The following is a 57,379-nucleotide window of genomic DNA, read 5'->3' on the forward strand; positions in this document are numbered from 1 at the left end:
CTCGGTGCGCCACGCCCGGGCCACGGCACGGGCGGGCAGCAGGGCCGGCAGCCCGAACCGCGCCAGGAGCAGCGGGTGGTGCGGCACGCGCGCGAGCGGACCCAGGAAGTCCTCGGCGAGCGCGTCGAAGCCGTCGGCGAGCGGTCCGAACAGCCGCCGCCACCGGCGCCCGTCGACCGGCCCGAGGCCCTCCGCCGTCTCCCGCACCGACCGGTGCAGCACCCCGGCCTCGCCGGAGTCCAGCGGATGGACGCAGTCGATCTCCGGCAGGCGCCAGCGCAGTCCGTACCGGCCCAGGTCGAGCGTGCGCAGGAACGGGGAGCCCACCGCCATCGGGTGCGTCGCCGAGCAGTGGTCGTGCAGCAGGCCCGGCGTCAGTTCACTGGTGCGGGTACCGCCGCCGATCGTGTCGGCCGCCTCCAGGACGGTGACGTCCACGCCTGCGCGGGCGAGGCGAACGGCCGCCGTGAGCCCGTTCGGACCGCTGCCCACCACGACGGCTGTGCTCATGGAGTTCTCCTTGCCGAGACGGTGGACCGGCTGATCCTCGTCATCCCGGATGCTGCATCGCCGGTGGCCGGTCCGTGTTGCCGCAGGGAACCATAGGGTTGCCGGGGGCACGGGGACATGGGAACACGGGGACATGGGATCACGGGGGAGGGGCCGATGCCGTACGAGGCGCAGCGCGAGGAGGATTCCGGCAGCCGGACGCCCCGCGCACCCCGCACCGGCCCGGTCGGCAAGGGACGTCCACTGTGGCGGCAACGGGACTTCGGGATCTTCTGGGCCGCGCAGACCCTGTCCGTCCTCGGTGACTCCTTCGCCCTGATCGCCCTGCCTCTGCTGGTGCTCGAGGCCACCGGCTCCCTCGCGCGGATGGGGCTGTTGACGGCGGTGGGCGGGGCGGCCTCGGTGCTGGCGGCCGTGTTCGCCGGGGCGCTGGTGGACCGGGTCGACCGCCGCAGGCTGCTCATCGCCTGCGATCTGGTGCGCATGGTGCTGTACGGGGTGATCCCGCTGGTGTGGCTGTTCGGGCCGCAGGTCTGGCTGCTGTACGTCGTGCTGCCGCTGTGCGAGGCCGTCGGCATGCTGTTCGCCGTCGGATACGTCACCGTCGTCCGCGGCCTGGTCGGCACCGAGCAGCTCACGGAGGCCAACGGCCGGCTGAACGCGACCGCCGCCGCGGCGGGCGTCCTCGGACCGTTGTGCGCGGGGATGGTGGCCGCCTGGACCGGACCGGCCGCCGCGGTCGGCGTGGACGCGGCCAGCTTCGGGGTGTCGGCCGCCTGCATGCTCTTCGTACGGTTCGCCGCGCGCCCCAAGGACGACAGCGGGTCGGCACAGTGGACCGGCCTGTGGCAGGACCTGCGCGCAGGGATCGCCTTCCTCTACGGCCACCCGGTGCTGCGCTCGCTGACCGCCCTGCTGTTCGTCTTCAGCTTCCTCACCCTCGGCCTGAACGACCTGGTCATCTACCACCTCAAGCACGACCTCGGCAGGGACGACGGCACGGTCGGCACCGTCATGGCCGTCGGCGCGCTCGGCACGATCACCGGTGCGCTGCTGGTGGCGCGGGTGCGCCGCCGGCTCGGTTTCGGGCGGACCTGGACCGGTTCGGTGGCGGTGTGCGGGCTGGCGTTCGCCGGGCTGGGCTGGGCGCGGGAGGTGTCCGTCGTCGCGGCGCTGAGTGCGGCCTTCCTCGCCTGCGTCGGCATGGCGGGCACCTGCTCCATGTCGCTGCGTCAGGAGGTGACCCCGGAGCCGCTGCTGGGCCGGGTCACCTCCGCGTTCTGGACCCTGCAGTACTCCGCCGCTCCGATCGGCGCGGCCGTCCTGACCTGGGCGGCGGAACGGCAGGGCACCGCGCCGGTCGGCTTGGCCGCCGGCGCGTGCTGCGTGCTGATCGCGGTGGCCGCGCTGTTCACGCCGATACGGCGGTCGGGGCGGGGCTGATCAGGTCAACGCCTGTCGGTCCTGCGGTCCTGTCGGTCCTGCGGTCTTGCGGTCCTGTCGGTCCTGCGGTCCTGCGGTCCTGCGGTCTTGCGGTCCTGCTGGTCCCGCCGGTCCCATCAGTCCCGTCGCCCCGGAAGCAGTGCCGCCGGCACCAGGGCCAGCGCGAGCAGCGCCGCCGCGACCGCGTACGTGAGGCGGAACCCCGCCGGGTCGTTGCCCGCCGCGCCCAGCACCACGGAGATCAGGGCCGTGCCGACCGACGCCCCCACCTGGGAGGTGATGTTCAGCGCGGTGCTCGCCGCGGCGATCCGGTCCTTCGGCAGGTCGCGGCTCGCGGTCGTCATCGTCGGCATCAGGACCATGCCGGAGCCGACGCCCATCACCATCGCCGCGCCGACGACCCGCCAGGCGGCCACGCCGTCCGTGCCGACCTGGACCGCCGTCAGCGCCATGCCGAGCGCGCCCACCACGATCCCGGCCGGGATCAGACGCCGTGGCGCCACCTTGTCGACGCGCCGCGCGGCGATCTGCATCGTGATGCCGACGGCGAGCCCGATCGGCGCGCCCAGCAGACCGGCGGCCGTCGCGCTGGTGTCCCGCACCTGCTGCCAGTACACCGGGGCGAGCAGCATCGACCCGAAGTAGCCGCAGGTGAACAGGGCGAGCGTGCCGACGCCGACGGCGAACGTGCGGTCCCGCAGCAGCCGGAGGTCGAGCAACGGCTCACGGGCGGTCAGCGCACGCCGTACGAAGGCGGCGACGAGCGCGGCACCGGCGAGGGTGGGCACGAGTGTGCCGTACGCGGCGAAGTCGCCGCGCTCGCCGCCCGTGGCCAGTCCGAACAGCAGCAGTGCGAGGCCCGGCGAGAGCATCAGCAGGCCCGGGACGTCCAGGCGGGGCGCCGGGGCCGTCGTGGGCGGCGCGTCGGGCGCGAGCAGCTTCGCCGCGAGCACCAGCGCCAGCAGCCCCACGGGCAGGTTGACCAGGAAGATCCAGTGCCAGGAGGCGACGTCGATCAGCCAGCCGCCGAGCACCGGCCCGGCCACCGGCCCGATCAGGATGGGCAGCCCCATGAGCGCCATCGCCCGCCCGAGCCGCTCCCGGTCGGCGCCGCGCATCACCATCGCCATGCCGACGGGCATCAGCAGCCCGCCGCCGAGCCCCTGCACCGCCCGGAAAGCGATCAGACCGGCCGCGTTCCAGGCGAAGGCCGCGAGCAGGGAGCCGAGCGTGAACAGCAGCAGGGCGGTCAGATACGCGCGCTTGGCGCCGATCCGGCCCATCGCCCAGGCCGCCGTCGGGATGACGGCGGCGAGCGCGAGCGTGTACGCGGTCGTCGTCCACTGGATGGTCTCCAGCGGCGCGGCGAACTCCTCCGAGAGGCTGCGCAGCGCCACATTGACGATCGTCATGTCGAGCACCGACATCACCGAGCCGATGATCACGACGGTGATGGTGCGGTTCAGGGCCCGGGCGGCGGCCCGCGAGGCGTCCGAGGGCGCCTCGACAGCCGGTGTCGTGGTCATCCCCCCGCCCCCGTCAGCCCGTGTACGGCCGGGTCGCGCGGGCCGTCCGCAGCGCCCGGCCCCACCAGGAGAGCTGGCCGAGCATGTCCTTGGCCGCGTTCTCGCACACGGTCTCGTCGCGCGGTGTGCCGTCCTCCGTGAGCCCCGACCACGGCCCGTGCAGGCTGACGGCGTCGCGCATCGTCATCGCGTGCAACTCGGCGAAGACCAGCCGCAGTTGCTCGACGGCCCGCAGGCCGCCGGCCAGCCCGCCGTAGGACACGAAGCCGACCGGCTTGGCCCGCCACTGCTCGTAGTGCCAGTCGATGAAGTTCTTCAGGGCGGCCGGGAAGCTGTGGTTGTACTCGGGCGTGACGACGACGAACGCGTCGGCCGCGGCCACGCGCGGTGTGACGTCGGCCAGCGCGGCGACCGCTTCTGGGCTCGGTGTGCCGCCCCAGCCCGGCATGACCAGCGGCAGATCGACATCGGCGAGGTCGATGACGTCGATGTCCAGGCCGTCGTCGCCCTCGGCGGTGCCGAGGAACCAGTCGGTGACGGCGCGTCCCGCACGTCCCTCGCGGACGCTGCCGACGATGACGGCGACGCGCAGCGGAGCGTCTTCGCCGGTGCGGGTGGTGGTGGGCGTGGCTTCGGTGGCAGGCATGGTGGATCCCCTCGATAACGCCTTGGTATGCCCTCATGGGCGGGGCGGCCGCCCGATGTGGCCTCCCTCCGGTAAGCTACAACGAGCGTTGTAAAAAGTACAACGCTCGTTGTAAGTCGGCTGGATCGGTTGGTCGGTGAGTCGGTGATGTCGGTGAGGAGAGACCGTGGGCAGCACCAATGACGCGCGGGTGGAGAAGGCGCGGCGCGATGTCCCGCCCCGCAAGCTGGAGAAGCAGATGGCCATCGCGAGCGCGGCCTGCGGGGTCTTCGGACGCGAGGGCTTCGCCCGCGCCTCGGTCGACGCGCTGGCGGCCGCGGCCGGCGTCTCGACGCGCACGCTCTACAACCACTTCCCGCAGGGCAAGGCCGAGCTCTTCCGTACGGTGGTCACCTGGACGTCGAGTGAGGTGCGGGACGCTCAACTGGGCCTGCTGAAGGCGGTGTTGGACCCTGAACGCCCGCCACGCCCGGAAGACCTGGAGCGCGACCTCGTCGCTCTGGCCGAAGCCATGGTGGGCCTGATGACCCAGTTCCCGGACCACTTCGCCCTCGTCCGCCACATCCACGCCGAGGCCGACCACGTACCGCCCGAGGTCCTCGAGGCGTGGCAGGACGCCGGGCCGAGGCCGGTGGGCCGCGGCATGGCCGACGCGATGGAGGGCCTCGCCGCGGCCGGCCTGATCGACGTGCACGGCGACGCGGCCCTCGCGGGCGCCCACTTCTTGTCGCTGATCTCGACGCACATCGCGCAGCTCTCCCACTATGGCGTCCGGCCGCTGCCGAAGGAGGAGACCGACCGCCTGATCAGGGGAGGTGTCGCGGCGTTTCTACGAGCCTATCGGGCTGGGTGAAAGAGGTTCGGGGTCGTCTGCCACCCGTGTGCTCTGACAGTCACGGACGTATGGTCCGGCTCCAGGCCGGTGTTGATGAGGGCGCCCAGCGAGCCGCCGGCCAGTGGCGTGGAGAAGGCAGCAGCGGACCGAGGCCGGGGCCCCTCGACGCATCGGACGCGGACCTGGTGTGCTGACCGGCGGATCATGCCGCAGACGCCTAAAAGGCCTGCCCGGCCGCGTGAACCGGCTCCGGACCGACCGCGACCCACCTGCTCAGCACGGCGGCGCCCACTCCCGCCGCGATCAGCGACACCAGGGCCACCCGCAGGCTCGCCACCCCGGCCAGCAGGCCGACCGCCGGGCCCGCCATCAGGAAGCCCGGCCACTGGCCGATAGTGATGACGGAGACGCCCTCGCCGGGCGGGACCCCGGGCTGCCGCCCGGCCAGGGCGATCAGCGCCGGGAGCACGCAGGCGATGCCCAGGCCGACCACGGTGAACCCGGCGACGGCGAGCGGCAGGCCGGGGCGGGCGAGGACCAGGGCCGCACCCAGTGCCGCGGTCAGCAGGGACAGCCGTACGAAGGCGCCGCGGCCGAGGCGGGCCACGAACCGGTCGCCCAGCAGCCGCCCGACGAGGATCGCGACCGAGAAGCAGGTGTACGTCGCCGCGCCGAGCGCCGAGCCCTCGTCCAGGAAGTCGGCCGTGAAGACGGAACTCCACTGCGACGCCGCACCTTCGACGAATGACGCCAGGAACGCGATGGAGGCGAGCAGGACCAGCTGGGGAGTGAACCGCTGCCGCAGCGGTCGGCGTTCCTCCTTGTGCTCCGCGGGGACCTCCTCCTCCGGCAGCCATCCCGCCCACGCCAGCAGCAACGTCCCGAGAACGCCGCTGCTGATCGCCATCTGGACGCCCGGAGAGACGCCGGTGGCCGCCGCGAGCGTGCCGAGGGCGCCGCCCGCCAGCACTCCGCAGCTGTACGAGGCGTGGAAGCCGGACATCAGCGGCCTGCCTTGGTGACGTTCCACCGCGACCGCGAGCGCGTTGACGGGCGTGGCCAGGAAGGTCGCGCCCACCCCCCACATCGTCAGCCCCACCACCAGTGCGGGCACCGCCGAAGCGCTCGCCAGCACGGGCGCGTTGAGCAGCACCAGCGCGGCGGCCGCCAGGCTCAGCAGGCGGGAGCTCACCCGGCCGATCAGCAAAGTGATCAGCACGATCGCGACCAGATCCCCTGCGGCCGACGAACTGCTCAACAGGCCCCACCGCGCGGTGTCCACACCGACCTGGTCCCGGATCGCGGGGATACGGGCCATCCAGCCGCCCTGCGTGGCACCGAGGACGACGAAGACGAGGCTCACCGCCAGACGCGGACGTAATCCGGAGCGGGTGGCGGTGGTCATCCGTTCACCCCCGCGTAGTGGGCGAGGCTCCACCGCCACAGCAGCCGCGCCGCCAGGTAGGCCAGCACCCCCAGCAGGGGCGAGATCGCCGCCAGCCAGTACGGGACGCCGGTGTCGTGGCCGTGGCCGGTGAGGACGGCGGCCGGGAAGTACGCGACGAACGCGAGCGGAAGGCCGTACGTCAGGAAGCCCCCCACCGCCTTGGGCAGCACGTTCAGCGGGTAACTGCCGAACGTGCCGAGGAGTTCCTCCAGCCAGCTGCCCCAGTAGTCGGCGGCCGGGAAGCGCAGCGAGGCACAGGTCACCACCGTGAACAGGGCCGCCTCCAGGAACATGCCGCCGATCACGGCGGCGACCAGGTAGGAGACGCGGCCCGCCGTCCAGTCCAGCTCACTGCGGCTGAGCGCGCCCACCATCAGGCCCGCCGCGACGGTCAGATCGCCGATCGCGTTGGTGGGGAAGAAGGACAGCTGGAGCTGGCGGTGCACCGGCATGGGGCGGGTCAGGTAGATGTCGATCCTGCCTTCCTGGATCTGCCGGCCGGCGCCGTGCAACCTGCCCAGGAACAGTACGAACAGCCCGTGCGCGAGCATCCGCGTCGCCGGGATCAGCAGCACCTCCGAGCTGTCCCAGCCGCCCATCCCGGTGAACCGGGACAGCAGCACCGTCGCGAAGACGAGCACCGACACCTGCCAGATCGCGCCGATCGCGACCATCAGCAGGAACTCGGTGCGGTACTCCAGCTGGGCACGGAAGTTCAGACGCGTGATACGCCACGCGATCCGGACGGCATTCATAGGCATCAGCCTCCTTGGGAGATCACGCGACGGGCGGCCCGCCGCCACAGGAAACGGGTGAACAACGCGAGCACGACCACCCACCCGGCCTGGACGGCGAGCTGGAAGCCCGCGTCCGACAACGGGATACGGCCGATGTAGAGGGACAGCGGCACGCTCAGCGTCGCCTGGAAGGGCAGGAACCCGCTCAGCGTGATGAACCAGTCCGGGAAGAACCACAGCGGCGCGTACACCCCGGACAGCAGGTTCTGCGCGAAGATCAGGATCAGCATCGCGGCGGTGTTGCGCACCGTCCAGAAGCACAGCTGGTCCAGGACGAGCATGACGTAGTACAGGACCCACTGGCCGAGCAGCAGACTGAGCGCGAACACCCCCGCCACCGCGGCCGACCTGGGCGGCTCGACCACCCCGGCCGCGAGGCAGACCGCGTACCCGCCCAGCGCCCACGCGAGGCCGTACAGCTGCTCGCCGAGGGCGCGCAGGGCGTAGTAGCGCTGGGGAGGCATCGGGCGCAGGTACCAGTAGACGATCGTGCCGAAGTGCATGTGCTGCAGCACGGAGTCCCGGCCCGCGTACTGGTCCAATTCCCGCAGCCGGGAGGCGAGTACGGCCAGGACGGCGTAGGTGACCGCCTGGTCGCGGTCGAGTCCGGCGGTGGTGCCGGTGTGCGCGTACAGACCGCGCCACAGGGACGCCACCAGCACCACCTGCACGGTCAGCCGCACCAGCACGGCGGTCATCCGGGGCGGCGCGTGCAACTCGCCGAGCGGGGTGACGCGGGCGGCGCGCCAGGCGTGGACGGCGGCCATCACACGCTGCCTGCCTGGACGTAGGCGGCCCGCATCACGTCCTCCAGGTCCGCCTCGTCGATGGCGACGCCCGTCACCTCGTACCGTTCGATGACCGCCTTCAGCGCCTGGTGCACGGTGGGCGCGTCGGTCCCGTCGGGCCCGAACACCACCTGCGGCCCGTCCTGCCGCAGCACCGAGATCCCCGGCAGCGGTACGACGTCGGTGTGCGCGTCGGCGAGCGTCGCCCGGACCTGCCAGGTCGAGCCGAACTTGCGCCGGATCTCGTCGAGTGAGCCGTCGAGTACGAGCCGGCCGTGGTTGATGAGGACGACGCGTTCGGCGAGCCGCTCGACCTCCGTCATGTCGTGGGTGGTCAGCAGGACCGTACGGCCGCGCTCCTCGACCTGATGTCTGAGGAACTCCCGCACCTGTTCCTTGACCACCACGTCCATGCCGATGGTCGGCTCGTCGAGGAAGACGACCGGCGGATCGTGCAGCAGGGCGGCGGCGAGGTCACTGCGCACGCGCTGGCCCAGGGAGAGGTGCCGGACCCGGGTGTCCCAGAAGGACGACAGGTCCAGCAGATCGTCGAACTCCTTGAGGCGGGTGGCGTGTTCGGCCTTCGGCACCTCGTAGATGTCCCGGAGGATCGAGAAGGACTCGCGCACCGGAAGGTCCCACCACAGCTGGGTGCGCTGCCCGAACACCGCGCCGATGTTCCGGGCGTTGCGCTCGCGCTCCACGTACGGCACCACGCCCGCGACCCGGGCCTCGCCGGAGGTGGGGGTGAGGATGCCGGTGAGCACCTTGATGGTGGTGGACTTGCCGGCGCCGTTCGGGCCGAGCAGGGCGAGGAGTTCGCCGGGGGAGACGTCGAAGGTGATGTCCGTGACGGCGTGCTTGGCCACCCGCTCGGGGTTGACCAGGGAACGCAGCGCGCCGGTGAAGCCGGGGCGGCGGACGGTGGTGTGGAAGGTGCGGGACAGACCGCGGACCTCGATACTGCCGCTCACGTTGTGTACTCCCTTGCCGGGCACGTGAAACGCGGCCGGCCGGCTGCGAAGCGGGCCGGCCGCGGAGAACGTGACGACGGTGTCAGAATGTCGATCAATCGGTCAACGGATTAACCGATCACCGAGAAGACGAACGAGAACTCCGTCGGCTCGGCCTTCAGGAAGTACTGCGGCAGCGGGCCCGGACCGCAGGACTGCGAGCCGATGCCGTGCTGGCCGTGGTCGAGGTTGACCCACACCGAGTCGCCGGGCGCGAGGTCGGTCAGATGCCGCGCCGCGTCCAGCTGCTCGGTGGTCCAGCGCCGCGCGCTGAACCAGAACTCCGGGTCGCCCTCGATCCGGAGTCCGCCGATCTCCAGCCAGCGCACGTCGGCCCGCGCGCCGTTCTCCTGCGGACGGACGTACGGCGTCTGCAGGTCGTCTACAGTCGACTGCCAACGGCCGACCATCGACGCCATCCTGGTGTCCGGATACGCCTCACCGGGACCGCCGCCGAACCACTGCACACTGTCGGCGGTCGGCAGTGCGAAGCGCACGCCGAGCCGGGGCAGCGGCACCGTCCAGTCGCCCTCCGGTGCCACGGACACCGTCAGCCGCAGCCGGTCCCCGTCGGAGGTCCACCGGTACACCGTGCCGAGGCCCACCTCGCGGGCGGCGGGCGCCACCCGGGTCCGTACCGTCAGCGCGTCGTCGCCCAGCTCCACGCCGTCCAGCCGGTGCTGCATGCGGTGCAGGCCCAGCGTGCGCCACATCACCCCGTACCGGGTGTCCGTCTGCCACTCCGCGCCGTCGTCGTTGTCGGTCGGCGCCCGCCACACGTCCAGCCGCAGTCCGCTCACATCGACGCCGCCGATGGTCCGCAGAGCACCGGTGCGGGCGTCGAAGGCGGCCGGGCCGAGCGTGATCCGCCCGTCGCCCCGCACGGGCCGGTCGGTCGCGGGGACGGACGGCAGCGGCCGGGCGGCCACGGCGAACTGACCCCAGGCGACCACATGGTCCTTCGGCGCCCACGCGGTGTCGGCGGACAGCAGCGCCCGCACCGTCCACTGCCGCTCGCCGCCACGCCCGTCGACGGGGGGCTCCGGCAGCTTCACCTCCGCCGACTCGCCCGCCGCCAGCGCCGGCACCGACAGCGCGCCCGCCTCGACGGTCTCGCCGTCCACCTGGCACGACCACTCGAAGGCCAGCGCCGACAGGTCGGCGAAGTCGTACTTGTTGGTGATCCGTACGGTGCCGTCCGCGCCGTCGCCCTCGATGCGGACCGGCTCGATGACCTTCTTGTACTCGACGAGCCCGGGGGAGGGCGTGCGGTCCGGGAAGACCAGCCCGTCGCAGACGAAGTTGCCGTCGTGCAGCTCCTCGCCGAAGTCGCCGCCGTAGGCGTAGCCCAGCTCCGGGTGCTTGATGCCGTGGTCGATCCACTCCCAGACGAAGCCGCCCTGGAGCCGGTCGTACGACTCGAACAGCCGCTGGTAGTCGGCGAGCCCGCCCGGGCCGTTGCCCATGGCGTGCCCGTACTCGCACTGGATGAAGGGGAGCTCGCGCCTCTTCGCCGTGCCCCCGTCCAGGCCCTTGCCGATCTTCTCGACCTCGTCGTGGAAGGCGTACATGCGCGAGTACACGTCCGTGTCCCGGCAGTTCCAGTCGCCCTCGTAGTGCACGAGGCGCGAGGAGTCCCGGCCGCGGATCCACTCGGCCATCGCGGTCAGGCCGCGGCCGGTGCCGGCCTCGTTGCCCAGCGACCAGAAGACGACCGACGGGTGGTTCTTGTCGCGCTCGACCATGCGGGCGGCGCGGTCCAGGAGGGCCGGGGTCCAGCGGTCGTCGTCGACGGGGTTGTCCCGCCAGTCCTGCTCGGTGAAGCCGTGGGTCTCCAGGTCGCACTCGTCGATGACCCACAGCCCGTACTCGTCGCACAGGTCGAGGAAGGCGGGGTGCGGCGGGTAGTGCGAGGTGCGGACGGCGTTGAGGTTGTGCCGCTTCATCAGCAGCACGTCCTCGCGCATGGTCTCCAGGTCGAGCGCGCGGCCCTTCTCCGGGTGCCACTCGTGCCGGTTGACGCCCTTGAAGAGGACCGGCTTGCCGTTGACCTTGATCAGTCCGTCTTCGAGGACGACCGTGCGGAAGCCGATGCGCAGGGGGACCCGCTCGCCCTCGGTCGCGAGGACACCGTCGTACAGCGTCGGCGTCTCGGCGGTCCACGGCTGAACCGCGACCGTCACCGACTCGCCGGTCGCGACATCGATGTCGAGTGCGGGCACGGTCACCCGGCCGTCGACGTCGGAGTCGACGCGCAGGGTGCCCTCGCCGGTGAGGTGGTCGTAGGAGGCGTTCACGAAGAAGTCGAGCACGCTGCCGGCCGGGCGGTGCAGCAGCGTCACGTCACGGAAGATGCCCGGCAGCCACCACTGGTCCTGGTCCTCCAGGTACGAGCCCGCCGACCACTGGTGGACGCGGACCGCCAGTACATTGTCTACAGGCTTCAGTAGATGGCCGACCGCGAACTCGTGCGGCAGCCGGGAGCCCTTGAACTCGCCGATGTCCGTGCCGTTCAGCCAGACACGGGCGCAGGACTCCACGCCGTCGAAGCGGAGGACGGCGCCGCCCTCGGACAGAGCGGGCCAGTCGTCCGGCAGGTCGAAGACCCGCAGATGGTCACCGGTCGGGTTCTCGGAAGGGACTTGCGGCGGGTCCACCGGGAAGGGGTAGAGGTGGTTGGTGTAGATGGGCGAGCCATGGCCCTGCAGGACCCAGTGGCCCGGGACCGCGACCTCGGCCCAGCCCCCGGCGTCGTACCCCTCCTCGGCGAACGAGTCGTCCTCGGCGTCGGCCATCGCGGACAGACGGAAGCGCCAGCTGCCGTTGAGTGACAGGGACTTCGCGTCCGAGGACGGGTACCAGGCGCGGGGCGGCAGGGCCCCGCTGCCGGGTGAGACGTCCTCGACGTAGTCGACGGCCGATGGAGGTCCCCCCGCTCGAGCGGAGCCGAGAGGGGGGGAGGTGCGGAAAGACATCGGTCTCCTTGCTCAGCCCTTGATGCCGGTCTGGGCGATCCCCTGCACCAGCCAGCGCTGGAGGAAGAGGAACACGAACACCAGGGGCAGGATGGAAAAGGCGGTGGCCATGAAGATGAGATGGAAGACGACGGTCTGGTTGGTCATGTAGTTGGAGAGCGCGACCTGGACGGTCCACGAACCCGGGTCCTGGCCGATGACCAGCGGCCACAGGAAGGAGTTCCAGCCCTGGATGAAGGTGATGGTCGCCATCGCCGCGAAGAAGTTCAGCGAGTTGGGCACCACGATGCGCCAGTACGCGCCCCAGTAGCCCAGTCCGTCCACGCGCGCCGCCTCCTCCAGCTCCTTGGGGAACCCCAGGAAGTACTGCCGGAACAGGAAGCAGGTGAAACCACTGAACAGGCCCGGAATGATCAGACCCCGGTAGGTGTCCACCCAGCCGAGCGACGACACCAGCACGAAGCTGGGGACGAAGGTGACCGCCGTCGGGACCATCAGGGTGCCCAGGACGGCGTAGAAGACCTTGTTGGCGTGCTTGTACGGGATGCGGGCCAGACCGTAGCCCGCGAGGGAGCACACCAGCAGGACGCCGACGGTGTGCAGGGTGGCCACGACCGCCGAGTTCCACAGGGACTGGGCGAAGGGCACCGTCTCGTCGGTGAACAGTTCGCTGATGTTGCCCCACTGGATGTCCGTGGGGAAGAACTTCCAGTTCTCTCCGGTGATCTCGGCGTCGGTGGAGAGGGCGTTGCGGATCAGCAGGTAGAACGGGACCAGGAAGAGGAAGCCGGCGATTCCGGTGGCGATGTAGAGGCCGGTGGAGCTCATCACCCCGCCGCCGCGCCTGTCGCGGCGAGGCTTGCCTGACGACGGCGCGGGTTCCCGCACCTCGGGCATCGTGGTGGTCACTTGGACTCCTCCCCCCTTCCGAAGCCCATGAACTTGCCCTGGAGCAGGGTCACGGTACAGATCAGCACGGTCAGGATGACCGCGCCCGCGCTGCCGGAACCGTAGTCCTGGCTCTCGCCCAGGGCCTTGTAGTACAGCTCGACGAGGGGCGGGCGGCCCCAGGTGGTCTTCGACAGGAGGTTGTAGAACTCGTCGAAGGCCTGGTACGCGGCGATGAGCAGCAGGAGGATCACCGCGGTGGACGTGGCGCGCAGCTGGGGCAGGGTGATGTACCGGAAGGTCTGCCAGCCCGGCTTGGCGCCGTCGATGGCGGCGGCCTCGTACAGCTCGCCCGGGATGTTCTGCAGCGCCGCGATGAAAAGGATCATGTAGAAGCCGGACTGCAGCCACAGCCGGGCGGTGACGATGACCAGCCAGTACCAGGGCGGGTTGGGATCGGACAGCCAGGCGATGTTCTCGATCCCGAACCAGCTGAGGACCGTGTTCATCAGGCCGAAGCGGACGCCGCTGAAGATGGACATCTTCCAGATCAGCGAGGCGGCCACGTAGCTGCACGCGGTCGGCAGGAAGAAGACCGACCGGAAGAACGCCCGCATGAAGCGCAGCCGGTTCACCAGCAGGGCCAGGCCCAGCGAGAGCGCCCACGTGGTGGGCACGATGAACGCGGCGAAGAGGGTGAAGGTGCCGAGCGAGCCGACGAAGTCGTCGTTCGTCAGCATGTACTTGTAGTTCTCGAAGCCGACGAACTTGTCGGGCGTGACGGTGAAGCGGGCCTCGAAGAAGCTGAGCCAGAGGCTCCAGAGGATCGGCGCGTAGACGAAGATCGCCAGGCCGATGAGGAACGGCCCGGTGAAGAGCCAGAAGTTGAACGTAGGGCTGCCCCGCAGACCCCGCCGCGGCTTGGCCGATGAGGCCTTCGCCGGGGCGGGGCGCGCGAGGTCGCGCGTCTTGGTCGTCGACATGTCGTGGTCCGTCCCGCGGTCTATCCGAACAGCTTCTTGAGTTCGCGGTTGACGGCCGCGTCGCACTTGTCGAGGGCGGCCTCCGGGTCCATGTTCTTGCGGACGCAGTTGGCGAAGACGTCCTCGAAGGCGGTGCGCATGGCCTGGGTCCAGCCGATGTTGTCGAAGTGCCCGAACTCGTTGAAGAGCCGGACGCCCTCAGCGGCGTTGCCCGACTTGAGCTTGGTGGCGGACTCCGCGAGCGAGGTGCGCGGCGGAATGTGGAAGCCGAAGGACGTGGCCCACTCCTCCTGGTACTCCTTCTGGTCGATCCACAGCCACTTGACGTACTCCTTGGCCGCCTCGACGTTCTTGCCCTTGGCGTTGACGAACATCGACCAGCCGCCGTTGTAGACCGACTGCTTGCCGGAGTCCGTGACCTTCGGGAAGGGGAAGACGCCCCAGTCGTCGCCGAGCGCCTCCTGGATCTGCGGCATCGCCCACATACCGCAGAACTGGATGGCACACAGGCCCTGGTTGAACGAGGAGGGGTCCCATGACTCGGTCGGAGCGCCGAGGAGCAGATCGCCGCTGGTGAACAGCTTGCGCATCTTCTTCAGGCCCTCGACGACGCCGTCCGTGTGGTAGGCGATCTCGTTCTTCTCGTTGAGGTGCTGGGCGCCGGCCGACCAGATCAACGTGTCGTTGACGCTGTGCAGGTCGTTGCCCAGGTACAGGCCCTTGACCTTGCCGGTGGTGAGCTTGGCTGCGGCCTCCATCAGCTCGTCGAGCGTGGTCGGCACGTCCACGCCCGCCTTCTCCAGCATCGACTTGCGGTAGAAGAAGAACTGCGGGTCGTCGATCATGCGGACGCCGTATATCTTCCCGTCGACCGTGTGCGACTGGATGTCCGCCGGGTTGAAGTCGCTCTTGACCGGCTCGATGATGTCGGTCAGGTCGGCCACCTGACCGCTCTTGACCATCTGGATCTGCGGGTGGAACTCGAAGAGGTCGGGCGCGTTGTCGGTGAGCAGCGTCGCGAAGAGCTTGCTCTCGAAGTCGGCGCTGGTGATCCACTGCGTGGTCACGTTCGCCTTGTCGTAGGCCTTCGCGTACTTCTTGATGGCCTGCTCGGTCCCGGCCTCGCCGTACGCGTGGAAGTACTGGACCAGGTTCGTGCCCGAACCACTGCCCCCGCCCCGTCCGTTGTTGCCGCCGCACGCGGCAAGCCCGCCGGCGGCGGCCAGACCCATGGCGGCCCGCAGTACGGTGCGGCGGTCCCAGTTGCTGTTGCTCAATGCCGACATGCTGACGTCCTTGTCTCGATGTGTGCGGCTGCGGCTCTGTCGCTCAGCGCCAGATGGCTCAAATGGAGTTGCGGTGCGGGACGTTAACCTTCGGCTAAGGCTTCGGCAAGGGGTTGGACGAAGTCTGCTCGAAGCGTTGTACGGCGTTCGGTATACCGGACCGTAAGGGGCGGGTCGCCGCACCAGCGGCCCGCCACCCGGTGAGTTACTGGCGGAACCAGGCTTGGTTGGCCCCTCCGCTGCAGCTGTAAAGGTTCACTTTGCTGCCGTCGGCGGACGCCTCCCCAGTGGCCACCCGGGCCTGGACCTTCGGGTCGAAGTTCTTGAGGTCGTTGACCCACCAGGCGCCGGAGGCACCGATGTTGTCGATGGTCTGGGCGGCGTGGGGGGAGACCTCGGCCGCCATGGGGGGAGCGGCCGAGGCGGTCGGGGCGGATATGAGGGGCCCGGAGACAGCGAGCGCGGCCGCGGCTGTCAGGAGGACCGATCTCCTCGGGTGGGGGCGAAGCATGTGCATCCCTTCCGTCGTCATGAAGGTGGTGCGGTACGGCTTCTGGTCACGCAGGTGGTGCGATACGGCTTCTTGCGGGGGTGGTGTGTTTCTTTCCGTTCCTCTGTCCGACGGGCTGCAGCGCGCCCTCGAGTGCGAACGTCGCCGCGCCCAGGCACGCAGGGTCGGTGGGGATCCGGGACAGGACGATCTCGGTGGCGGCCATCGGCCGCGGCAGCGCGTGCCGTGCCACGGCCTCGCGCACCTCGGTGACCAGCGGTTCGCCGAGTGCGGCGGCGACCCAGCTGCTGAGCACGACCACTTCGGGGTTGAACAGGTTGACCAGCGCGGCGATGCCGGCACCGAGGTAACGGGCGGTTTCGCGGACCACTTCGAGCGCCACCGGGTCGTGCTCGAGCAGGCCCCGGGCCAGCGCGTCGATGGTGGCGGTCTGGTCCTCCGGGTACAGCAGCGGGCTGTCGGGGCTGAGCTCCCGCAGGTTCAGCATGATTCCGGGCGCGCCGACGTACGTCTCCACACAGCCGTGGTTGCCGCAGCGGCACAGCCGGCCGTCCAGGACGATCGTGGTGTGGCCCCACTCGCCGGCGCTGTTGCTCACGCCCCGGTGCAGCCCGCCGCCCAGGACCAGCCCGGCGCCGACACCGGTCCCGAGGTTGACCACCACGGCGTTCCCGCGCCCGCGCGCGGCCCCGAACCACAGCTCGGCCACCGCGCCGGCGCGCAGCGGGTTGTCCAGGTAGAGGGGATAGGCGATGTGCTCGGTGAGCAGGTCGAGCAGCGGCACGTCGTGCCAGTCCCAGTTGGGGGCGTACTCCGAGATGCCGGTGGCGCGGTCCACCTGCCCCGGCACGCTCACCCCGACGCCGAGCACCCGGGCGCCCTCGATGCCGGCCTGCGTGACCACCGAGCCGACGGCGGCGGCGACATGGCCGACCACCTGCTCGGGCCGGCTCTCGCCGGGGCGTACGTCCTCGTCGGCACGGGCGAGCACGTTCAACGCGAGGTCGAAGAGCTCGACATGGACGTACGTCTCCGCGATGTCGACGCCGATCAACGCGCCCCCCGACGCGTTGACGGCCACGAGGCCCCGGGGGCGGCCGCCCGCCGAGTCCTCGAACCCGACCTCCGTGATCATCCCGAGGTCGAGCAGCTCGCCGACGAGGGTGGCGACCGTGGCGAGGCTCAGGCCGGTGGCGGCCGCCAGCTCCTGCCGGGAGGTGGGCGACTCGGCGATGATCTGGCGCAGCACCTCGTAGCGGTTCGCGGTGCGGATGTCACGTGATGTGCGCTTCACCGGAGTTGCCCCTATCCCTTCCAGTCCAGGCCGGGACGACATCGGCACCGGCGCGGCGCAAGGCTATGGGCTGGGAGGACTTTCGACAAGGGGTTAGGAAAGGGGCTTTATAAAGTCAGGCGCCGAGCACCTCCCGCACGAACGCGTTGGCGAATTTGCCGCCCGGGTCGAGGTCGCGCGCGAGGGTCCGGAAGTCGTCCAGCCGCGGATACCGCCCCCCGAGCACCTCCGCCGGCGCGGTGAACACCTTCCCCCAGTGCGGCCGTGCCTCGAAGCCGTCCAGCGCCTCCTCCAGTCTCCGCACCACCGGCCGCACCGCCGCCGTGTCCTCGATCCAGGTGAAGTGCAGCGCCACGGTGCCCCGTCCGTACGCCGGGCTCAGCCACTGCTCGTCGGCGGCGACCGTACGCACCTCGCAGGTCTGCAGTACGCCGGCGACGGTCTCCCGTATCTCGTCGATCGCATACAACGCGTCGACGGCATACCGGCGCGGCAGCAGGTACTCCGACTGCAACTCGGCACCACTGCTCGGCACGAACTCCGCCCGGAAGTGCGGCAGCCGCTCGTGCCACGGCCCCGGCACCCCGAACTGCTCGGTGCAGTTGACCGCGGGCATCCCCGGCACCGGGTGCATCTTCTCGGTGGCGGGTGCCGCCCAGGGGAAGTCGGGCAGCGGCTGGTCGGTGCGCCGCTTGAGCCAGACCTGCCGGAAGCCCGGCGCACGCCAGTCGGTGAACATGCTGACGCTGTAGGCGGACCCCATCACCGTCTCGAACGTCGCGAAGTCCAGCCCGGCGAGGGGCAGCTCGGTGAACACGTGCTGCTCGACGTCGAAGGAGGGCTCCAGATCGAGGGTGAGCGCGGTGACGACACCGAGGGCGCCCAAGGAGGTCACCGCACCGCCGAACCGCTCGTCCCCCCGCCCGATGACGACCGTCGAGCCGTCCGCCGTCACGATCTCCACCTCGCGCACGGCTGACGCCAGCGGACCGTTGCCGACACCCGAGCCGTGCGTGCCGGTCGCCACCGACCCGGCCACCGAGATGTGCGGCAGGGAGGCCATGTTGGGCAGGGCGAGGCCGTGGGCATGTACCTGCCGGGCCAGCTCCGCGTAGCGGACGCCGCCGCCGACCCGAACCGCACGGGCCGCCGTGTCGACGTCGATCGCGGGCGGCAGCGCGGCCAGCGACAGCAGAACGCCGTCGGCGCCCGGCTCGGCGATCTCGTTGAACGAGTGCCCGCTGCCCAGCACCCGCACCTTCGCACTGTCGGCCACGAGGGCGCCGAGCGCGTCGAGCGAGTGCGGGCGGTGCAGCTCCTTGGCGGCGTACGTGATGTTGCCCGCCCAGTTGGTGACCGTCTCCGTCATTCCTGTCGTCCCTCCCGGAAGGTACCTGTGCGTTGACCTTCTCATTTACCGCCACCTACCGTAGAGAGCGGTTTCTATCGCCGCGTCACCGAGCCGGGAAGGCCACCCACTTGACCGAGCGTCCCCAGGCATTGTTCGCCATGACCGCCGAGAACGTGCCGCTCGTCTTCCCGCCCGAGGTCCTGGCGCGGCTGCGGGATGCCGTGGACATCGATCCCGCCCTGGTGGCGCAGGACTTCACCGATCCCCTCGTCGCGAAGACACTCGCCCGCACCGAGTTCCTCGTCACCGGCTGGGGCTGCCCCCGCCTCGACGCGGCCGTCCTCGACGCGGCCCCCCGGCTGCGGGCGGTCCTGCACTCGGCCGGCTCGGTCAAGGGCTTCGCCACCCCCGAGCTGTGGCGGCGCGGCATCGCCGTCTCCTCGGCCGCCGAGGCCAACGCGCTACCCGTCGCCGAGTACACGCTCGCCATGATCCTGCTGGCCGGCAAGGACGTCTTCGCCGCCCGCGACCGCCTGCGCACCGAACGCGCCTTCCCCGGCTGGGAACTGGTCCCCGGTATCGGCAACCACGGCCGCCGCGTCGGCGTCGTCGGCGCCTCCCGCATCGGCCGCCGCCTCATCGAACTGCTGCGCCCCTTCGACCTGCGGACCGCCCTCACCGACCCGTACGTCGACGAGGCCGGAGCCGCCGCGCTCGGCGTACCCCTGCTGAAGCTGGACGACCTCCTGCACACCTCCGAGATCATCACCCTGCACGCCCCCGAAACCCCCGAGACCCGGCATCTGATCGGCCGCCGCGAGCTGGCCCTGATGCCCGACGGAGCGGTACTGATCAACACCGCGCGCGGCGGGCTCGTCGATCACGACGCCCTCCTCGCGGAACTGCGCACCGGGCGCCTCACCGCCATCCTCGACGTCACCGACCCCGAACCGCTGCCCGCCGACTCGCCCCTCTTCGACCTCTCGAACGCCTTCATCACTCCCCACCTCGCGGGCTCCCAGGGCAACGAGGTGGCCCGCCTGGGCGCCACGGTCGTGGAGGAGGCCGCACGGCTGCTGTCGGGTGAGCGACTCGCGTACCCGGTCGATCCGACGGCCCTGGAGCGGGCGGCGTGAGGGCGTGACACCGGCGAACGCCCCCGTACCGGGGCATATCGCACGGCGCGTGGGGACCCGGCACGGCTGACGCGCGGGCGTGGGCATACCGTGAGGAGTCGTACGTCCGAACCGGGAGGAGACACGGGATGGGCAGCCGTACCGCGCTGGTCGAGGATCTGATGGAGCGTTTCCCGCACGTACCGCGGGAAGCCGTCTTCAAAGAGGATCTGCTCCGCGGCGGGTTGGCCTTCGACCCGTCGGCCCTCAGCGACAACGAGAGCGGCGAGGTGAAGCCGAAGTCGTACTTCATCTTCTCCTTCGACCACGGCACGCTGCCCGAACTCGGCGAGGCCGCGCTCCGGCGACCGCCCGAGGAGATCATCCTCACCGGAGGCCCGTACGACCTGCGGCGAACCGTCGTGTCGGTGCGCGTGAACCCCGCCTCGCCGTACCGGGTCGCCGCCGACGACGAGGGCGTGCTCGGGCTCTACCTCGACGGCAAGCGGATCGCCGACGTCGGTGTGCCACCCATGCCGGAGTACTACCGGCACACCCTCGCCAACGGGAAGTCCGTGATGGAGGTCGCCCCGACCATCCAGTGGGGCTACCTGATCTACCTCACCGTCTTCCGCGTCTGCCAGTACTTCGGCGCCAAGGAGGAGTGCCAGTACTGCGACATCAACCACAACTGGCGCCAGCACAAGGCAGCCGGGCGCCCGTACACGGGAGTCAAGGACGTCGAGGAGGTCCTCGAAGCCCTGGAGATCATCGACCGGTACGACACCCAGAAGGCGTCCACCGCCTACACGCTCACCGGCGGCGCGATCACGTCGAAGGTCGCCGGGCGCGACGAGGCCGACTTCTACGGCCACTACGCCAAGGCCATCGAGGAGCGCTTCCCGGGCCGCTGGATCGGCAAGGTCGTCGCCCAGGCGCTGCCCAGGGACGACGTACAGCGGTTCAAGGACTACGGCGTGCAGATCTACCACCCCAACTTCGAGGTGTGGGACCGCCGGCTGTTCGAGCTGTACTGCCCGGGCAAGGAGCGCTACGTCGGCCGCGACGAGTGGCACAAGCGCATCCTCGACTCGGCCGACGTCTTCGGCGCCCGCAACGTGATCCCCAACTTCGTGGCGGGCGTGGAGATGGCCGAGCCCTTCGGCTTCACCACCGTCGACGAGGCGATCGCCTCCACCACCGAGGGCCTGCGCTTCTTCATGTCGCACGGCATCACGCCCCGCTTCACCACCTGGTGCCCCGAGCCGACGACCCCGCTCGGCAAGGCCAACCCGCAGGGCGCGCCCCTGGAGTACCACATCCGCCTGCTGGAGGCCTACCGCGCCACCATGGACGACTTCGGCCTCTCCTCGCCCCCCGGCTACGGCCCGCCCGGCCCCGGCCGCGCGGTCTTCTCCGTCAGCTCGTTCATGGACAGTCTTCCGGCGGCGGAACCGGTCGAGGTGTAACGGCCGGCGTCAGCGTTCGCCCACGTCTGGCGGGCGGGCCGCGTCGACGGCCCGAACCGAGTGGACCGGCATCGATACTTTCCGGCCTCCCTTACGTACAACTCACAGAGCAACCAACTCACAGAGCAACGAGGAGTGGCCGCAGGAACACCGCACGGAGGCCCTGGCCGTCGACGGAGGGGGCGTCGAGGTGGTGTACTCCAACCGGTAGACGGATACGCGGCGCGCGGCAGGGTGCACCGAGCGGGACGCCCCGGTCGCGCAACCGCCCGCAACTGGATTTGAATACCCCGCTTGTCAGTTGTGTGGGAGGCGTGAAAAGCTCGTGTCCTGCCGCGAGGTTCCCCCCAACTCCTTTGCCAGTATGGCGAGTTGACCTCGCTTTTGAATGCAGGAGACCCATGCCCGACCTGCCGACTCCCCAGGACACCGCCGAGGCCGCGCTGTTCTCCGAGTGCTGGGATGCCGTGCTCTCCTACGCCGACCTGTGCACGGCCGGCTCCACCGCGGCCACCCAACTGGCCACGGAGGCATTCTCCCTCGGCATGCGTGAGGCCCGCGCCGCGCAGGCCCTTCCGGCCCGCAGCGCCGGCCGCCGCCCCGCCCGCCTGCCCAGGATCCCCCTGCTGCTGACCGCCGTACGCGAAACGGCGGCGGACTGGGAGACCCAGGGACACGGCCACAGACTCGACCCCGAACTGCGCCTGTGGCTCAACTCCGACAAGGCCGCCCGCTACACCGGACCCCCGCTCAGCCGCCCGCTCGCACTGCGCGGACTGCGCGACCTCCAGGCAGCCGACGCGGAACTGCTGTGGCTGGCCGAGGTGGAGGCGCTGCCGCTGTCCGCGGTGGCCCGTCGGCTCGGCCTCGACCCGGCCACCGTGCCCGACGAACTCGCCGAGGTGCGCCGCCTGTTCCGGGACCGCTGCCACCGCAACCACCTCGACACGCCGATGGACGCGCAGTGCCGCAGCTACGCCCGGCTGCTCGACGCGGTCACCCGGTCACCGGCCGCCGACACCCCGAACGACCTCTCCCGGCACCTCGCACGCTGCGTGGGGTGCGCCGAGGCAGCCGCGTGCCTACGGCTGCACGGCGGCGGCCTGCCCGCCGCCCTGGCCGGCGGAGTGATCGGCTGGGGCGGACTCGCCTACCTGGAGCGCCGCAGAAGAGCCGCCGAGGTCCGCCTCGGCGCCGGGCGCCCCGCACCGGCCGACGGCGACGGCACGCCCCCGAACCCCGGCGCGCACAAGGCGCGCGTCGTGCGCAACGGACTCCTCGTCGCGGCCGTTCTCGTCTCCTTGCTGGCGCTCGCCGTGTCGATGATGCCGGGCGGCACCGACAACGGCGCCACACCCGCCGACGCCTCCGACCGCGAGCCGGTGGCCGCCGACCCCGGCGTGTCCGTGCCGCCCCTCTCACCGCTGCCCTCCGGCTCCCCGAAGCCGTCGGACACCGAGACGCCCAGCAAGCCCGACGAATCCGACGGCAAGAACCCCGCCACCACACCCCAGGGCACGTCCTCGTCCACGGCTCCTGGCGGCGGCGACCCGGACCCCGACAAGAGCGAGCCGCCCACCTGCCGGTTCCGGTACGACCTGGTCAGCGAATGGCCCGACGGCTTCCAGGCCACCGTGACGGTCACCACCGAGCGTCCACTGGACACCTGGCGCGTCGCCTGGTCCTTCCGCGACGGCCAGAAGGTCGGCCAGATGTGGGACGCCAGCTTCGCCCAGAACGACTCCCGGGTCACCGCCACGGCAGCCGACTACAACAAGTCGGTCCCCGCGGACGGCTCCCTGGCCTTCGGCTTCCTGGCGTCGTGGCAGGGGAAGAACTCGCCTGCGTATGGGTTCACGTTGAACGGGCAGCGGTGCGCGAAGGCGTGAGGGCCCGCACGCACGCGTGAGGGCGAAAATGCGTTGACGGGGCGCCGTGGGCCGGGTTGGAGTCGCCGCGCCTGCGCGCAGCGGCGGGGTCGGTCCTTCCGACGTTGCTCGCGGGCGCGGTGCTCAGGCCGAAGATCCCCGCCGCATGATGATCCGCTCCTCCAGCTCCTGGACCGCTGCCGTGTCCTTGATCTGGGGGAGGCGGGCCTGCATGTTGCTTATGCCGTCGTCGATCCGTACGGACTGGACTCCATCAGCGCAGTCGAGGAACGCGCTCCAAGTCGCCAGAGCCTGAGTCTCATTGCCCCGTTTCAGTTGGACATGCCCCAGGTCGGCCAGCACGATGGCGCGGGTGCGTTTGCGGTCGAGGCCGTGAATGTCGAGAGCGAGGTGGAGATGTTCCTCTGCGGCCGGAAGGTCGTTGAGCTTCGCGTGAATCATGCCGGACTCGTGAGCCCACCGGCCGTGGCTGTAATGGGAGGCCCAGGACTCGCCGGGCAGGGCGGGGGCGTTCTCGATCGCGGTCTGTGCTGATCTCAGGAGCCTGGACGCGGTGGTGTGGTCGCCGTCGGCGGCTGCCGCGCGGGCGTGCGTGTTGCGGTAGTAGGCGAGGGCCTTCGGGTTGTCCAACTTGCGTCCCCGCTCCGCACAGGCTTCCGCAAGCCGTACGGCGGTCGGGACATGCCCAAGATCGATGGCCTGGTCCGCGAGGCCGCGTAGCGCTGTTGCGGCGAGCTCGTTTTCACCGGCCTCGGCTGCGAGCTTGTAGCTGTGGACGTGGTAACGCTGAGCGAGTCCCTGATTTCCTTCGTCCCGAGCCATCCAGCCGATCAGATGCACGAGCTGGCTGGCGGCGCCGAACAGCTCACGACCGACCGGCTCGGTGAAACGGCCGTTGAGCCATCGCTGCACGTCCACGGTCAGGTAACGCACCGCGAGGTGGCGAGCGTGCCCTCCGCCCAGCTCGGACGCGGCGTCACCCAGCGTCGTGGTCATCGTGCGGATCGCGGATACCTCACCCATTCCGACCTGGACCGGGCCGCCCTTGTTCACCCGGCGGGTCACCGCCTCCGCGTCCGTCAGGTCAAGGGCAGCCAGGCCAACGGCGGCGGATGCTGCGAGAAACTGCCGTCGTTCCACGTCGCTCCCTCCGAGGCGCATGACTGAGCCCACGGTATCGCTGGGAGCCTTCTTGTTCCCATCGGAAAGATCAAGGTTCAAGACCTCTTCGATGTACGGCAGCCAGTCGGTCGGAACGCGGCGTCCGGTTTCCCACCGGTAGACCTGTTGGCGATCGCAGAACCCGGTCTTCCCCCACCGCGCTACCGACAGTTCGTCGGCGAGGGTGGCCTGGCTGCACCTCGGGCGCCGTGCTTCGCGAGCCGCGCGGATGCACTCACCGATGGTCATGTCGTGATCCCCATCGACGGTACTGGTTCACAACTGGCCTACAGGCGGCAGACATTGTGGCAGCTCCCCACGCTGAGTAGCGCGTCGTTGACTGAGTATCACCAGGCCACTCAGTCGTCACTTCGAGGGAGGCATCGATGACCGCCGGGCTCAGCGGGGGTTGCGATCGAGGAGAAGCAGACCTCGTCCCTGTGTATTCGCCCCCTCGACTCGCGTTTGAGGGCCGAGCGGACCGTGGAGTCACGCCAGTTCCCATCCTTTTCGATGTGTTCTCGAATACGGCCTTTCCCAACCGTGTCGGCGTTCGGTCAGGGGGCGCTCACGCATCGGAACCCGGTGTCGTTGTCCCGCATGGTGGCGCTCGCCGCGTTCCGCAGCGAGGGTGCAGCGCGTTCGAACGGGCTGGTGAATGCGCTGCCCTTGAGTGCGTATCTGCCGGGCCCCTCCTCGGTGGAGCACCACTCCCACGTGTTGCCGCACAGGTCATAGACGCCGTAGGGGCTGACGCCGGACTGGTAGCGGGCGACGGGCGTCGTCGCCCCTATCCCCGCCTCGGAGACGTTGCACTTCGCGGCTGTGGGCTCGTCGCCCCACGGGTAGACACGTCCCTTCGACCCGCGAGCGGCCTTCTCCCACTGCTGTGCGGTAGGGAGGGCTTTGCCGCACCAGCGTGCGTAGGCGGTGGCATCGTGCCACGTCACCCACACCACCGGATGGTCGAACAGGCCGTCCGGACAGCGGCCGCCGGGCCAGTGCTGCGGCGGACGCTGCCCGGTGGCGCGTACGAACCGTTCGTAGTCTGCGTTCGTGGTCGGAAAGATGTCGATGCGGAAGGTGCCTACCCACGTGGGGATGCCTTCGGCTCCGGACAGGTAGATGCCCTCATCGACAGTGACCATGATCTTGCCATCAACGGGATGCCGGACGCTTCGCGGGTCGCGGCGCAGCAACTCCTCGGCGCGCTCGTCCTGTTCGGCGGCGGCCTTCTCTGTGAGGAGCTCCGCGAAGCGCTGCTGTACGGCAAGGCCGGCGCGGGCGAGCAGGGTGTCCAGGGCCTCCTGATTGTCGGGGCGCAGACGGATGCTCGCGCCCCGGCCCTCCCACGTCACGAGCTGGCGATGGCTCACGCCGACCATGGCGGCGAAGTCCTTGCCGTTCTTTCGAAGGGCCTCCCGCAGCAGGAGGACCTCCCTGCCGGTCCACCTCGTCACCCCCGCCATGCCCGTCCCCTACAGCGCTTCGCCGGGAATCGAGAGGTATGCCTCGCGCAACGCGTCCAGGAGCGGGTGCTCGACGGTCATGAGCGAGTCATCGATGCAGGACAGAGCGCGAACACCGATGGACGTGTTCGTGGCGAAGGCAACCTGCATGCCCTTGGCCCGGTCGAGGCTGACGGCGGCGACCTGGTGCTCGACCTGCTGTTGCAGGAGCGCCATCGTCACCCCGGGCAGCACAGGAGCCTTCGGCCATACCACGCCGTCGTCGCCGATGAATCCCACGTTCCAGGTTCCCCCTTCGCTGACGTGGCCGTCGGGTCCGACGAACAGGGCGTCGTCGTAGCCGTTGAGCTGCGCCGTACGGCGTGCGTGCAGGGCGCCGAAGAGACCAACGTGCTTGACCTCGGGCAGGTCGCGCTCGTACTCCACGCTCTGCGCGCGCAGGGGCGGCGGGGGCATCGAGCCGGCAGGGCGAACGGTCACCAGGACGTGCGGCTGGTCGGCGTCCGCGGGATGCCCCATGTCCACCGTGGGGTCGTAGATCGTGACGCGGACAACGCACGGCCCGTCTCGACCGTCCAGGGCGTGCCGGACGTGGTCGCGGACGCGCCCGGTGTCGAGGTCGGCACCCCACACGGACTTGCAGTCCCGTACGAGGCGCTCCAAGTGCAGGGACAGGCCGCGGATCTGATGATCGGCGTCGGCACGCATGGACGTGAAGTGGCCGAGGTTCGTCAGCGCCAAGGGCAGCAAGTCGTCGGGAGATACGGGCAGTCCGTCGAGTGTCGCCATGCCGCCCAGCATGTCAGGACGCGCCCCGCCTCCAAGACCTCAAAGCCTCTTACTGACGAGTCAACTTCACTGGAACTTCCATCCTTCTGTGCGGGAGAACGCCGATGACCCTGATCACTCCCACCGTGGTCCCGAATGCCCCAGCCGTGGACCACGTCGTGGCGCGCGCCTTCGAGGTCACCTTCACCCCGGCCGACTCCCGTGTCCGGCGCATGCGACAGGTCACCGCGGACCAGCTGCGCTTGTGGAATCTCGTCGACCTGAGGGACGACGCGATGATCGTCGTCTCCGAGCTGGTCACCAACGCCATCAGGCATGGCAAGGGCAGACCGATCAGGCTCCGGGTGACGCGCTCCGACACCGAGCTGCGCGTTGAGGTCGCCGACGGCAATCCGACCCCAGCTCGATTGCGCTCCGCGGGCGAGACCGATGAGAACGGCCGCGGACTGGAGCTCGTCGCTGCCCTGTCGAAGGACTGGGGCGTCAGCCCCGACGGGACGACGACGTGGTGCTCCTTGGCGATCCCCCACTGCGACCGAGCAACGGCAGGACGGGGACGTGCCCCCGGTGCCGGCCGGCCGGAAGGACCGTAAGACAGACCCGCACCAGCGATCTCAGACTCCGCCCCCCGTGCCCGTAGCTGTGACGGGCCTGGGCACGGGGGACGGCCCCATCCCTCCGCAAGATTCGAAGGAACTGGAGACAGCCAGTATGTCCACGGCAACGACGGGATTTCGCATCCCTCTGCCCGAAACGCTCGTCGCACACCTCGGTAAAGCCATCGTCGATCTTCCGGCGCCTGAACTCGAGAACGGCCACCTCCGGGTGGACGTGGCGAAGGAGTACAACCGTGTCCGCGCCGAGTCGCCCGAGGCACAGGTTGTGGTGCGGCGCTGTCGCGACCTGCTCGACGACCCCCACGGCGACGGCTTCGCCGTTCTGGAGATGGGAGTGCTCCTCGACCACTACGGGCTCGACGACGGGCAGAAGGCGGCCACGGTCGTGCTCTCATGGCTGGGTACTCCGCTGCGCGCCTTCGACAAGTGGCCCCTGTGGAAGCCGCTGGGCACGAACCTGACCATCGATCCGATGCGCGCGACCGGCTCCGGGTACAACCCGCTGCATATCGACGTCGTGAATGCGACCCTGCCGCCGGACTACAGCGTGCTGCTGTGTGTGCGGCCCGACCCGCGAGGCGAGGGCCACAGCATCGTCTCCCAGCTCCGCCGGGCTGTGGACCGGCTCAGCGACGACGATCGTGCCCTGCTGGCCGAGCCGGTCTACCGTGACGGAGCGTTCTACGAACTCACCGGCGTCGGCGCCGAGTACGCGCCGTTCGCCATCATCGACGACCTCCCGCCGGCCGTGGGCTTCGTACGGTTCACCGCGAAGATGCTGCCGGAGATGGACCTGAGGGACCCGCACACCAGCGCTGTACATGCGCTGGAGCGGGAGCTGATCGCTGAGCAGAAGCGGTTCCTGCTCGGCTTCGGAGACATGATCGTCATCAACCAGCACTACTGCGTCCACGGCCGCGAGAGGCTGGGCAGTCACCAGGAGGAGGTGCCCGAGGAACGGCGCCGCCTCTTGTGGCAGATGTTCTTGCGCGCCACGAAGGCCGACGCCTGATGTCGGCCGTCGACCTGGGGATGCCGCAGCCCGCGCAGGCGGCGGCATCCCGCGCGGCAGGGATGCGGCCGGTCCTGCGCCTGAAGGTGTGGCTGTGCGATCTGACGTACACGCAGCAGGTTGTGTCCGCCGAGACGATGCCCCAGGCCGTCGCCGGGCTCGCCACCTACGCCGCGACCGTCATGGAGTTCGCACACGACCCTCGGATCTTCAAGTTCCCTGAGGACCTGGCGGCCGCGCTCGAAGCCGAGGGAGTCCCGGACGTCATCGGCTTCTCGCACTACATCTGGAACGCCCACTTGTCGGCCGCGTTCGCCCGACTGATCAAGAGGCGGTACCCGCGCACAGTCGTCGTCATGGGCGGCCCGCACTACCCGCTGCAGCGAGCCGACCAGGTGCCGTTCTGGTATCAACGGCTCGCGGGAGCCACGGACTTCTACGTGGACGGCGAGGGTGAGGCCGCGTTCGCTGACCTCTTGCTCCATCTCGACGGCAAGCCGCCCGAGAAGGTGCGGGACACCATCCCCGGCGTGCACAGCATGTCGTCCGACCGGCGCGAGGTGTTCACCCCGAAGCCGCGCAAACGGATCTCCGATCTCCACGATGTGCCCTCGCCGTACTGCGCCGGTCTGCTCGACGAGTTCTTCGAGCGCGGCGGTGTTCCGACGGTCACCACCACCCGTGGCTGTCCGTTCTCGTGCACGTTCTGCACCGAGAGCCAGCAGTACTTCAGCCGCGTCGCCAAGCGACCGGGCGAGGAGGTCGCGGCCGAGCTGCACTACATCGGCGCAAAGATGCAACCCCTCGTCTCCGCAGGCCTGGCGCGCAACGAACTGCTGATCACCGACAGCAACTTTGGGATGTTCCCCGAGGACAAGCACACGTGCCAGATCCTCGCCGAGTGCCAGCAGCTGTACGGCTGGCCGCGGGTCGTCAACGTCACAACGGGCAAGAACCAGCGCGAACGCGTGCTGGAAGCCGTGGCGCAGGTGCCGGGCACGATCAGCCTGTCCGGGTCGGTACAGAGCCTCGACGCGACCGTCCTCGAAGCCGTCGCACGCAGGAACATCAGCTCCGACAAGATGATGGAGATCGCCCTGAAGTCGGCGGAGGCGGGAGCGCAGTCGTACAGCGAGGTGATCCTCGCGCTGCCCGACGACTCGAAGGACAAGCACTTCGAGAGCCTGCGCGGGTTGATGAATGCCCGCTTCGACCGCATCAACATGTTCCAGCTCACGCTGCTGCCGAGCTCAGAGATGTACGCCCAGGCATACCGGGAGCGGTGGGGCCTGGAGACGCAGTGGCGGGTCATGCCGCGCTGTTTCGGCCGCTACACAGTGCTAGGTGAGGAGGTGCGCGCTGCCGAGTTGGACGAGGTGTGCGTCTCCCTGCCGAACCTGTCGTACGAGGACTACCGCGAGTGCCGGATCGTGGACCTGTTCGTCGCCTCGCTGTACAACGGCGGAGTCTTCGGCACGATCGTCGCGATGCTGCGGGCGCACGGTGTCTCACCGATGACGTGGGTGAAGCGGTGTCTGAGGTTGGAACACGGTGAGAACCTCGCCCGCGTGCTTGCCGGCTTCCTGGAGGACACGGACAGCCAACTTTTCGATGTCCGAGAAGAGTTGATGTCGTACGCAACGGCGAACGTGGACCGGTACATCAGCGGAGAGCTGGGCAACAACCTGCTCTACACGTACCGGATGCGGATGATCTCCGAGGCACTCGACGATCTGGCCGACCTGGCGGTGCGGGCCGCGCTCCACGTCCTGAGCATGGTCGGGGTGGGGACCGGCGCGAACAGCCTCGCGGCACGGGTGGTCCGCGAAGGCGCCGCCTATCACCGGCTGAAGCTCTCGGAGGTCTTCAGGCCTGATCCGCCCGAGACGCTGACGCAGCTCGCCGCCTTCGACATCGAGCGGCTGCTGCACGACGACCGCGCCGGCCTGAACGTAGCCGACGTGCGCTCGTACAGGCTCGACGAACCGGTCGAGCGGTACTTCGTTCTCACTGATCGGCAGCGCATGACTCTGAGCACGTACGTGGCGCAGATGGGCGACACGGCGGCTGGGCTCGGATGGCTCCTCACCAAGGTGCGCCTCGCTGATATCGTCCGGGAGGTTCGCACGCCTGCCGGCTCCGGCGTGGGACCGGAGCCCTCACGATCGGAAGCCGTCACCCCGTGACCGTCGACGAGCTCGCCTCCCGTTTCGCCTCCTTCCACCGGCCTTTCAGGCTCATGGTGACCGGAGGCGGAACGGGAGGGCACACGTACCCCGCCCTTACAGCAGTCCGCACCATGGAAGCCGTACTGGGGCGCCACGGCGCCTCGCTGGACGTGCTGTGGGTCGGCACGACCGAGGGCCTGGAGGCCCGCGTCGCGTCGGCCGAAGGCATCGCCTTCAAGACAGTGCCCACAGGCAAACTGCGACGCTCCAGCAACCCCCTGAAGATGCTGAACGCCCAGAACATGCGGGATCTGGGGCGGGTGCCCAAGGGCGTCGTCGAGGCGCGCGCCATCGCGGCCGACTACAAGGCCGACGTGATCCTGTCGACCGGAGGCTATGTCGCCGTTCCGGTGGGGCTCGCGGCCCGCGCGACGAAGACCAAGCTCGTCGTGCACGAACAGACCGTGCGTCTGGGCCTGGCCAACCGCATCCTGGCCCGGTCCGCGACCTCTGTCGCCGTCTCCTCGGAGTCGACGCTGAAGCTGCTGCCGGACCAGGTCGCTGCCTCGGCGGTGGTCACTGGCAACCCGGTCCGCCCGGCGATCTTCACCGGCCACCCGAGCAAGGCCGTGGCCGCCCTAGGCATGGCCGGATACGCCGGACACCTGCCCACGGTGTACGTGACCGGCGGCGCGCAGGGCAGCGAGCAGATCAACGACATGGTCCGTGAGAACCTGCCGTGGCTCCTGTCGGTGGCCAACGTGGTCCACCAGTGCGGCCCGAACTGGGTCGAGAAATCGAGGCAGCTCGCAGCGAACCTGCCCGCCGAACTCCGAGCCCGGTACTGGGTCGACGGCTTCGTGGGCTCCGAACTGCCCGACGTGCTCGCCCTGGCGTCTGTAGTGGTCTCGCGCAGCGGGGCGGGCACGATCTCCGAGCTGACGGCGCTGGGCAAGCCGTCCGTTCTGGTGCCACTGGTGCCGTCGGCCGGCGACGAGCAAGAGCACAACGCCTTGTACCTCGAACAGGCGGGAGCCGCCGTGGCACTGGTGCGGGAGCGGGCCAGCGCCGGGGAACTGCGCCGCGCCCTGGAACCGGTCCTCACATCCGGAGAACGGCGCGAGGCGATGGCCCAGGCCGCCCGCGCCCTGGGCAAGCCCGACGCGGCTATGCGTCTGGTGGAGGTTCTGCTGAGCGTCGCCCTTGGTGAGAACGGGCGCTGATACTTCACCGGTTACGGGGCACCAGGGCCTGCTCCCCGCGGGTGCGTGGAGCAGGCCCGTGCCACCGCAGCGCCATCGTTCCGGCGGGACCATCCCCGCAGGTGCGGGGAGCAGACCGACCTGGAGTACGAGAAGATCGCCGCCCAGGGACCATCCCCGCAGGTGCGGGGAGCAGCAGTCGGGGCTCACGCCGGAGGAGACGTCCGGGGGACCATCCCCGCGGGTGCGGGGAGCAGGCGGACACGTTGAACACCGCGCCCGTGCCGCCGGGACCATCCCCGCGGGTGCAGGGAGCAGGACAGAGTGCTGCGGGCCTTGGCCAACAGCGCGGGACCATCCCCGCGGGTGCGGGGAGCAGCCGAAGGACAAGATCAGCACCCGTTGGGATGCGGGACCATCCCCGCGGGTGCGGGGAGCAGTACAGCGACTGTGCCAGCTTCGTGGGCAAGGCGGGACCATCCCCGCGGGTGCGGGGAGCAGCCCCATGGCCGCCCGGACAAGGGGGTTCAGCCGGGACCATCCCCGCGGGTGCGGGGAGCAGGTCGATCGGGGCGGCGGCGCCGATGCTGGTGGGGGACCATCCCCGCGGGTGCGGGGAGCAGCTCTCGGCCACCAGCCGCTGCGTCAGGCTGTCGGGACCATCCCCGCGGGTGCGGGGAGCAGTCGGCGTCCAGGCCGATCACGTGGGAGGAGTTGGGACCATCCCCGCGGGTGCGGGGAGCAGGACCACTCGCTGTACGGACCTGTGCCGTTGCGGGGACCATCCCCGCGGGTGCGGGGAGCAGTCGACAATGCCCATGATCAGGGCGCCCTGGAAGGGACCATCCCCGCGGGTGCGGGGAGCAGGCTGGGTCTTGACTCCGCGCCGACCTGGTCCGGGGACCATCCCCGCGGGTGCGGGGAGCAGTACGGCGGCCTCGACGAAGCCGTGCAGCAGGTGGGACCATCCCCGCGGGTGCGGGGAGCAGAGGCTCTCCGTGCCGGGGAGCAGGTCGATGTCGGGACCATCCCCGCGGGTGCCGGGAGCAGATCTGTAGACGATTCGTCTCCGAACCGGGATGGGGACCATCCCCGCGGGTGCGGGGAGCAGTTGTAACCCGCACCGCTGGCTGCGGTGCCGTCGGGACCATCCCCGCGGGTGCGGGGAGCAGACGGGGTCGGACCACAGCTGGTAGGCGACGGCGGGACCATCCCCGCGGGTGCGGGGAGCAGAGGACGATCACGGACGGCTCGGGGATGGTGTCGGGACCATCCCCGCGGGTGCGGGGAGCAGTCAGACCAGCTCTGTCGGTGCGCTTTCGTGCAGGGACCATCCCCGCGGGTGCGGGGAGCAGACAACAGGGTTCCCCGACACCCGGGGAACCCTGGGACCATCCCCGCGGGTGCGGGGAGCAGGACCTCGTCGACAAGGCCGCGAACGGCATGACGGGACCATCCCCGCGGGTGCGGGGAGCAGGTCAAGGGCTACGCCGAGGCCCTCTTCGAGGAGGGACCATCCCCGCGGGTGCGGGGAGCAGGCTCCACGCCCTCGTTAGTGCACTCGCGCATCGGGACCATCCCCGCGGGTGCGGGGAGCAGGATGTCGCCGACCGGCCGCCCTACCGGCCCAGGGGACCATCCCCGCGGGTGCGGGGAGCAGGCGACGGTCACGACGCTGGTGACCGTCGCCGAGGGACCATCCCCGCGGGTGCGGGGAGCAGCATGAACCACCAGCCGTCGGGGCAGCCGGGGCGGGACCATCCCCGCGGGTGCGGGGAGCAGTCTGACGTCCCCGGTGGACCGCAAGTCACAGCGGGACCATCCCCGCGGGTGCGGGGAGCAGAGTGGACTGGCCTGCGGATGGGCGCCGACGTGGGGACCATCCCCGCGGGTGCGGGGAGCAGGGGTCGGGCTACATCCACTGCGTGGGTGCGGAGGGACCATCCCCGCGGGTGCGGGGAGCAGTACTTCAGCCAGCCCCACCAGGTGTAGACGGCGGGACCATCCCCGCGGGTGCGGGGAGCAGACGTGGTCGCTGGACGCCGACGCGTCCCGCCCGGGACCATCCCCGCGGGTGCGGGGAGCAGCAGCGAGGAGACGAACCGATGACCGCCCGCACGGGACCATCCCCGCGGGTGCGGGGAGCAGCCGACCCGCCTACGGTCGGGGCCGAAGAGGCTGGGACCATCCCCGCGGGTGCGGGGAGCAGCTCAACCCCGACGGGGGTGACCACTACCTGATGGGACCATCCCCGCGGGTGCGGGGAGCAGTTGCTGTCGCCGGCGTCGCGGTCGTACTCGTCGGGACCATCCCCGCGGGTGCGGGGAGCAGGCGGTGGTGCTGGCCATGACGGGCTATGTCATGGGACCATCCCCGCGGGTGCGGGGAGCAGAGGCCGTCGACACCCCCGAGCGCGCCCTGGTCGGGACCATCCCCGCGGGTGCGGGGAGCAGACTGCCCGACCTGGAGGTTTATCGCCCCGACGGCAGGGTTTCATGCACTTTCACCGATTCCGACACATGGTGCATACGGTCGATACCCCCTCTTAGGGTCGTGCTGTCGGGCAGTAAATAGATCACCATACGTCTCAAGCGTGCCCGCAGGGCGCTGTACGCCCGCTTTGGCCTCGGATCACGCTCGTTTTCTCAAATCGGCCTGCCCTCCTGTGATTTAGCTGTATCCATCTTGCATGACCAGTGGGGGGACCTCCCGCTCTGGCCTGCTGCGTCGCCTTCAGGCACCAGCGCGGGCCGTGTGGGCGAAACATGACCGTGACACAGATGGCTGGCTGCCGTTGTGGCGGCACATGGAAGACAGTGCCGCCGTCGCCGGAGTGCTGTGGGACGAGTGGCTGCCCGGCGCCGTGCGGAAGCTGATCGCCGAGGCGTTGCCCGGTGGCGAGGTGGACGGGCGCAAGCTCGGCGTCTGGCTCGCGGGCGTGCATGACATCGGCAAGGCCACCCCGGCCTTCGCTTGCCAGGTCGACCAACTCGCCGATGTCATGCGGGAGAAGGGCCTGGAAATGCATTCTCGCCAGGCAATGGGGCCGGATCGGCGGCTCGCGCCGCACGGGCTTGCTGGTCAGGTGCTGCTCGGTGAGTGGCTGGAGGAGCGGTGCGGCTGGGCGGCCAAACAAACCGGGCAGTTCACTGTCGCTGTCGGTGGGCATCATGGTGTGCCGCCGGAGAACGGGCAGATCAAGGCCTTGTACGAGCATGAGGAGTTGCTGCGTACTCCTGGCCGCAGTAGTGGGGTGTGGCGGCAGGCGCAGGGAGAGCTGCTGGACGCGTGCGCGGAGCACTTCGGCGTACAGGACCGGCTCGGGGCGTGGCGGACAGTGAAATTGCCTCAGCCCGCACAGGTGTTGCTCACCGCCTTGGTCATCGTCTCCGACTGGATCGCCAGCAACCCCGACCTCTTCCCGTACTTCCCGGACGCTGCGTCCCGTAGCGACGAGGAGCGACTGGAGGCGGCGTGGCGGGGGCTGGATCTGCCGGCGCCGTGGCGGGCGGAGGAGCCGGTCGGGGATGTGCAGGAGCTGTTCGTGTCCCGGTTCGGGCTTCCTGCGGGGGCGAAGGTCCGTCCGGTTCAGGAAGCGGCTGTGGGGCTGGCCCGTGAAATGGATGCACCTGGCCTGATGGTCATCGAGGCCCCGATGGGTGAGGGCAAGACCGAGGCCGCGCTCGCAGTGGCCGAGGTCTTCGCCGCGCGCTCGGGTGCGGGCGGAGTGTTCTTCGCGTTGCCCACGATGGCGACGGGCAACGCGATGTTCCCGCGGCTGCTGGGCTGGCTGAAGCGGCTGCCCGCCACCGGTGGTTCCCGGCACTCTGTGCACCTTGCCCATTCCAAAGCGGCTCTCAATGAGGAGTTCGCTGGGATGATGGCCCGCGGCGGCCGTGTCGCCGCCGTCGATCTGGATGCTGCCGGGCCTGTGTCTCAGCGGCCGGGAATGGACGCGCCGTTCGCGGGCGCCGAGCTGGTGGCACACGCTTGGCTGCGGGGTCGTAAGAGGGCGATGCTTGCCTCTTTCGTGGCGGGTACTGTCGACCAGCTGCTGTTCGCCGGGCTGAAGAGCCGGCACTTGGCGCTTCGTCATCTGGCTGTTGCGGGCAAGGTCGTCGTGATCGACGAGGCACACGCCTACGACACCTACATGAGTGTCTACCTCGATCGGGTGCTCGCCTGGTTAGGCGCCTACCGAGTTCCGGTGGTCGTGCTCTCCGCGACCCTGCCTGCCGCGCGTCGGCGTCAGATGGTCGAGGCGTACGCCGGGGTAGCCGAAACAGAGGCCGAGAGTGTTGCGGTCGAGGGGGCGTACCCGCTGCTCACCGCGATCACCCCGGGCGGTGTGCCGGTGGTGCGTTGTCCAGAGGCTTCGGCCCGGACCACGGATGTCCGATTGGAACGGCTTGCGGATGGCCTGGATGTTCTTGCCGACCGGCTCGAGTCCGAGTTGGTGGACGGGGGTTGCGTCCTCGTCGTACGCAACACGGTCAAACGGGTGTTGGAGACGGCTCGCGTGCTGCGGGACAGGTTCGGCGACGACGATGTGACGGTCGCGCACTCGTGTTTCGTCGACGTCGACCGGGCGGCCAAGGACAGTGATCTCCTCAGGCGTTTCGGTCCGCCCAACAAGGCGACCGGGAGGCCCAAGCACCGGCACATCGTCGTGGCCAGCCAGGTGGCCGAGCAGTCCCTGGATGTGGACTTCGACCTGCTCGTCAGCGACTTGTGCCCGGTGGACCTGCTGCTGCAACGCATGGGCCGCCTTCACCGCCACGAGCGCGGTGAGGACCAAGATGAGCGGCCCGCCCGGCTGCGCACAGCCCGGTGTCTGCTGACCGGTGCCGACTGGGAACCGGAAGTGCCCGCCCCGGTGCGCGGGTCGGTCGCGGTGTACGGGGCGTATGCGCTGTTGCGTTCGGCTGCTGTGCTGCTGCCCCATCTCGACGGCGGGCCGACGTGTCCCGTGCGACTGCCTGCGGATATCAGCCCGCTCGTGCAGGGTGCGTACGCGGAGGCGTCGGTGGGGCCGGAGTCCTGGATAAAGGCGCTTGAAGAGGCTCGTCTGCGGTTCGACAGGCTCCGGGCGGACCAGGCCGATCGGGCGGCCGTCTTCCGTCTCGGCGATGTCGGCCGCCCGGGGCGGCCGCTGTTCGGGTGGGTGGCGGCCGGAGTGGGCGATGCCGATGACACCCGTGCCGGGCGGGCCCAGGTCCGCGACAGCCGGGAGAGTCTGGAAGTCGTCGTCGTGCAGCGGCGTGCCGACGGCACTCTGGCTACCCTGCCGGGGCTGGGCGTGGACAAGAAGGGCCGGCAGCGTGGTGGTCTCGAGCTGCCGCAGGACCAGGCGCCCACAGCGTTCGCGGGCCGTACGGCTGCGAGTTGCGGGCTGCGGCTGCCGATGCAGTTCTCCTACGCCGAGACCCTGGACAAAGCCATCGCGGAACTGGAGCAGCTGTACGGGCCTGCTTGGCAGGGCAAGGACAGTCCGTGGCTGTCTGACCAGCTGATTCTTGCGCTCGATGAGGATTGTCAGACCCGCCTGGCAGGCTTCTCGCTCCGATACAGCCATTCCGATGGTCTGGAGGTGACCCGTGACTGAATCCACCGGGGGCAGCGCGGCCGACGTTCCGTTATTCGACCTGACTACCCAGCCGTGGATCGAGGTCCTCAGATGTGACGGCATTCAGGCAGAGTTGTCGCTGCGTCAGATATTCGCCCAGGCCGGCGAGGTGCGGCGCATTGTGGCGGACCTGCCCACCCAAGAGTTCGCCCTGGTGCGCCTGCTGCTGGCCGTCGCCCACGATGCCCTCGACGGCCCCCGTGATCTCGACCATTGGGGCGAGCTGTGGGCCGACCCACAGTGCTTCGCCGGAGTCGGGGCATATCTGGAAGCGCACCGCGAGCGCTTCGACCTTCTCCACCCCGTCACACCGTTCTTCCAGACCGCCGGGTTGCGGACGGCGAAGGACGAGGTCTTCTCCCTCAACCGGATCGTGGCCGACGTGCCCAACGGGGAGCCCTTCTTCACCGCTCGGATGCCCACCGTCCAGCGGCTCACGTTCGCCGAGGCTGCCCGCTGGGTCGTCCATGCTCACGCCTACGACACCTCCGGGATCAAGTCCGGAGTGGTCGGGGACGACCGCGTCAAAGGCGGAAAGGTGTATCCGCTCGGGACCGGGTGGGCCGGAGGCCTGGGCGGAGTCTTCGCAGAAGGGGACACGCTGCGCGAGACGCTGCTGCTGAATCTGGTGGCCGCTGACACCGACGCCCTGGACCTGACGGCCGACGACCGGCCGGCCTGGCGGCGCGAGCCGTGTCCTCCCGGTGGCGCCGAGCGCGCCCCCACCGGTCTGCGTGACCTGTACACCTGGCAGACGCGCCGACTGCGCCTTCACCACGACGAGCAGGGTGTCGACGGCGTAGTCCTCGGTTACGGTGATCCGCTCACGTCCCGGAACATGCACCGACGGGAGCCGATGACCCCGTGGCGGCGCAGTACGGCGCAGGAGAGGAAGCTGCGCCAGTCACCCATCTACCTGCCCCGGGAGCACGACCCGGCGCGCTCCGCATGGCGGGGCATCGCCTCGCTCGTCGCCGACAGGTCGGAACCGGTGCAGGGCACGGAGGCTTCTCCGTATCTGCGTCCCGCTGTTCTGGAATGGATCGCCCGCCTGGCCACTGAGGGGGAGCTGCCGCGGGGCTTCCTCATTCGGGCGCGGACCGTCGGTGCCAAGTACGGGACGCAGCAGTCCGTGATCGACGAGATCGTCGACGATCACCTCACCATGCCGGTTGTGCTGCTGCACCGGCAGGACCGGACGTGTGCCCGGCAGGCGATCGGTGCCGCGGAAGACGCCGACCTCGCCGTGCGGGCGCTGGGCGACCTCGCCACCGATCTGGCACGGGCGGCTGGCGCCGAGGGGGAGGGGCCACGATCGGCAGCCCGTGAACTCGGCTTCGCCGCGCTGGAGAACCCCTATCGCACCTGGCTGGCCACCATTGCGGACGCTGACCACCCGTTCGACCGGCGCCGTGCCTGGCAGCGCGAGGTGCACGGCATTGTCAGTCGGCTTGGTGACCGTCTCATCGTGGATGCGGGCGACGCCGCCTGGCAGGGCAGGACCGTCACCGACAAGAAGGGCACGCAGTGGCTCAACGCGGGCCTGGCCGACAAGTGGTTCCGCATGCACCTCACCAAGGCTCTGGGGGACCCGTACGGCTCGGGTGAATGGCCAGGCGACGGTCCTGCGGAGTCCGGCCTGCCCGACCCGGACAGGCCTGACCAGGCAGAGCCCGACCATTCCGTGACCGACCTGGAGGTGCCGGCATGACCACCACCACCTCAGCCCCGCCGACCGTCCGATCGAGGATTGCCGACCTTGCTGCAGCACGGATCACGCCGTGGCAGGAGGGCTATCTCCGGGACCGTCCCAAAGATGTTGCCGCGCTCGCCCGATTGCGCCGTGGCGCAGGTCGGGACGCCGCCGAGCTTCCCGACCTGTGGGCGCTGGTCGACACCGGCCCCCTGCACGCCCGTATCGAGGGGGTTCGGCTGCTGGGCGAGGAGGAACTGGTCCGTGCGGAGAACGCTTTGCACGCGGCCCTCACCCTCTGGGCTCTGCACCAGCAGTCTCGGGGCGTGCGCATGCACCGCCCGCACGCCCTGAAGCGGCCGACAGGCCTGGGCGCGGCCGTACGACGCCTGATGCCCCCGAACGGCATCGACGAACCTGTCCGCAAGCGCCTGGTTCGCGCCGGCACCGCACCCGACCTGACCACGCTGTCCCAGCGGCTGCGCGACCTGATCGTCCTGTTGCGCCGTGCGGACATCCCGCTCGACTACGGCCTGCTCGCCGGACAGCTGTACGCCTGGCAGTGGCCCGGCGGAGTCGACACTGTCCGCCGCGAGTGGGGCCGCTCCTTTCACTCGTGGCAGGAGCCGACCGGGCAAACTCCCGGCGCCAGTGCCGACGACGACACCACCCGCTCCACCGACAGCGACAAGGACGCCCCGTGAACCGCATCTTTCTGGACGTGCACGCCCTGCAGACCGTCCCGCCCAGCAACCTCAACCGCGACGACACAGGCGCTCCGAAGACCGCCCTTTATGGGGGCGTGCCGCGCGCCCGCGTCTCCAGCCAGGCGTGGAAGCGGGCGACCCGCACGTACTTCGCCGATGAGCACCTGCTGGAGCCGAGTGACCTCGGAGTGCGGACCAAGAAGGTCGTGGAGGTGCTCGCCGACCGGATCACCGCAATTGATCCCTCCCTCACCGGGGAGACGGCCCTCAGCATCGCCGACGAGACGGTGAAGGCCACGGGGCTGAAGACCGAGGTGCCCAAGCGGAAGGCCGACGCGGCCAAGGAGTCGGGGGCCGCTGCGGCGCCGGAGGCGAAGTACCTGGTCTTCCTCAGCGCGCGGCAACTGGACGGCCTGGCCCGCCTTGCGGTCGAGGGCGCCTCCGACATCGCCGCGTTTCTGAAGGAGAAGAAGAACAAGGAGCGGGTCAAGGGGATCGCGGACAGCCGCCACTCCGTCGACATCGCCCTGTTCGGCCGGATGGTCGCCGACGCCGCCGACTTCAACGTGGACGCCGCCGTGCAGGTGGCCCACGCCATCAGCGTCCACCGGGTGGAGAACGAATCCGACTACTACACAGCGGTCGACGACGAGAACACCGAGGAGGAGACCGGCGCCGGGATGATCGGCACCGTCGACTTCAACTCCGCCACCCTTTACCGCTACGCCGCCCTTGGAGTGCATCAGCTCGCCGCCAACCTCGGGCAGGGCCTGCGGGAGGACGAGCCGCGGACCGAGCCGGTGCGACGCGCGGTCGAGGCGTTCGTGCACAGCTTCGTCGCCTCACTGCCCACCGGAAAGATCAACACCTTCGGGCACCACACCCTGCCCGACGCGGTGGTCGTCAAGCTCCGCACCAGCCGGCCGATCAGCTTCGTCGCCGCCTTCGAGGACCCCATCCGCAGCGACCAAGGCGGCCATGTGCGGGACGCCGCCGACCGGCTCGCCGCCTACATCCCGGACATCGAACGCGCCTACGGCGACGAAGCGTCCACCCTCACGTGGGTGTTGCGCGTCGGCCCGAACACCCTCAAGCTCGCAGACGTCGGTCCCGAGCTCGACACCCTGGGAAGCCTCGTCGCCGCCGTCGGTCGGGCTGTTGCCGAACGACTGGACAAGCCCGCATGAGCAGCGTGCTCGTCCTGCGGCTGGCAGGACCCCTGCAGTCTTGGGGCGCTTCCTCCCGCTTCACGCGCCGCACCACCGAGTCCGCACCCACAAAGAGCGGCGTCATCGGCCTGCTCGCTGCCGCAGCAGGGATTGAACGCGGTGACGACGCCCGACTCGCGTCTCTGGCCGCGCTGCGGTTCGGTGTACGGATCGACCAACCAGGCACCCGGATCAGGGACTTCCAGACGGCGCACCACGGCGTCACCGGCAAGTCGATGCCGCTGTCGGAGCGTTTCTATCTCGCGGACGCCGTCTTCGTCGCCGCGCTTGAGGGCGAGTACGCGCTGCTCGCCGAGCTGGATGCCGCGGTGAGGGCCCCGGTGTATCCGCCGTTCCTCGGCCGCCGCTCCTGCCCGCCGTCCGGGCCGGTCGAGCTGGGCCTGTACGAGGGCGCCCGGCTGGAGGACGTGCTCAGACAAGTGCCGTGGCAGGCATCCGCCTGGTACCGCAAGCGCCACCGCTCCCGGTCCCAGGAAGGGCTGACCGTGCTGCGTGAGGCGGCAGCCGACGAGAGAGGCGTCGCCGACGCTCTGCGCGACCAGCCGCTCAGCTTCGCCGCCGAGCACCGCCGTCATGCCCTGCGCACTGTCGTCACGACCACAGTGCCGGTGCCGGGCGTTCCGGTGGGTGTTGTGCGGCACGACCCATTCGATGCTCTGGAGGATGAGAGCAGCTGATGTTCCTCTCCCGCTTCCGCGTGAACACCGCGCGGCCCGGCGCCCGTCGTTTGCTGTCCTCTCCGCAGGCCATGCACGCGGCGGTCATGTCCTCGTTCCCCGGCCTGCTGCCCACCGATGTCCCGGATCCGGCTTCGCCGCGGGTGCTGTGGCGCCTGGACCACCAGGCACGCGCCGAGGTCCTGCTCTACATCGTTAGCCCGGACCGCCCTGACCTGACACACCTGGTCGAGCAGGCCGGCTGGCCGGCGGCAGCCGCAGCCGACCCGCAGACGCCCGGCTGGCAGACCAGGCCCTACGGCCCGCTCCTTGAGCGGCTGGCCAACGGGGACCGCTGGGCCTTTCGGCTGACCGCCAATCCCATACACACCATCCGCCGCAAAGACAGCGAGCCCCGAAAGATCACCGCACACCTCACGCCCGTCCACCAGATGGCCTGGCTGCTTCAACGTCAAGAGAGCTGCGGCTTCCGCGTCCTGGAGAAGGCTGACCACAAGCGGCTGCTCCCGAGTGGCACGACGCACCACGGCAAGCACGAGCACCACGGCGACCGGTACGAACTGTCTGTCGGCGACCAGCGGACACTCTCCTTCGACAAGTCGCGAGGCACAGGCGGCAGCAGGAGAGGCAAGCAGGTATCCCTGGTCACCGTCACCTTCGACGGCCGGCTCGAAGTCACCGACCCGGACGCCCTGCGCCGCACGCTCAGCCACGGCATCGGCCGGGCCAAGGCTTACGGCTGCGGCCTCATCACTCTGGCGCCGCTCACCCGGACCGCACAGCAGGCACCATGACCACGGTCTCCAAGCGCACCGCGCTGACCCCACGACAGCTCACCCGCACCGCCGAGCGCATCTCCTTCGTCTACCTGGAGCGGTGCACGGTCCACCGGGACGCCAACGCCATCACAGCGCAGGACGCGGAAGGCACCACCCACATCCCCTCGGCGACCATCGGAACCCTCCTCCTCGGACCGGGAACCCGTATCACTCACCAGGCGATGAGTGTCCTCGGAGAGACAGGAGCGGCCGTCTGCTGGGTCGGGGAGCGCGGCGTGCGCTACTACGCCGCAGGACGAGCCCTCAGCCGCTCGTCAGCTCTCATGGAAGGGCAGGCACGGCAATGGGCGAACCCGCGCAGTCGCCTTGCTGTGGCCCGCGCGATGTACCGGCTGCGCTTCCCCGACGAGGACCCCGCGGGCCTGACCCGCCACGAACTCCTAGGGCGGGAAGGACGCCGCGTCAAAGCCTGCTACCGCGCCCAGGCTGCCCGAACCGGCGTCCCGTGGCGCGGCCGCCAGTACGTGCCTGGCGACTTCACCGAGGGAGACGCAGTCAATCAGGCCATCACCGCGGCAGCCCAGTGCATGTACGGGATTGCACACGCCGTCGTAGCTTCGCTGGGATGCAGTCCCGCACTTGGCTTTGTCCACTCCGGACATGAACTGTCCTTCGTTCTCGACATCGCTGACCTCTACAAGACTGAGATCGGCATCCCGCTGGCGTTTGACATCGCTGCACAAGACGAAGAAGACGTCGGCCCCCGGACACGCCGTGCTCTGCGGGACCGCATCAATGAGACGGCCCTGTTGGACCGCTGCGTCGACGACATCATGCGCCTGCTTCTACCGGAACGGGCGAACTCCGTTGACCTCGGCGGCGATCGGGACGTGGTCACGCTCCAGAGTGATGGCGGCCGCGAAGTCCCCTCCGGTTTCAACCACGATGAGACGAACGATTACGGGCAGGCGAGCTGGTGACCGTCATCGTCCTCACCAACTGCCCAGCAGGACTGCGTGGTTTCCTGACCCGCTGGCTACTGGAAATCTCTGCGGGCGTGTTCGTGGGCAACCCATCGGCCCGGATCCGCGATGTGCTCTGGGACGAGGTCCAGGAATACGCGGGCCAAGGCCGCGCCCTGCTTGCCCACACCACGAACAACGAACAGGGCTTCACCTTCCGCACTCACGACCACGCATGGCACCCCGTCGACCATGAAGGCGTAACCCTGATCCACCGCCCCGACTCGAATCCGTCCACGGAGGCGAGCCGCCCGACTGCTGCGCGTTCCGGATGGAGTAAGGCGGCCAAGCGCCGACGTTTCGGAGGGGCCTGATGGATATTGCGGCTCGTTTGACCCAATTGCCGGATTCGGTGAAAGTGCTCAAAAACCCGCCACACCTGAGATGAAGCCCCAGGTCGCGCAGTCTGCTCCCCGCACCCGCGGGGATGGTCCTCGTTGGCACCTGGCATTTGAAGCAGGCCCCCACTGCTCCCCGCACCCGCGGGGATGGTCCCGGTACCCGCGCCCGACTGCGCTGGTGAGTGCTCTGCTCCCCGCACCCGCGGGGATGGTCCCGATGCGCTAAGGCCGCAGGTCTCTGACCTGCGCTGCTCCCCGCACCCGCGGGGATGGTCCCATGGCCACGAACAGAGTGGTCCACCAGCCCAGCTGCTCCCCGCACCCGCGGGGATGGTCCCTGTGCCAACACGATCGTGACTCATAGCCGTGCCTGCTCCCCGCACCCGCGGGGATGGTCCCGATGATCGGCACATCCGGGGTCGGGGTGGTGTCTGCTCCCCGCACCCGCGGGGATGGTCCCATCACCAACACCGGCTCCACGGGCGCCGGCCTCTGCTCCCCGCACCCGCGGGGATGGTCCCACGTCCTAGTGCGGGGGCGGTTCGGGGATAATCTGCTCCCCGCACCCGCGGGGATGGTCCCCTGACCGACCGCTGGACCGAGCTCTGCCCCACCTGCTCCCCGCACCCGCGGGGATGGTCCCGTCCGCGGCCTGGACGACGCCGTGGAAGTCGGCTGCTCCCCGCACCCGCGGGGATGGTCCCCCGTCTCGAAGCGGTACACCACGGTCAACTCCCTGCTCCCCGCACCCGCGGGGATGGTCCCCAGGTCACCGGCGCCATGCGCGGGGGTGAGTGCTGCTCCCCGCACCCGCGGGGATGGTCCCGCGCCCGCGGCGAGCTTGCCGTTCGGCACCTTCTGCTCCCCGCACCCGCGGGGATGGTCCCTTCGCGTATCTCACGTGCAAGTTGGTGCTTGACTGCTCCCCGCACCCGCGGGGATGGTCCACCACAGGCGGAGTAACGACAGGTTCAACAACGGCTGCTCCCCGCACCCGCGGGGATGGTCCCAAGGCTTGGCACGAAGCCGTCGACGCCACCGTCTGCTCCCCGCACCCGCGGGGATGGTCCCACGAGGGCCGTCCACTGTCAGTGGCAGCCCGTCTGCTCCCCGCACCCGCGGGGATGGTCCCCAGCTGGAGAAGCGGTTCGCGCTGAAGGGCGACTGCTCCCCGCACCCGCGGGGATGGTCCCCTCGCAGGTCAGCGCAAACGAGCGCCGGCCAACTGCTCCCCGCACCCGCGGGGATGGTCCCAACGGTGCAGTACGAGGATCTGGTCCGGACGTCTGCTCCCCGCACCCGCGGGGATGGTCCCGATTGCGGCATAGAAGGGGAGGTCCGCCGGCTCTGCTCCCCGCACCCGCGGGGATGGTCCCCGAACGACCGAAGCCCATTCACCCGGCGTTGGCTGCTCCCCGCACCCGCGGGGATGGTCCCTCGTCGGCGAAACCGGCATCGTCGAGCGGCCACTGCTCCCCGCACCCGCGGGGATGGTCCCACAGCACGCACAGCGGGTTCCCGCCCGGCCCGCTGCTCCCCGCACCCGCGGGGATGGTCCCGCCGAACTTGCCACCGGGGAACGGGCGCAGAACTGCTCCCCGCACCCGCGGGGATGGTCCCGGCCCGCAGGGTCGTGTCCGGCGCGGTCACTGCTGCTCCCCGCACCCGCGGGGATGGTCCCGCGTCCCCGAAGCTCAGCGCCGTGTGCGACGTCTGCTCCCCGCACCCGCGGGGATGGTCCCTCAGATGGTGGCCCGAGGTTCGCCGCTACTTGCTGCTCCCCGCACCCGCGGGGATGGTCCCCACACCGTCTGTGCATGGAGCCGACCATGACACTGCTCCCCGCACCCGCGGGGATGGTCCCCTCCAGCGCGGTTGCTGTTGGGGTTCACAATGCTGCTCCCCGCACCCGCGGGGATGGTCCCGGGCCGAGCCACCTGGTGGAGGTGGCGGCGACCTGCTCCCCGCACCCGCGGGGATGGTCCCGCGGGCACGAGGTAGGGCTGGTCGGGCATGCTCTGCTCCCCGCACCCGCGGGGATGGTCCCTGGCCGGCGTCGCCACCGACGTCCTGCCAGGCCTGCTCCCCGCACCCGCGGGGATGGTCCCTGGGTACAGGTCGTCAGCGATAGCCCGGTTGACTGCTCCCCGCACCCGCGGGGATGGTCCTCGCCCAGTTCTCCCATGGTCAGCCGGTCGAGGCTGCTCCCCGCACCCGCGGGGATGGTCCCGCAGTCAACATGCGCACGTACCAGTCGACGCTCTGCTCCCCGCACCCGCGGGGATGGTCCCGCCCAGCTGGACAGTGTTGGCTCCGGCGGTGTCTGCTCCCCGCACCCGCGGGGATGGTCCCCGTGGCTGCTCGGGCCGATCCTGCCGTGGTGACTGCTCCCCGCACCCGCAGGGATGGTCCCCACCAGGGCACCGGCGGGGTGTCCTCCGCGCTCTGCTCCCCGCACCCGCGGGGATGGTCCCGACATGGACTGGTGCGAGGTCGAGGGGTACGCCTGCTCCCCGCACCCGCGGGGATGGTCCGCTCGACGAGCAGATCGCCGAGGCCCATGAGGACTGCTCCCCGCACCCGCGGGGATGGTCCCGACGTCAAGTACGCCTACGACAACCAGAAGCTCTGCTCCCCGCACCCGCGGGGATGGTCCCGGGGCAAGCCGCTTCCGCAGGTGGTCCGCTTCCTGCTCCCCGCACCAGCGGGGATGGTCCCCACTACATCGACGGCAACGACGGACGAGTCGGCTGCTCCCCGCACCCGCGGGGATGGTCCCGCTGCCGCACGGGCGTTGGCGTTGGCGAAACGCCGCTCCCTGCACCCGCGGGGATGGTCCCGTTACCATCCGGTTCGGGGTGGTCGCTGCACCTGCTCCCCGCACCTGCGGGGATGGTCCCGTGGGGCGAAAGCCCGAGCGTGACGGTTCGAACTGCTCCCCGCACCCGCCGGGGATGGTCCCCATTCGGGTCGCGGTCACCCGAACTCATACGGCTGCTCCCCGCACCCGCGGGGGATGGTCCCGGTGGTCGGACGGCAGCGGCAGCGGAATGGTGCTGCTCCCCGCACCCGCGGGGATAGTCCCCTGACGATCGAGTCGCTCGGTGAGATCGACGTCTGCTTCCCCGTGCCCGCAAGGTAGTTCGCGGCCCAGCACGCCCCGCCTCTAACCAGATGGCTGACCCAGGGTTCGTTCCCGATAGGCACCGGCAGTCCCCCCCGCCTGCCGGTTTGGCGGGCGTCGGGATCCGCCGGGAACGTCGGTGTTCCTTCGACCTGGGGGAGTTCCCCACCGAGCGGGTGAAGGGGGAGTCGGCGCTCGAGTGGTTCCGAACCCATGGGGTGGGTCCCGTCTTCCAGCCGATCGCCAGTACTTACTGCACATGCTCCCTATGTCGCGTGATGGGCTTACAGGTGGTTGGTGAGCGCCACATGGGCGTACTTCAGCGCCGCGTACGAAGGCGAGCGTCATGGCACTCGCAAGGGATCTGGCAGGTCGATGTGTCGTCCGGCCTGCAGGTTGGTCACGATACCTGCCAGGCTTGCCGCCACGTGTTCTGTGCCCGAATGATCGGCCAATCCTCGGGGCAAGCGGGTCGTTGTGGGTGTCTCCACCACGATCAGGTAGCTAACAGCGATGAGGCGGACTTCCTAAGCGCCGGGCGGAAGTTGGCCAGTAGCAGCCACTTGTTGGCATGTCGAGTGAAGGCCACAGAGGCACGACACCATGAAAGCCATGAAGATGTCGCTATCTGATGAGTCCACGCCGGCCGCAGCAGCGGTGGTTCATTCGGCGTCCCACCCAACGGACGGCTTCCCGGCCTGCCGTGCGCCAGCGCGCCAGGCGGCGTGGAGCGGAGTCAACCGACCGAACGGCATAGGCTCCGCAGAAGCCTTAGTCATCGTTTCCTGCGTTGCTATCGGCTCCCTTCTGGTGGCGAAGGGCGAGACGATCCTCGCAGTTCTTGCGTGTGTCGGAGGCTGCGGTTTCATTGGCTGGGTACTCGCCCATAGTTCAGTTGGTGCACGGCGAATCCGAGTCTCTCTAGTGCGAAGTCTCCTTAGCGCAGACAGGGAGGAGTAGCCTCGGTCAGTCGATGCGCGCGCTGCGTCGAGTGCGGCAAGGGCTTCGACGCTGAGGCAACGACCGGCACACTGCGTCTTGCGCGCGCTCTGAACGCCAGAGGGTGATGCACTAGTTCAATCCCCGCTCTGGCGGGGATGGTCCCAAGTGGCTGCTACTGCTGCTGGACCCGGAAAAATGCTCCCCGCACCCCGCGGGGATGGTTCCATCAAGATCGCTAACTGCGTCCTCATGATGAGGTGCTCTCCACGCTGGCCGGGTGGGCCTCCGGTCCTAGCGTTTGCCCTGCGCAGAGCCGTGATGCTCTTCTCGGGGCCGATGCAATGTTGGAGAGCGCACCGAAAACTGGGTGGCGGCCCGGCTCCGCGTGTCCCTATCCTGGGCTGGTCTTGTACGGCGGCCAGTGGCTGCCGTTGTCAGTACGTTGTGTGGAACGGAGGTGTCGACCGATGGCTGTCATTGCGATGGGCGCTGCCCGCATCCAGGAATCCATCAAGTCCACCTCCGTGGCCGCCGGCTGACACGTCGACTTTCTTTTCTTCGACTCCTTTCCTTCCGCGCGCCTGAGCGCGCGGCTGCCGGGGCCGCCCTTGTGAAGGGTCACCCTTGACTTCCACCTCTCTTTTCTCCGCCTACTCCGCTCTCGCTCCCTACGGCTGGGACGAGGCGTGGGCGGACGAGTTCGTCCCCTACGAGTCCGAGGGGCTGTTGCCCGGGCGCGTGATCCGGGTCGACCGCGGGCAGTGCGACGTGGTCACGGCCGCCGGGATCGTCCGGGCGGACACCGCGTTCGTCACTCCGCACGATCCGCTGCGGGTCGTGTGCACCGGCGACTGGGTCGCCGTCGAACCCGGCGGCAACCCGCGCTACGTACGGACGTATCTGCCGCGCCGTACCGCCTTCGTACGCTCCACCTCCTCCAAACGGTCCGAGGGGCAGATCCTCGCCGCCAACGTCGACCACGCGATCGTCGCCGTGTCGCTGGCCGTCGAACTCGACCTCGGTCGCATCGAACGCTTCCTGGCGCTGGCCTGGGAGTCCGGGGCGCAGCCCGTGGTCGTGCTGACCAAGGCCGACCTCGTGCCGGACGCGGTGACGCTGGCGCACCTCGTGCAGGACGTGGAGACGTCGGCGCCGGGGGTGCCGGTGGTGCCGGTCAGCGCGGTGGGCGGGGACGGGCTCGATGTCCTGGTCGCCGTCGTCTCCGGTGGTACGTCCGTGCTGCTCGGGCAGTCCGGTGCGGGCAAGTCCACGCTCGCGAACGCGCTGCTGGGGGAGGACGTGATGGAGGTGCAAGAGACCCGGGACGCGGACGGCAAGGGCCGTCATACGACGACCACGCGCAACCTGCTCGCGCTGCCGGGCGGCGGTGTACTGATCGACACGCCGGGGCTTCGAGGTGTCGGACTGTGGGACGCCGAGAGCGGGGTCGGGCAGGTCTTCTCCGAGATCGAGGAACTGGCCGAGCGGTGCCGGTTCCATGACTGCGCGCACGAGAGTGAACCGGGGTGCGCGGTGCTGGCCGCGATCGACTCCGGTGAGCTGCCCCAGCGACGGTTGGACAGCTACCGGAAGCTCATCCGGGAGAACCAGCGGATCGTCGCCAAGACCGATGCGAGGCTCAGGGCGGAGATTCGGCGGGACTGGAAGCGGAAGGGGGCGGAGGGGAAGGCGGCGATGGAGGCGAAGAGGGGGCGCTGGATGTAGGGCTTCCTGTCGACCCATCTCCACGTCCGATTTCCGCTAGCCCCTGCCCCGGTCACCGTCGAGACTGGATGTCGTGATGGACGAAGACACCAGGTACGAAGCGGTGCGGAGTCGGGACGGGCGGTTCGACGGGGAGTTCTTCTTCGCCGTCGCGACGACCGGGATCTACTGCCGGCCCAGCTGTCCGGCGGTGACGCCGAAGCGGCACAACGTCCGGTTCTTCGCTACGGCCGCCGCCGCGCAGGGCTCGGGGTTCCGGGCCTGCCGGCGGTGCCGGCCGGACGCCGTGCCCGGCTCCGCCGAGTGGAACGTCCGCGCGGATGTCGTGGGGCGGGCCATGCGGCTGATCGGTGACGGTGTCGTCGACCGGGAGGGCGTCGCCGGGCTCGCCGCACGCCTCGGCTACAGCGCGCGGCAGGTGCAGCGCCAGCTCACCGCCGAGCTCGGGGCCGGGCCTGTCGCCCTCGCCCGGGCCCAGCGGGCGCACACCGCGCGCGTCCTGCTGCAGACCACCGACCTGCCGATCACCCAGATCGCGTTCGCGTCCGGGTTCGCCAGCGTGCGGCAGTTCAACGACACGATGCGGGAGATCTACGCGTCGACGCCGAGCGAGCTGCGGGCCGCCGCACCCCACGGCGGCCGGGCCACCCGGCGTACGGCCACACCGACCGCGGGGATCCCGTTGCGGCTCGCCCACCGGGGGCCGTACCAGGCGGGCGCCGTCTTCGATCTGCTGGAGGGCGAGGCCGTGGCAGGTGTGGAGTTGGTGAGTGGGCCGCGCGGGCGGCGGACGTACCGCCGTACCCTGCGTCTTCCGCACGGCACCGGCATCGTCGCCGTCGACGAGCGGCCGGGTTCGGTGAGGTCCGCGTCCGGCGCCCATCCGGGCGGCTGGCTGGACGCCCTTCTGCACCTCACCGACCCCCGCGACCTGACCACCGCCGTCCAGCGGCTGCGACGGCTGTTCGACCTCGACGCCGATCCGTACGCCGTGGACGAGCGGCTCGGCGCCGACGAACGGCTCGCCCCGCTCGTCGCCGCCCGGCCCGGACTGCGGTCGCCCGGCGCCGCCGACCCGGAGGAGCTCGCGGTGCGGGCACTGGTGGGGCGTACGGAGGCCGAGCGGCTGGTACGGCGGTACGGCAAGGCACTCGACGCCCCCTGCGGCAGCCTCACCCACGTCTTCCCCGAACCGGCCGTCCTCGCCGAGGCCGAGCCGGACGGAACCCTGGGCGCACTCGCCGCCGCACTCGCCGACGGTGCCGTACGCCTGGACCCGGGCGTCGACCGGGACGACGCGCAGGACGCCCTGTTCGCCCTGCCCGGCCTGGACGCCCGCACCGTCGCCGCCATCCGCACCCGCGCCCTCGGCGACCCGGACGTCGCCCCGCCCGGCCCGGACCTGCCCGACACCTGGCGCCCTTGGCGCTCATACGCCCTGCGACACCTGCGTGCGGCAGGGGAGTTGGAGTACTGATGACCAACGAGACGCACTACACCACCGTGGACAGCCCCGTCGGCGGGCTCCTGCTGACCGCCGACCCGGACGGCACCTTGACCTCCCTCTGCGTGCCCGGCCAGAAGAACGGCCGTACCGTCCAGGACGGTTGGCGGCACGACCCGACCCTCTTCCACGAGGCCGAGGAACAGCTCGCCGCCTACTTCGCCGGGGAACTCAAGGAGTTCCGGCTGGAGTTGCGGAGCGAGGGCAGCGAGTTCCGGGAGAAGGTGTGGGCCGCCCTCGACACCGTCCCCTACGGCTCGACCACGACGTACGGCGAGATCGCCTCCCGCATCGGCGCACCCCGCGCCGCCGTACGGGCCGTCGGCGGCGCGATCGGCGCCAACCCGCTGCTGATCCTGAGGCCCTGCCACCGGGTGATCGGGGCCGACGGTTCACTGACGGGGTACGCGGGTGGGCTGGAGCGCAAGACGACACTGCTCACGCTTGAAGGCGTCCTCTAGTCGCCCTCCTGAAGCCCCCAGCTGTGGATCCGCCGCGGAAGGATGCGGATCAGCTCCTCGCTGAAGTGTGGACCCAAGTCGTGCGGACCGACGAGGAGTTCTGCCTCACCGCGGATGTCGATGCCGCGCACCTTCCACGGCCTCACGCTGACGATGTCGTTGACGACCAGGGCGACCTTCGGGTTCTTCCGCAGGTTGCGCCACTTCTTGGTGGTGCCCATGGCGTAGCCGCCGATGAGGATGGTCCCGTCGTCCCGCGGGTAGAAGCCGACCGGGTTCGCCTGTGGCTGCCCGTGCTGGTCGACGGTGGCCAGGCGCCCGAGCCGCTGCGACTTCAGGTACGCGAGTTCGGCCTCGCTGAATTCGGTCATGGCAGCCAGCCAAACACCCCGGCTTCGCCCGGCGCATCGGATCCTCGTCCTACGTCCCGAGACCTACGACGGGACCCACACGGGACGTAGCCAGGAACTGGTTCAGGAACTGGCTCACCCCCACAGCACCGCCCCCAGCCACGCTCCCATGATCAGCAGGCAGGTGAACAGCTCCGTCAGCACGCTGGAGCCGCCCGAGCGCATCGCCGTCCGCAGCGCCGCCATGGCCTCGCCGTGACGGCCGAGCCGTAGGCGTTCGCAGAGGTAGATGCCGCCCATGAAGCCGGGGATCGCGCCGAGCACGGGGATCAGGAAGAAGCCGACGAACGCCCCTACCCCGGCGTACAGCGCCATCCGCGGGGTGGCGCCGCTCGCGCGCAGCCGTCGGGGCGGCAGGGCCCAGCGCACCACCTGGGAGAGAAGCAGCGCGACGGTGCCGGCCACGAGCACGCCCCAGGCCACCGGTTGCGAATCCTTCAGCGCCCACCACAGGACCGCGGACCACACCAGCCACGATCCCGGCACACCGGGCACCAGAACTCCGCCCACACCGAGCAGCATGACCAGGCCGACCAGCAGGAGGTCCACCACTCCCATTTGTCCAGAGTGCCGGAGTGCGGGGGAAGGCGCAGGCCGGCCATGTTCACTCGGGCCGCTCCCGGGCCACCCACCCCCGCTCGTACGCGTGCCATCCCAGCTCCAGCCGGGTCGTCGCACCGGTCAGCTCCATCAGCCGCTTCACCCGGCGCTGCACGGTCCTCAGCCCAGATCGAGGTGCTTGGCGACGCTCGCGTCCGTCAGCCCGGCCGGCAGCAGGGATCGAGGCGGTGGAGCGCGTCGCCCTCGACTGCCGTCCCCCCGGCCCGGACCGTCTCGGTGCATCCGCAGGGGGCGCCACAGCCGACACGAAACGCCCGCGGCCGATGCGGCTGCGTAGCAGGAGCAGTCCGGCGGTGGGAAGGGGGCGGCCGCTCCACGACACGTGACGGAGAGTGTGGTCGTAGTGGTCTCAGGATGCGACGTCGACGAGCGCTTGGAGCAGGCGCCGGGGGTCCTCCGCAAGTCTGTTGCAGACGTACAGCCACCATTCGGTGCCGAAGACGACGTACTCACGGGTGGGGTGGCCGTGCTGGGCCATGGCGTCGAGACGGTCGGGGCCGAGTCCGAGGAGCGTCTCGAATTCCCAGGGGGCCCTCTCGTGGCCCTTCCCTCCGAGGTGATGGTCGATGCGGTGGATCAGATCCCAGTCGTGGGTGGCGAAGGAACAGAGGTGGCCGGAGTCGGCCAGTTGTTCCGCGTAGGTGAGGTAGGCGGTCCTCAGAGCAGGGTCTTCGCGCCGGTAGGCGACGGTCTCGGGTTCGAGGAAGGCGCCCTTGACCAGGCGGATGCGGCCGGGGCGAGCGAGGAGTTCAGCCAGGTCGTCGCCCGTGCGGTGCAGTCGCGCCTGAACCGTGATGCCGATGTGGTCGAACCGTCGGCACAGGTCGCGGTGGACGGCGAGCACGGCATCCGTGCGGTCGGAGCCTTCGGCCGAGATGACCATCTCCCGGCCGCTGTCGGCGGTGGCCCGTGCGACGCGGGATGCGTTGGCCAGGGCGAGTTCCTCGTCGACGGCGAGACCGATGTGGGAGAGGTCCAGGGAGATCGAGCAGCCGGGCGGCAGAAGCCGGGCCGCGTCCAGGAACACCTCGGTCTCGGCCGTGGCCCGCTGCGCGTCGCGGCAGCTTTCTCCCATGTACTCGACGTTCACGCGGTGACCGGCGGCGATGATGTGCTCCGCGCGGTCCAACGCTTCGGTGAGCCTCTCGCCGGCCACGAACCGTTGGGCGACCTTGCGAGCCAGGCGGCCCAGAACCGGGTCTGTCGGGATGCTCCACTTCAAGTCCTCGTCGAGCGCGAGCGTGTGGAGAACCTGGGCCGCCTGGGCCGAAAGGGCGGCATCGGCAGAGGCCTGGAAGGCCGACTCGGGGCGTATGGCTGTAGGAAGGGCGTGTGGCATGGGGCGAGGCTTTCAGGGGCCGAGGCACCAGCGGGAGTGGCAGAAATGACGGGTAGGCTGAAATTCCCGCCATGGCGGCAAGAGGGGGAGTGGAACCGATGCGCGATGTGGCTGTTCTGGCTCTCGAAGGCAGCCATGCCTTCGAGCTGGGCGTCTTCTGCGAGGTCTTCGGTATTGACCGCGGTGACGACAGTTTGCCGGTCTACGACTTCGCTCTCGTCTCGGCCACGGGTGGCAGTGTGCCCACCCGGCACGGCTTCGACGTACGGGTCCGTCATGGCCTTGAGAGGCTCTCTTCAGCCGATCTGATCTGCGTGCCTGCCTACGATCGAGATGTGCGGCAGCCGGAGCACCTCACCGAGGCGCTGGGTGCCGCGGTCGAGCGAGGCGCCCGCGTTCTGAGCATCTGTACGGGCGCCTTCCTCCTTGGCGAAGCCGGCCTCCTGAACGGGCGGCGCTGTACCACCCACTGGCGCTACACCGAGGACCTCGCCCGCCGCCACCCGCAGGCCCTCGTCGAGTCGGATGTGCTGTATGTCGACGAGGACCCGGTCATCACCGGGGCCGGTACGGCCGCCGGTGTGGACACCTGCCTGCATCTGGTTCGCAAGGAACACGGCAGTTCCGTCGCCAACGCCATCGCCCGACGGATGGTCGCTCCCCCGCACAGAGAAGGCGGCCAGCGTCAATACCGCGAACGCCCTCAGCCTCGAGAGGGCACCGGCTCCCTCACGCCCGTCCTCGCGTGGATCGAGGCCAACCTGGACCAGGAACTGACGGTCGAGGCGATGGCCCGCCGTGCCCACGTGTCCCCACGCACCCTTGCCCGCCGCTTCCAGGAGGAGACCGGAACGACTCCGTTGCAGTGGGTGACCGGACAGCGCGTCCTGCTCGCCCAGCACCATCTCGAGAGCACCGACGATCCGATCACCGTGATCGCCGGGCGCACCGGCTTCGGAACCGTCGACAACTTGCGCCACCATTTCATCCGGCGAGTGGGCATCACGCCCCAGGGCTACCGACGCACCTTCCGTACACCACACAACCGCCCCTCTCCCCACCAAATCCGGTCGGGCAGTCTTCCTACTGAGAAGGCGGACTCAGCCTGACGAGCGGCGTAGGGCGTAGGCGACGGTCTCCCGAGCCCGAACGAAACGGCCCACAGCCACGGCTTCCCCCGGCTCCGTGCGGAGCCGGGCCCGAACTTGATGTACGGGGCGGCGTCCGCAGGGCCTTTCGCACAAGTCTATGTTCAAACGAACATTGGCATGTTAGAAAGGTTGTCATGGGTGTCGCCGATCGTTTGGATCTGACCCTGCGGTTGGTGCAGGGCTCCGGCCAGGTGTCCGTGTCGGAGCTCTCCCAGCGTCTGGGGGTCTCGGAGATGACCGTGCGCCGCGACCTGGACGCGCTGGAGCGGCAGAGCCTGGTACGCCGGGTGCACGGCGGGGCGGTCGCCAACCGTCCCCGCGAGCAGGGGGGAGGGTTCGCCGCACGGGAACAGTGGCAGACCGCCACCAAGGACCGTCTGGGTGCGGCCGTGGCGGCGATGGTTGAGCCCGGATCACGCGTGCTGCTGGACGCCGGGACCACCACCGTGCACGTCGCGGAGCACCTCGCCGAACGCGCCCCGCTGACGGTCGCCGTACTGAGCCTGCAGACGGCGCTGCGCCTGGCGGACCGCCCGGGGATCGACCTCCTCGTCGTGGGAGGACGCTCCCGCCAGGGGGAACGCTCGCTCGTGGGGCCGCTCGCGCTGCGCACGCTGGAGTCGCTGAGTTTCGACTGCTTCGTGATGTCCATCGGCGGCGTGCACGCCGAGCACGGCTGGTCGGAGTTCTCCCTGGACGACGCGGCCGTCAAACAGGTCGGGCTCGCCCAGTCCGCCCGCACGGTCACCGTCGCGGACGCCACCAAACTCGGCGTGAGGGCCTTCAGCCAGGTCGCTGCGCTCAACGCCGCCGATCACTTCGTCACCGACGCCGCCGCCGAAGACCCGCAGACCCATCCCAACGGGCCGGCCACCCTCAAGGCCCTGCGGCAGTCGGGTGTCGAGACCCAGCTTGTCTGACACACCGTCACCCACCTCTCACCAAGGAGCAGTTCTGTGCCTACCGCCGCGCGCTCGCTGATGATCCTGGTCGCCGGACCGTACCGGTCGGGTACCGGCGACGACCCGCACAAGCTCAAGGCGAACGTCCGGGCCATGAACGAGGTCGCCCTGAAGCTCTTCCGCGCCGGTCACCTAGGAGTCACCGGTGAGGCCCTCGCCCTGCCGCTGCTGGAGACCGCCGGCAGCACCGGCCCCGGTGACGCGGCCTACGAGGAGATCTTCCACCCCGTCGCCGAGCAGCTGCTGGCCCGCTGCGACGCGGTGCTGCGGATCGGCGGCCCGTCCGAGGGCGCCGACCGGATGGTCGCCAAGGCACGCGCCTGGGGCAAGGCCGTGTACACCAGCCTCGACGACGTCCCGGCCGCCCGGTGACCGCGGGCATCGACACACCGGACCGGCGCGGCCGCACCGGCCTGGACCGGCATGGCCGCGAGCTGACCGGTAATCCGCGAGTGCGGATCGTCGACGTGGAGGTCCTCTCCTGCGACTGGTACGTCCTGCGCAAGACCACCTTCGACTACCAGCACGGCGACGGCCACTGGAGCCGCGAACAGCGCGAGACCTACGACCGCGGCGACGGTGCCACGATCCTCCTCTACAGCACCGATCGCGAAGCCGTCCTGCTGACCCGTCAGTTCCGCTTGCCCGCCTACGTCAACGGGCATCCCGACGGGATGCTGCTGGAAACGGCGGCCGGCCTGCTGGACGGTGACACCCCCGAGGAGGCCATCCGCAGGGAGGCGGCCGAGGAGACGGGACACGTCATCGGGACGGCCGAGCACCTCTTCGACGTCTACATGAGTCCCGGCTCGGTCACCGAACGCCTGCACTTCTTCGCCGCCCCCTACCGGGCCACGACCGCAACGGCGACGCCGGGGGGCGTCGCCGAGGAGGGCGAGGACATCACCGTCGTGGAGCTGCCCTTCCTTAAGGCGCTGGCCATGATCCGCAACGGCGAGATCGCCGACGCCAAGACCATCATGCTGCTGCAGTGGGCGGCCCTGGACGGCCCGTTCATGCACACCGGTCGGTGACGGACGCACAGCCCGACGGCAGCGCGAACCCGCCTCGGCACATCATCGCCTCCGGACCGGCGTTCGGGGGCTCACCCGGCACGCTGTTCGACGCGCGGTGGCCCGCCGGATTTTCCGGTTGCCCCGTTTTCATATGGCCCGTGCGGTGGACAATTAGGGGCATGAACCAGCAGGGGGGAAGGCCCACCGGTCATGAGGACGACTGGTGGCGCCAGCTGTACGACGACTCCACCGAGGACACGGGCCCCACGGCCACGCCCGACTCACTCGACGACCGGTTCGCCTCGGCGGTGGAGGCGGTGGAGGCGGTGGAGGCGGTGGAGGCGGTGGATGCCGTGGATGCCGTGGATGCCGTGGATACGGCGGATACGGCGGACGAGCCGCCGCGCCCGGCGCGGTCCGGCGTCCCGGCGCAACGGCGTGCCCCCTGGGAGCCGCCACCCGACCCTCCTCCGGGCCCCGCGACCTTCCCGCCCGGACCGAAGCCACCGGGATTCGAGGAACAGACCGCCCAGGGGCTTGCAACCTCCCCGACCGGTGGCCGCACCTCGACGGAGGCGCGCACACCCACCGCGCCGGTCACCCCCACCGCGCCCGTCCCTCCGGTCACGCCGCCACCCCCGTCCGCGCCACCTCCCCCGCCGCCACCCCCGTCCGCGCCACCTCCCCCCCCCCCCCCCCCCCCCCCCCCCCCCCCCCCCCCCCCCCCCCCCCGCGCCGCCGATCGGGCTGCTGCTCGCCCCGGTCGTTCTGCGGTACGCGGACCCGGTGATGGCGCGGATGCGGGCCCGGGTCGCGGCCGTCGCGCCGGTCTCTCCGGGCGCACGTGCCTCGATTGTCAGTGGCGG

At 70.0% G+C, this 57,379-nt stretch carries 45 protein-coding genes, 1 pseudogene and 2 CRISPR repeat arrays; of the genes and pseudogenes, 24 read left to right on the plus strand and 22 right to left on the minus strand.

Annotated elements, in window-relative coordinates; all coding sequences use genetic code 11:
• The coding region (locus CLM62_RS30880) for an NAD(P)/FAD-dependent oxidoreductase (protein WP_143659181.1) at window positions 1–510 on the minus strand (510 nt) is incomplete at its 3' end.
• Window positions 511–666: 156 nt separating this feature from the next.
• Between CLM62_RS30880 and CLM62_RS30885 the strand changes: the two genes are divergently transcribed.
• Window positions 667–1,953, plus strand: a complete 1,287-nt coding sequence (locus tag CLM62_RS30885) for an MFS transporter (RefSeq protein ID WP_095753190.1) — start codon at window positions 667–669, stop codon at window positions 1,951–1,953.
• A gap of 116 nt (window positions 1,954–2,069) precedes the next feature.
• Here CLM62_RS30885 and CLM62_RS30890 read toward each other — a convergent pair whose 3' ends face one another.
• Both CLM62_RS30890 and CLM62_RS30895 read right to left on the minus strand, forming a co-directional pair.
• Window positions 2,070–3,479 (minus strand): DHA2 family efflux MFS transporter permease subunit, encoded by a 1,410-nt coding sequence (locus CLM62_RS30890; protein ID WP_095753191.1) that lies wholly within the window; start codon window positions 3,477–3,479, stop codon window positions 2,070–2,072.
• A gap of 13 nt (window positions 3,480–3,492) precedes the next feature.
• The gene (locus CLM62_RS30895) at window positions 3,493–4,125 is read right to left on the minus strand and encodes an NADPH-dependent FMN reductase (RefSeq protein ID WP_095753192.1); all 633 of its coding nucleotides are present in this window, start codon (window positions 4,123–4,125) and stop codon (window positions 3,493–3,495) included.
• Window positions 4,126–4,291: 166 nt separating this feature from the next.
• Between CLM62_RS30895 and CLM62_RS30900 the strand changes: the two genes are divergently transcribed.
• On the plus strand, window positions 4,292–4,978 hold the full coding sequence (locus tag CLM62_RS30900; protein WP_095753193.1) for a TetR/AcrR family transcriptional regulator: 687 nt from the start codon (window positions 4,292–4,294) through the stop codon (window positions 4,976–4,978).
• Between the two features lie 199 nt (window positions 4,979–5,177).
• Here the strand turns inward: CLM62_RS30900 and CLM62_RS30905 are convergent, their stop codons facing one another.
• The 11 genes from CLM62_RS30905 to CLM62_RS30955 all read right to left on the minus strand — a co-directional run bounded on the left by CLM62_RS30905 (window position 5,178) and on the right by CLM62_RS30955 (window position 18,311).
• Window positions 5,178–6,365: an MFS transporter gene (locus CLM62_RS30905; RefSeq protein ID WP_095753194.1), complete on the minus strand. Its 1,188-nt coding sequence runs from the start codon at window positions 6,363–6,365 to the stop codon at window positions 5,178–5,180.
• A complete protein-coding gene (locus CLM62_RS30910; RefSeq protein WP_095753195.1) occupies window positions 6,362–7,162 on the minus strand; it encodes an ABC transporter permease in 801 nt (266 codons plus the stop codon). The genes CLM62_RS30905 and CLM62_RS30910 overlap by 4 nt, the downstream gene beginning before the upstream one ends.
• Window positions 7,163–7,167: 5 nt before the next feature.
• Complete coding sequence (locus tag CLM62_RS30915; protein WP_095753196.1) at window positions 7,168–7,971, minus strand: ABC-2 family transporter protein; 804 nt, start codon at window positions 7,969–7,971, stop codon at window positions 7,168–7,170.
• Window positions 7,971–8,966 (minus strand): ATP-binding cassette domain-containing protein, encoded by a 996-nt coding sequence (locus CLM62_RS30920; RefSeq protein ID WP_095753197.1) that lies wholly within the window; start codon window positions 8,964–8,966, stop codon window positions 7,971–7,973. The genes CLM62_RS30915 and CLM62_RS30920 overlap by 1 nt, the downstream gene beginning before the upstream one ends.
• Before the next feature lie 110 nt (window positions 8,967–9,076).
• Window positions 9,077–11,980, minus strand: coding sequence for a glycoside hydrolase family 2 TIM barrel-domain containing protein (locus CLM62_RS30925; protein WP_095753198.1), 2,904 nt, complete (start codon window positions 11,978–11,980; stop codon window positions 9,077–9,079).
• Between the two features lie 12 nt (window positions 11,981–11,992).
• Entirely contained in the window at window positions 11,993–12,889 is an 897-nt protein-coding gene (locus tag CLM62_RS30930; protein ID WP_179382292.1) for a carbohydrate ABC transporter permease, read from the minus strand.
• The gene (locus tag CLM62_RS30935; RefSeq protein WP_095753199.1) at window positions 12,886–13,851 is read right to left on the minus strand and encodes a carbohydrate ABC transporter permease; all 966 of its coding nucleotides are present in this window, start codon (window positions 13,849–13,851) and stop codon (window positions 12,886–12,888) included. The genes CLM62_RS30930 and CLM62_RS30935 overlap by 4 nt, the downstream gene beginning before the upstream one ends.
• Before the next feature lie 20 nt (window positions 13,852–13,871).
• On the minus strand, window positions 13,872–15,137 hold the full coding sequence (locus CLM62_RS30940) for an ABC transporter substrate-binding protein (protein WP_095753200.1): 1,266 nt from the start codon (window positions 15,135–15,137) through the stop codon (window positions 13,872–13,874).
• Between the two features lie 205 nt (window positions 15,138–15,342).
• Window positions 15,343–15,648 (minus strand): hypothetical protein, encoded by a 306-nt coding sequence (locus CLM62_RS30945; protein ID WP_373559205.1) that lies wholly within the window; start codon window positions 15,646–15,648, stop codon window positions 15,343–15,345.
• A gap of 46 nt (window positions 15,649–15,694) precedes the next feature.
• A complete protein-coding gene (locus tag CLM62_RS30950) occupies window positions 15,695–16,942 on the minus strand; it encodes an ROK family transcriptional regulator (RefSeq protein ID WP_095753201.1) in 1,248 nt (415 codons plus the stop codon).
• A gap of 115 nt (window positions 16,943–17,057) precedes the next feature.
• On the minus strand, window positions 17,058–18,311 hold the full coding sequence (locus CLM62_RS30955; protein ID WP_095753202.1) for an FAD-binding protein: 1,254 nt from the start codon (window positions 18,309–18,311) through the stop codon (window positions 17,058–17,060).
• Window positions 18,312–18,421: 110 nt separating this feature from the next.
• Between CLM62_RS30955 and CLM62_RS30960 the strand changes: the two genes are divergently transcribed.
• The 3 genes from CLM62_RS30960 (at window position 18,422) to CLM62_RS30970 (ending at window position 22,766) form a co-directional block, all read left to right on the plus strand.
• The gene (locus CLM62_RS30960; protein ID WP_095753203.1) at window positions 18,422–19,429 is read left to right on the plus strand and encodes a hydroxyacid dehydrogenase; all 1,008 of its coding nucleotides are present in this window, start codon (window positions 18,422–18,424) and stop codon (window positions 19,427–19,429) included.
• A 128-nt stretch (window positions 19,430–19,557) separates the two neighbouring features.
• Complete coding sequence (locus CLM62_RS30965) at window positions 19,558–20,877, plus strand: radical SAM protein (protein ID WP_095753204.1); 1,320 nt, start codon at window positions 19,558–19,560, stop codon at window positions 20,875–20,877.
• Window positions 20,878–21,278: 401 nt separating this feature from the next.
• Window positions 21,279–22,766, plus strand: a complete 1,488-nt coding sequence (locus CLM62_RS30970) for a cellulose-binding domain-containing protein (protein ID WP_095753205.1) — start codon at window positions 21,279–21,281, stop codon at window positions 22,764–22,766.
• A gap of 123 nt (window positions 22,767–22,889) precedes the next feature.
• Here CLM62_RS30970 and CLM62_RS30975 read toward each other — a convergent pair whose 3' ends face one another.
• The 3 genes from CLM62_RS30975 to CLM62_RS30985 form a co-directional block, all read right to left on the minus strand.
• Window positions 22,890–24,176: a tetratricopeptide repeat protein gene (locus CLM62_RS30975; RefSeq protein WP_373559206.1), complete on the minus strand. Its 1,287-nt coding sequence runs from the start codon at window positions 24,174–24,176 to the stop codon at window positions 22,890–22,892.
• A gap of 308 nt (window positions 24,177–24,484) precedes the next feature.
• A complete protein-coding gene (locus CLM62_RS30980) occupies window positions 24,485–25,396 on the minus strand; it encodes an SUMF1/EgtB/PvdO family nonheme iron enzyme (RefSeq protein ID WP_095753206.1) in 912 nt (303 codons plus the stop codon).
• A 9-nt stretch (window positions 25,397–25,405) separates the two neighbouring features.
• The gene (locus tag CLM62_RS30985) at window positions 25,406–26,185 is read right to left on the minus strand and encodes an aminotransferase class IV family protein (RefSeq protein WP_095753230.1); all 780 of its coding nucleotides are present in this window, start codon (window positions 26,183–26,185) and stop codon (window positions 25,406–25,408) included.
• Window positions 26,186–26,289: 104 nt separating this feature from the next.
• Here CLM62_RS30985 and CLM62_RS30990 point away from each other — a divergent pair, with 104 nt between their 5' ends.
• From CLM62_RS30990 to CLM62_RS31060, 15 genes are all read left to right on the plus strand, one after another.
• Window positions 26,290–26,778 (plus strand): ATP-binding protein, encoded by a 489-nt coding sequence (locus CLM62_RS30990; protein WP_095753207.1) that lies wholly within the window; start codon window positions 26,290–26,292, stop codon window positions 26,776–26,778.
• A gap of 118 nt (window positions 26,779–26,896) precedes the next feature.
• A complete protein-coding gene (locus CLM62_RS30995) occupies window positions 26,897–27,814 on the plus strand; it encodes a TauD/TfdA family dioxygenase (protein ID WP_179382293.1) in 918 nt (305 codons plus the stop codon).
• Window positions 27,814–30,000 carry a B12-binding domain-containing radical SAM protein gene (locus CLM62_RS31000; protein ID WP_095753209.1) on the plus strand — a complete coding sequence of 729 codons (2,187 nt, stop codon included), beginning with the start codon at window positions 27,814–27,816 and terminating at the stop codon, window positions 29,998–30,000. The genes CLM62_RS30995 and CLM62_RS31000 overlap by 1 nt, the downstream gene beginning before the upstream one ends.
• Before the next feature lie 53 nt (window positions 30,001–30,053).
• Complete coding sequence (locus tag CLM62_RS31005) at window positions 30,054–31,205, plus strand: glycosyltransferase (RefSeq protein ID WP_095753231.1); 1,152 nt, start codon at window positions 30,054–30,056, stop codon at window positions 31,203–31,205.
• A 25-nt stretch (window positions 31,206–31,230) separates the two neighbouring features.
• Window positions 31,231–33,637: a CRISPR direct-repeat array (repeat unit 29 nt; unit sequence GGGACCATCCCCGCGGGTGCGGGGAGCAG).
• A 353-nt stretch (window positions 33,638–33,990) separates the two neighbouring features.
• Window positions 33,991–36,789 carry a CRISPR-associated helicase Cas3' gene (gene cas3, locus CLM62_RS31010; protein ID WP_257004199.1) on the plus strand — a complete coding sequence of 933 codons (2,799 nt, stop codon included), beginning with the start codon at window positions 33,991–33,993 and terminating at the stop codon, window positions 36,787–36,789.
• Window positions 36,782–38,521 (plus strand): type I-E CRISPR-associated protein Cse1/CasA, encoded by a 1,740-nt coding sequence (gene casA / locus CLM62_RS31015; protein ID WP_095753211.1) that lies wholly within the window; start codon window positions 36,782–36,784, stop codon window positions 38,519–38,521. Before cas3 ends, casA begins: the two co-directional genes overlap by 8 nt.
• Window positions 38,518–39,207, plus strand: coding sequence for a type I-E CRISPR-associated protein Cse2/CasB (casB, locus tag CLM62_RS31020; RefSeq protein WP_095753212.1), 690 nt, complete (start codon window positions 38,518–38,520; stop codon window positions 39,205–39,207). The genes casA and casB overlap by 4 nt, the downstream gene beginning before the upstream one ends.
• Window positions 39,204–40,397, plus strand: a complete 1,194-nt coding sequence (gene cas7e, locus CLM62_RS31025; protein WP_095753213.1) for a type I-E CRISPR-associated protein Cas7/Cse4/CasC — start codon at window positions 39,204–39,206, stop codon at window positions 40,395–40,397. The genes casB and cas7e overlap by 4 nt, the downstream gene beginning before the upstream one ends.
• Window positions 40,394–41,116, plus strand: coding sequence for a type I-E CRISPR-associated protein Cas5/CasD (cas5e, locus tag CLM62_RS31030; protein WP_095753214.1), 723 nt, complete (start codon window positions 40,394–40,396; stop codon window positions 41,114–41,116). The genes cas7e and cas5e overlap by 4 nt, the downstream gene beginning before the upstream one ends.
• The gene (gene cas6e / locus CLM62_RS31035) at window positions 41,116–41,910 is read left to right on the plus strand and encodes a type I-E CRISPR-associated protein Cas6/Cse3/CasE (RefSeq protein ID WP_095753215.1); all 795 of its coding nucleotides are present in this window, start codon (window positions 41,116–41,118) and stop codon (window positions 41,908–41,910) included. Before cas5e ends, cas6e begins: the two co-directional genes overlap by 1 nt.
• Window positions 41,907–42,875, plus strand: coding sequence for a type I-E CRISPR-associated endonuclease Cas1e (gene cas1e, locus CLM62_RS31040; RefSeq protein ID WP_095753216.1), 969 nt, complete (start codon window positions 41,907–41,909; stop codon window positions 42,873–42,875). Before cas6e ends, cas1e begins: the two co-directional genes overlap by 4 nt.
• A complete protein-coding gene (cas2e, locus tag CLM62_RS31045; RefSeq protein ID WP_095753217.1) occupies window positions 42,872–43,231 on the plus strand; it encodes a type I-E CRISPR-associated endoribonuclease Cas2e in 360 nt (119 codons plus the stop codon). The genes cas1e and cas2e overlap by 4 nt, the downstream gene beginning before the upstream one ends.
• 92 nt (window positions 43,232–43,323) lie before the next feature.
• Window positions 43,324–46,404: direct repeats of the CRISPR family, unit length 29 nt; unit sequence CTGCTCCCCGCACCCGCGGGGATGGTCCC.
• A 1,544-nt stretch (window positions 46,405–47,948) separates the two neighbouring features.
• The gene (rsgA, locus tag CLM62_RS31050) at window positions 47,949–49,049 is read left to right on the plus strand and encodes a ribosome small subunit-dependent GTPase A (protein WP_095753218.1); all 1,101 of its coding nucleotides are present in this window, start codon (window positions 47,949–47,951) and stop codon (window positions 49,047–49,049) included.
• 76 nt (window positions 49,050–49,125) lie between these two features.
• The gene (locus tag CLM62_RS31055; RefSeq protein WP_095753219.1) at window positions 49,126–50,526 is read left to right on the plus strand and encodes a DNA-3-methyladenine glycosylase 2 family protein; all 1,401 of its coding nucleotides are present in this window, start codon (window positions 49,126–49,128) and stop codon (window positions 50,524–50,526) included.
• Window positions 50,526–51,014 carry a methylated-DNA--[protein]-cysteine S-methyltransferase gene (locus CLM62_RS31060; protein WP_095753220.1) on the plus strand — a complete coding sequence of 163 codons (489 nt, stop codon included), beginning with the start codon at window positions 50,526–50,528 and terminating at the stop codon, window positions 51,012–51,014. The genes CLM62_RS31055 and CLM62_RS31060 overlap by 1 nt, the downstream gene beginning before the upstream one ends.
• On the opposite strand, the gene CLM62_RS31065 is transcribed toward CLM62_RS31060, so the two are convergent.
• From CLM62_RS31065 to CLM62_RS31080, 4 genes and pseudogenes are all read right to left on the minus strand, one after another.
• Window positions 51,011–51,385: a PPOX class F420-dependent oxidoreductase gene (locus tag CLM62_RS31065; protein ID WP_095753221.1), complete on the minus strand. Its 375-nt coding sequence runs from the start codon at window positions 51,383–51,385 to the stop codon at window positions 51,011–51,013. The genes CLM62_RS31060 and CLM62_RS31065 overlap by 4 nt on opposite strands.
• 114 nt (window positions 51,386–51,499) lie before the next feature.
• Window positions 51,500–51,982, minus strand: coding sequence for a DUF456 domain-containing protein (locus tag CLM62_RS31070; protein WP_095753222.1), 483 nt, complete (start codon window positions 51,980–51,982; stop codon window positions 51,500–51,502).
• A gap of 46 nt (window positions 51,983–52,028) precedes the next feature.
• Window positions 52,029–52,204 (minus strand): annotated as a pseudogene (locus CLM62_RS49485) (helix-turn-helix transcriptional regulator); the annotation flags it as partial.
• 190 nt (window positions 52,205–52,394) lie between these two features.
• Entirely contained in the window at window positions 52,395–53,384 is a 990-nt protein-coding gene (locus CLM62_RS31080) for a proline dehydrogenase family protein (RefSeq protein ID WP_095753223.1), read from the minus strand.
• A 98-nt stretch (window positions 53,385–53,482) separates the two neighbouring features.
• Here CLM62_RS31080 and CLM62_RS31085 point away from each other — a divergent pair, with 98 nt between their 5' ends.
• The 4 genes from CLM62_RS31085 to CLM62_RS31100 all read left to right on the plus strand — a co-directional run bounded on the left by CLM62_RS31085 (window position 53,483) and on the right by CLM62_RS31100 (window position 56,531).
• Window positions 53,483–54,493, plus strand: coding sequence for a GlxA family transcriptional regulator (locus CLM62_RS31085; RefSeq protein WP_095753224.1), 1,011 nt, complete (start codon window positions 53,483–53,485; stop codon window positions 54,491–54,493).
• A 176-nt stretch (window positions 54,494–54,669) separates the two neighbouring features.
• On the plus strand, window positions 54,670–55,455 hold the full coding sequence (locus CLM62_RS31090; protein WP_095753225.1) for a DeoR/GlpR family DNA-binding transcription regulator: 786 nt from the start codon (window positions 54,670–54,672) through the stop codon (window positions 55,453–55,455).
• A gap of 60 nt (window positions 55,456–55,515) precedes the next feature.
• A complete protein-coding gene (locus CLM62_RS31095) occupies window positions 55,516–55,869 on the plus strand; it encodes a DUF4406 domain-containing protein (RefSeq protein WP_095753226.1) in 354 nt (117 codons plus the stop codon).
• A complete protein-coding gene (locus tag CLM62_RS31100; protein ID WP_095753227.1) occupies window positions 55,866–56,531 on the plus strand; it encodes an NUDIX domain-containing protein in 666 nt (221 codons plus the stop codon). The genes CLM62_RS31095 and CLM62_RS31100 overlap by 4 nt, the downstream gene beginning before the upstream one ends.
• Before the next feature lie 263 nt (window positions 56,532–56,794).
• Here CLM62_RS31100 and CLM62_RS50295 read toward each other — a convergent pair whose 3' ends face one another.
• The gene (locus CLM62_RS50295) at window positions 56,795–56,947 is read right to left on the minus strand and encodes a hypothetical protein (protein WP_179382294.1); all 153 of its coding nucleotides are present in this window, start codon (window positions 56,945–56,947) and stop codon (window positions 56,795–56,797) included.
• Window positions 56,948–57,379: the final 432 nt, after the last annotated feature.

This window comes from Streptomyces sp. SA15 (assembly GCF_002291145.1).
Taxonomy (GTDB): domain Bacteria; phylum Actinomycetota; class Actinomycetes; order Streptomycetales; family Streptomycetaceae; genus Streptomyces.

Bases quoted from the DNA above. Each gene is read 5' to 3' on its own strand.
- CLM62_RS31000 (WP_095753209.1), top strand. From the start codon at position 27,814: ATGTCGGCCGTCGACCTGGGGATGCCGCAGCCCGCGCAGGCGGCGGCA.
- CLM62_RS30895 (WP_095753192.1), bottom strand. From the start codon at position 4,125: ATGCCTGCCACCGAAGCCACGCCCACCACCACCCGCACCGGCGAAGAC.
- casB (WP_095753212.1), top strand. From the start codon at position 38,518: ATGACCACCACCACCTCAGCCCCGCCGACCGTCCGATCGAGGATTGCC.
- CLM62_RS30885 (WP_095753190.1), top strand. From the start codon at position 667: ATGCCGTACGAGGCGCAGCGCGAGGAGGATTCCGGCAGCCGGACGCCC.
- cas5e (WP_095753214.1), top strand. From the start codon at position 40,394: ATGAGCAGCGTGCTCGTCCTGCGGCTGGCAGGACCCCTGCAGTCTTGG.
- CLM62_RS30975 (WP_373559206.1), bottom strand. From the start codon at position 24,176: ATGACCATCGGTGAGTGCATCCGCGCGGCTCGCGAAGCACGGCGCCCG.
- CLM62_RS30995 (WP_179382293.1), top strand. From the start codon at position 26,897: ATGTCCACGGCAACGACGGGATTTCGCATCCCTCTGCCCGAAACGCTC.
- cas6e (WP_095753215.1), top strand. From the start codon at position 41,116: ATGTTCCTCTCCCGCTTCCGCGTGAACACCGCGCGGCCCGGCGCCCGT.
- CLM62_RS31095 (WP_095753226.1), top strand. From the start codon at position 55,516: ATGATCCTGGTCGCCGGACCGTACCGGTCGGGTACCGGCGACGACCCG.
- CLM62_RS31080 (WP_095753223.1), bottom strand. From the start codon at position 53,384: ATGCCACACGCCCTTCCTACAGCCATACGCCCCGAGTCGGCCTTCCAG.
- CLM62_RS31070 (WP_095753222.1), bottom strand. From the start codon at position 51,982: ATGGGAGTGGTGGACCTCCTGCTGGTCGGCCTGGTCATGCTGCTCGGT.
- cas1e (WP_095753216.1), top strand. From the start codon at position 41,907: ATGACCACGGTCTCCAAGCGCACCGCGCTGACCCCACGACAGCTCACC.
- CLM62_RS30940 (WP_095753200.1), bottom strand. From the start codon at position 15,137: ATGTCGGCATTGAGCAACAGCAACTGGGACCGCCGCACCGTACTGCGG.
- CLM62_RS31055 (WP_095753219.1), top strand. From the start codon at position 49,126: ATGGACGAAGACACCAGGTACGAAGCGGTGCGGAGTCGGGACGGGCGG.
- CLM62_RS31005 (WP_095753231.1), top strand. From the start codon at position 30,054: ATGGTGACCGGAGGCGGAACGGGAGGGCACACGTACCCCGCCCTTACA.
- CLM62_RS30990 (WP_095753207.1), top strand. From the start codon at position 26,290: ATGACCCTGATCACTCCCACCGTGGTCCCGAATGCCCCAGCCGTGGAC.
- CLM62_RS31060 (WP_095753220.1), top strand. From the start codon at position 50,526: ATGACCAACGAGACGCACTACACCACCGTGGACAGCCCCGTCGGCGGG.
- CLM62_RS31085 (WP_095753224.1), top strand. From the start codon at position 53,483: ATGCGCGATGTGGCTGTTCTGGCTCTCGAAGGCAGCCATGCCTTCGAG.
- CLM62_RS30935 (WP_095753199.1), bottom strand. From the start codon at position 13,851: ATGTCGACGACCAAGACGCGCGACCTCGCGCGCCCCGCCCCGGCGAAG.
- CLM62_RS30910 (WP_095753195.1), bottom strand. From the start codon at position 7,162: ATGAATGCCGTCCGGATCGCGTGGCGTATCACGCGTCTGAACTTCCGT.
- CLM62_RS30965 (WP_095753204.1), top strand. From the start codon at position 19,558: ATGGGCAGCCGTACCGCGCTGGTCGAGGATCTGATGGAGCGTTTCCCG.
- CLM62_RS31090 (WP_095753225.1), top strand. From the start codon at position 54,670: ATGGGTGTCGCCGATCGTTTGGATCTGACCCTGCGGTTGGTGCAGGGC.
- CLM62_RS30905 (WP_095753194.1), bottom strand. From the start codon at position 6,365: ATGACCACCGCCACCCGCTCCGGATTACGTCCGCGTCTGGCGGTGAGC.
- cas3 (WP_257004199.1), top strand. From the start codon at position 33,991: ATGGAAGACAGTGCCGCCGTCGCCGGAGTGCTGTGGGACGAGTGGCTG.
- CLM62_RS30955 (WP_095753202.1), bottom strand. From the start codon at position 18,311: ATGACGGAGACGGTCACCAACTGGGCGGGCAACATCACGTACGCCGCC.
- CLM62_RS30980 (WP_095753206.1), bottom strand. From the start codon at position 25,396: ATGGCGGGGGTGACGAGGTGGACCGGCAGGGAGGTCCTCCTGCTGCGG.
- CLM62_RS31065 (WP_095753221.1), bottom strand. From the start codon at position 51,385: ATGACCGAATTCAGCGAGGCCGAACTCGCGTACCTGAAGTCGCAGCGG.
- CLM62_RS30945 (WP_373559205.1), bottom strand. From the start codon at position 15,648: ATGCTTCGCCCCCACCCGAGGAGATCGGTCCTCCTGACAGCCGCGGCC.
- CLM62_RS30970 (WP_095753205.1), top strand. From the start codon at position 21,279: ATGCCCGACCTGCCGACTCCCCAGGACACCGCCGAGGCCGCGCTGTTC.
- CLM62_RS30985 (WP_095753230.1), bottom strand. From the start codon at position 26,185: ATGGCGACACTCGACGGACTGCCCGTATCTCCCGACGACTTGCTGCCC.
- CLM62_RS30925 (WP_095753198.1), bottom strand. From the start codon at position 11,980: ATGTCTTTCCGCACCTCCCCCCCTCTCGGCTCCGCTCGAGCGGGGGGA.
- CLM62_RS30915 (WP_095753196.1), bottom strand. From the start codon at position 7,971: ATGGCCGCCGTCCACGCCTGGCGCGCCGCCCGCGTCACCCCGCTCGGC.
- CLM62_RS30890 (WP_095753191.1), bottom strand. From the start codon at position 3,479: ATGACCACGACACCGGCTGTCGAGGCGCCCTCGGACGCCTCGCGGGCC.